Raw genomic sequence first — 57671 nt, 5'->3', positions numbered from 1 at the left:
GTTTAATCTAGGCCAATAAAACTGGGCTAACCATTTGTTGTCGGTGCTTCGATAATCAATTGATATTCCTGGAGTAATTAAAGTCTCTCCGAAAGAATGTAAGGCATGAACACCTAATCCTATTTCGAGATTCGATGCAGTTCCAAATTTTTTCGATACACCAAGTATTCCGTCCAGAATCAGATCATCAAAGGAAAGAGATTTTTTAAAATCCGTAGCTAGGGTTGGCATTACGATTCCCAAAATAGACCATTTACTCGAAATCGGGTGTCGGATAATAATTACCGATTTTATCTCATGAATTCTTTCAATCCGGTTGGGATCATCAATCGTTTCGTTGTCATAATTGAAATCCATTAAACGATAATTCAAATTACTAAAAATGCTTGTCCTGCCTATTTTTACAGGGGGAATTGGCAGCCATACATCATAGGTATTCAGTTGAAATTTATTTCCTGAAAGGGAACTTTCTTGTGGCAAATCTTTGAAGTTAGCTTTACTATGAACAGTAGCGGCAATCCCTCCAACGTCCTGAATAATCTGACTATAGCTTTTATTTGAAAAGAGGAGCGCTAAGATAAGAATACAAAAATATGGCCATTTGGTTATGACTTTGTATTTACAATAAAAGGTAATTTGGAGGCCAGTCCTGATACCGAAGTTTCTAATAGAAATTAATGTTTTCATTTTCTTTGGATTTAATAATACAAAGGTGGACTGAAAACAAGAATTGCTTTAAAACTAAACCTCTCTTTACTCGGACAAATCCTGCATAAAGGTAATTCTATATTCCGAGGGGGTTACTCCAGTTATTTTTTTAAATAAGCGTCCAAAGTAGCTAGGATCGCCATAATTAAGCTCAAAAGCAATTTCAGAAATACTCTTGGTCAGGTCCTGTAAAAGGAGCTGGCTCTGCAAGATACTGACTTTATTGATCCATTCCTTTGGACTTTCACCAATGGTTTCCTTGACACATCTGTGGAGATAATTTTCAGAAACAGACAGTTCACCGGCATAAAATAAGATCGACTTATGTTGCAGATAATGTTTGTAAACCAGCTCCTTAAAGTTAAAAGTAATTTCTGCACTCCGGTTTATACTTTTATTCAGTTCTTTACTGGAAGTAAAAATCTTCTGAAGTCCTGCCTGTAAAAGAGAATAACAAATGCCAAGATTCGGATTGGGATAATATATCTCAATACTCAATAGTTCAAACAGAGATGTTAACCATGCGCTACTCTCCTCTGGTAAATGAATAACTGTATTAGCAGAAAAGATTTTAATGAGTTCCTGCTTTGACAGCAATTGATTGAGTGTCTGGTCTTCAAATAAGATCATGTGTCCCGCGGCATCTGGGCTTACTTCCTTCAATGAAGTTACGTTCCCTTGTTTGACAAATAAGATTTCATCTTGTTTTATTGACACCAAATTAGCATCGACCTGTTGTTTTGCACTTCCTCTTGTAATATGAACAATAAAATTGAATTCGGGTCTATGTAATGGCGTGGGGACTTTAATGAAACCAGATGTTTTTCCAATATCATGTATCTGAACAGGGGTTCTTAAAATTGCAAAGTCAGTTGACATCTCTGACATAAACTGCCCCCTGAAATCTGTTGGAGTTATTCTCTTTATTTTAGACACAGCACAAAACTATAGGATAAATGATATCAAGTATAAACTTTTATTAGCAAATGAACGGAATTTAGATTTACCATCATTGTTTTTATTGATAAAATAATTTCATTTTTCCTTTTTTCATATTTTTGAACTGCAAATAAAATCATAAAAAAAATGCTCAGCTACATACTGGGGACTTTATTTGCTATTGCAGTGATATACCTATCGTATTTTAATAGTAGATTCATAATGAAATTTATTTTTAACATGATTTTTTTTCATTGAAGATCGTTTATAATGTTATTCCAAACATATTAACAATGTTATTTTTTGTTTCTAATTGCATCAGCCCCACATCCCCCAACTCAAACCTTGATGCTTTGCTTAAGCAATTGTTGATTCAAAAGTAGGGTGTAATTCATCCCTACTCTATGGCTATTATACTAACACAATAAAAAACTCGGTGAATGAGGGAAATGGATCGATGAAATTATTTTATTTTTCTAACCCTAGCTTACTGTTTGTTTTTTCGTCGAAAAGCAAAATAAATAATAATTGCACTAACTGACATTAATACGGAAGCTAAAAAAAATGGTGCTCCAGAAAACTTAAACGGTGCTTTATCATGTGTAAAATAATAGAATAGGTTTGTCATAATCGGAGGACCTACTATTGAAGTCGCACTCACTAGACTGGTTAATGCCCCTTGAAGCTCACCTTGTTCATTTGAAGGAACATTTTTACTTATTATTGATTGTAGTGCCGGTCCGCATATTCCTCCTAAAGAATAGGGTACGAGGAAAATAAACAGCATCCATCCTTCATTAGTAAATGCAAATAACATTAAACCCAATGCATATAATAATAACCCAAAATAGATACTTTTCTGTTCTCCTAATTTGGGAGTGGTCCATCTTATTAAGAGTCCTTGTACTAATCCGGTCAATAAACCCAGTAAACCTAGTGATAGACCTACAACTCGCTCTGTCCAATTAAATTTATACATGGTAAAAAAATGCCAGTTACTCTGTACTGCATGAAGAGCTATGTAGACCAGAATTAAAGCAAAAATAAGATTTGATATTTTTGACTGTTTTCTCAAAAAATTAAATGTACCGATGGGATTTGCTCGTTTCCAGTCAAATGAACGACGTTTATCTTTATCTAAACTTTCTGGTAGTACAAATAACCCATAAAGAAAATTCACCATACATAGCAAAGCTGTTGCATAAAAGGGAACTCGAGTTCCATAATACCCAAGTAAACCGCCAGTTACCGGGCCTATAATAAATCCTAATCCAAAAGCAGCTCCGATTAGGCCGAAATTTTTCGTTCTATCTTCATCGGTGGATATATCTGCAATGTACGCACTTGCTGTGGAAATACTTGCCCCTGTAAGCCCAGCAATGATTCTTCCAAAAAATAACCAACCCATGGATGGTGCAAATGCTAACAGCATATAGTCAACTGCAAATCCAAAAAGAGAAATTAAAAGGATTGGGCGCCTTCCATATTGATCACTAAGATTTCCCACTATAGGCGCAAATATAAATTGGGTGATAGCATACGCAAATCCGAGCCATCCACCATATTTGGCGGCTTCACTAAGGTCACTATGAATAAATTCTCCGATGAGTTTTGGAACTACTGGAAGTATAATTCCCCAACCTGTAATATCAATCAACAATGTGATAAATATAAATCCTATGGCCGCTTTTTTATCTGTTTTTCTCATGCAGTAAAAGTAAAAAGAGACAAAAGGAAGGTATTGACAATTTAATGGTATTTACATACAATCTGAAAGTTGATCTTATTTACCCATCAATAACGGTTAAAAAACAACTATCATTAATTATTCATTTCTGTAAGTTTTAGGCGATATTCCAACTGCTCTTTTAAAATATCTGCAAAAAACACTTGTTTCTTCGAAATGAAGTTCATTGCTTATTTCTTTAATGGATAGACTAGAGGATTTTAGTAATGTTTTAGCATGTAGAATGGTGAGATGATCAATCCATTGTAAGGCAGATTTTCCAGTTTTCTGTTTTAGAAAACTGGAAAGATACTGCGGTGTTAAATGAAGTTTTTCAGCATAAAATGCAACGCTTCTATGTTGGTTAGCATACTTAGCAATAAGGAGATAAAAATCATCTATGATCTCATGTTTGCGGCTCTTTACTACGCTTTTGCTATGAGGTAAATTAGAATATACTTCAGAAATCATACTTATTAAAACTAGAACAAGATGCCGTAGCATTTGTGTCTTATTTGGACTCGCTTTCTTATGATAGAAATTTTGTATAAGTGTGAGTAAATCATGTTGAAGGTTTATTTCGTCGGGCTGAAGCCTTACAATTGGTTCCCATCTAATTTGATCATTCATGACAAACTCACGTAGAATGGGAAATTCTGTAATAAAATCTAATGAAAGACCAATTGTTATTATTTCTGCATGTTCACTCAATGACTTTGTTTCGATCATCAATTGCGGTTGTAAAACAGCAATATCACCTGCGTTTATATCATATTCAAGAAAATGGATTTGCGATTTCATGGATCCTTTTATCATAAATCCCAATAATAAACCATCAAACAGACGACTATGACTTGTAAATTTCTTATTTGGGGCGTTTTGCTGACTAAGAATTACTATCCCTTCCGTCTTTTCAGCAGGATCAAGATTATATAATTTATAGACATTATCCAAAGTTATAAATAGAGGCATGTTCAAATGTCGGAAAAAAAATACACCTATAGCAAGTGGCGTCCAGGTAGTACCTTACAAATTGTATGTAAACACAATAAAATTGCAAAATTATAGATGAAATGATTTCAATAATTGATAAATTTGAGAATTACAATATTGACTTTCCACTTGATACTGCGATCAAAGGTTTTTATAGATCTCTTGATCAATATTATTCGATAATTCGAAAAATGCTTTTACATTGTCTTTTTTCACGAACCCGCTTCCTACTTTCCAACTTGATAAAACCTCAAAATTGAAGAAAGTTAACGCCGTAGGCGTGTTTATTTCTTTCCGTATTTAGTTATTGCATAACCGTCAAAGCGTATTAATTCTAATTCTTGTTTTCCCTTTGGTAGATTGTAATAAAAATTATAAAATTGAACAACTCTACCTTTGGGATAATTTTCTTTAGTAAAGTTAGAGGTTATGGCAGATTGCTTGATTATTTCTAGATTCTTTTGAACTAGCGTTGCCCTAGTTCCGTTTCCATAAATTTTGACTTCACAACTATCTTTTGGCAACAATGTAAAAGTATTTGATAATAATGCTTTTCTTTCGGTTAACATCCATTCTTTTTTCATTCCTCGTAATTGTGCTACTTCAAATTCAGCGCTTTGGATAATTTCCAAAACATTATTGCTATCTCTATCATTTATGCCTTTTGTTAGTTTAGCAACAGCATTATAGAGTTTATCAAGTAATTCCTTCGAATTTGTCAACTGAACTGATTTATTTAAGGTAGATAGTTCGATAGGAACTTTAGCTTTAAACTTTATGGTTTTCAAAAAGTAACCATTCTTAATGTTTTCTTGGGTTATATCATCATCAGATAATTGATAATTTACTAAAATATTTTCTTCAGGAAAATCAGATTTATTTGAAATGATCGATACCCCTTTAGCTGACTTGACCAATAGAATTTCTAAAATCGGTTTTCCTTGTTTTTTGTACTTTGTCAAATCAATCAACACTTTTAATTCTTGCTCTCCATTTTTGTCAATCGCTATGTCAATAAAATTCGGAATGGTATTTCCGAAGAATTCAAGCCCTCGAAATACTGGATAATCATTTATTGAGATTTCTGTCGGATAATAAAAAGTCGTTTGAATGCCATAGTTATTCTGTTCCAAACTGGATTTTAATCTATCTAAAAGTTCTGTCTTTCTACCTTGCCCATTGGAATAAGTTACCGCAAGTAATGCGATGATAAATAAACAATATTTTTTCACAATTCTATATTTTTATATGTGTCGGTCTAACCTTTTAAGCTGAAGAATTTAGTATTTATGAAGGAGGAAAAATAGATGTATATTCCGATAATATTGCCCCCATTCTTATGATACTTCACTTCCCTGATTTTGGTTATCTAATGATTTTTATCAGTAACTTGACAATATTACCTTTTTTTTCTTAGACATTCCCTTTAAATTCAATAGGGTGTGAAGTATGTACAATCATATGCAGCACGGCATCTGCAATTGTGCCTTCTCCGATCAAATACGAGATCTAACTAACAATTATAAATCATCCCTAACTTATGTCAAGTTGAAAAAACTTGGTGAATAAAGGGATGGGATAGTGAATTTATGGGCTTTGATTGTTTTTTATTACATTAGAAAAAGATATCGCCCTCGTATAAATAATAAGGACGAATTGGTAAAGATTAAATTATATGAAACCAAACTATTTAAGTGCTAGTTACTCATTCATTATTATTTTAATCAGTTGTGGATTACTTTATAAATTCTATATAACTAATGTAAATAATACTTTTATATGGGGAATTGTATTTATAGTGATAGCTGTTTTTATTTTTGTATTTATTTCATCTTTTAAAGGTATTGGAATATTTAAAACTGAAAAAGAGGCTAATAAGTATAAAGGAAAATTATCATATAATAACGATGCTTATACGGTCATTACCTATTCTAAGGATATTGTAGTATCCTGGAATTCTATAGAGGCTATATTTTATATTAATTCCCCCCCGCTTGATGGCGAATATCATAATAAGGAATACAGAATTTTTTTAAATAATGACCCTGTAATCATAAATAAAAGACCTTTAAAATGGTATGATACCATACTGCCATCGCCTAAAAAAGAAGAACATCCAATGATTAAAATTGATGATTATTATAACATTGATTTTGATACATTTTTACCTTCCATAGAAAGGTTTCTTATGATTAAAAATATACCACTAGGCTTTTTAAATGGCAAATTTGGAAACCAAGTAGACTATGCAAAAAAAGAAAACACAGTCATTGGAGTTCCCCATAATAAATTGTTAATGACGACAGGATTTTACGTATTATATGATAAAGGAAGTCATAGCGACTTTGAATTAAAAGAATATAGAAAAAATGCAACAATCCTTCGTTAGCGACTTACAATATATGATTAAACAATCAATTACTTGTACGCGTTCATCGACTGAAATACTTTCCACCTACAGCTTTTATTGACTAACGTAACAAGGTCGGGTTTGATAAAGCCCAAACTGCATCGATATAAATATAGAAAGTCACTCTCGAAAGAATGGCCTTCTATATTTTATAGGATCTATTTGATTTTCCTAAGCTTTTAGCTCCCTATTACTTCATCTGTATTAGTTCAAATAATCAACATTTGTCATAAAAAAATTGGATGTTTTAAAGCTCAAAATAGAATCCTGATTCTTTCAGAGATTCGTATTTGTCTCTATCGAAACTGTAAATCTTGGCCGCACGAGAATGGCGATCTGGCTGCTTTTCGCTATGATCAACTAGCAATCCCATACTCAAAATCTTTTTACGGAAATTGCCCCGATCAATCGCTCTCTGCAGAATGGTTTCATATAGCTTGTGTAGTTCTGGCAATTTGAATTGCTCGGGCAATAATTCAAACCCTACTGGCTGGTAGCGTATCTTTCCTTTCAGACGCTCAATGGCAACGGATAAAATCTGATCGTGATCAAAAGCTAATGCCGTGGCTTCGCCCAAACTGAACCACTTTACTTCTTCAATGTCAAGACCTGCCTCAATAAGATAATCGGTGGACTTGACCAAGGCATAGTAAGCAATGCTGATAACTCGAAAACGGGGATCTCGATCGACATTTGAAAAAGTATACAGCTGCTCCAAATAGATATCTTCTAGTCCAGCTTCTTCCGCCAGCTTCCGACGGGCACATTCATCAGCAGTCTCTTGTTCTAAAATAAATCCCCCAGGGAATGCCCATTGGCCTAAAAAAGGTTCGATACCACGCTTCGTTAGCAACACTTTGAGTTCTCCGTTACCAAATCCGAAGATGACACAGTCTACTGTGACTGCTGGTCTTGGATATTCATATGTGAAAGTTTTTTTTGTGCTGGTCATAACTATAAATTAATATCAGTTGATTTACAAATATGAATACCGTATTGCTTCCGAAGTGCTTCGAACTGTTGTTTTGTACTGTCTTCAAATCCGGTAATTGGCGACATACAGTCTTCTAGTATTGTGATACGCGACGTGATCTCCCTATTGTCTGCAAAATATTCCAAAATCTGATTGACAGAGGCTAATACACAGTGACTGGAGGCCTGACCGGCAATGTAAATGGAGTCATACTGGCTTACAGCATTTAGCACTTCAAAATTGATATAATGCTCAGGGTCGTACTCGGCTTTTATGATGCCATACATTTCAGAATAGGGATTTTGCCCTTTGTAAATTAACCGCGGGGCTGTGCTGCGAGCCGCCGCATGAAAGTAGAGCATTTTGGTGAACTGGCTTTCGAGCTTTGCCCCTACCGTTCCTTCTAAACAATGATATGGCCATATACACAAGTTTTTTTTGTTTTCAATTTCCAAATTATGGAGATAATCCATAGAGCGATCATGTTCACCATTGGCCGCTGTCCAGATGCCTTGAACAACATCTTCGTAAGTAATAATGGTAAATGGTGACGGATGGTTGCCTTCGCGATCTATCCACCAGACTGGGTGAAAAACCTGCATCAGGGAATGACAATCTAAGCTACATATAATCTGAGTCAGTGAAGCTATATTACGATGCATCCATTTTGTGAGTCGCTGCACATCCTCTTTAGACCCCGGCACAGCGAGACTACCGATACTTTCCATAAAGTCGTTTTGCACATCAATAGCTAATAATAGATTCCTTTTCTGATCCTGCGAAGCAGGATTAATATTTTCAGATCTTCCAAGGGCCAGTATATCGGGTATATGTTCTACACTTTTGTGAGAAGCGATAAGGTTGACATCGATAATTTGCTGATACGTGGTATTCATGATACTTAAAAGTTAATCATTAAAAATTGGAACTGCGGCAAACTTATGCGCTGATAAGGCTATACGCTGATCAATTAGCTTATCGATATTTTCATCCCCTGAGGTTCCTACTAATATAAATGCATCTATTTGACCATATGTCATACCCAGTTCATCCTCATCGGTTTGTCCTTCCCAAAGCCCTGCTGATGGTTTCTTGTCAATAATGGAATCGGGTACTCCGAGGTATCTAGCTAATGTATATACTTCTTGTTTAGTAAGCATACCCAATGGATTAAGGTCTGCTGCACCATCGCCCCATTTGGTAAAGTAACCCACTGTACGCTCGGCCATATTACCTGTACCGATCACAAATCGGCTTCCAAGCTGTGCTAACTGATAAAGGTAAGTCATGCGAATACGCGGACGTATATTGGCTTGACTTAGGGCTCGATTGACAGTTCCCGCCTGTCCTAAGAAAGTCACATTGGTGATAGTCAAGGCATCTACGGCTGGTTGGATATCAAAAGTATGGTGTGCGAAATTGAACTTCTGAATCAGTTCTAATGCATGTTGTGAACTGCGGGTATTGGTCATATCATTGCCATAGGGCATCATAACCAAATGCGTATCGACTTTGCCCAGATGGCACAGGCAAGCGACAACACTACAATCTATCCCTCCGCTCATACCTAGAACTACTCCTTTACGGTTGGCAGCAGTAACCTGTTGCGCGATCCATGTTGCTATTTTAGTTGCATAGTGTGCGACATTGTCATCATTGATAACAAATGGCTTTTGTAATTTAGTTTCCATATACGCGATTTGATTCTAGTTTTAATAAATTTCTGATCTCGTCAAATGTATTGGTGAAAAGGAATTCACCATCGATATAAAAATCTTTCAAAAGATCTCGATCCTTTAATGCTTTTATTGTCTCTGGATTAAGATCATCGATCAAACGATAATCATGGTCTTCAAATATCACTGCCACCATACCTTTCTGCGATTTTTTGAAGTTTCCGGTATCGGTCGCAGGTCGTTTTTGAATGGCTTTAAATTGTCCATCTACTTCCTCTGCTGTTCCTTTCAATGCGAAACCGAAAGTATCACGAGTTACATACTGATAAGTGTACGAACCTATTCCTAAAGCCGTATTAGTTGAAGCAAAACCTTTTTTCATCAATCCGTTGCAGATCTTTTCAGCACGGTCGACTGTAATAGAATCTCCATAAACAACACCGATATGGGGGTCTAATTCTTTGTATCCTTTTGAATTGACAGTACCACCAAAGATTTCAAATAGGCGTTCAACAATTCCTTTACGAACGGTTTCACGATCGGAATCCTCATCGCCACAGATAATATGGATCGGATCTCCGCTATCGGGACGAATCACAACTTTTCCATCTCTGGCAAGGATCAGTTCTTTTAACTGCGGTATAACTTGGTCTACTACGTTCCAAAGGTCGTAGGTATCGGATACTATTGAAATATTACCACTTGGATAAACTTCAGTGATGAGATGGCGAAATGCTTCAACTTCCTTTTCGCCATATGAACACATTACACTATGCTCTGTTGATGGCGTATACATGAGAACATCATTAGCTGCCTGATAATAGCATTTAAGATAGTTCCTTACAGATAATGTGGCTGATACTGAAAAACTCAAGAGATGCCCTCCTGCTGTCCGATAGGCAGTCTCGGGAGCCCCCATGCCACGCATGGAAAAATCTCCTGCCTGGGTCTGAACTTTTTGAATATCTCCAGTTTTCTCGGCATAGTTGGTCAAAAGTCTTTTATACTGGTCTGCTATGGTAGCTGCTGTCATAGGTGACCAGATATAAGCGGAAAGTTGGGTTTCTAAGTACCCTGGCAACCAGAAAAAGTCAGGATGGGTATTTTCGATCGTGAACATAGGTACACCTACAGGAACTAAACTTCCTTCCCTGATAGCTTTGACTTTAATAGGCAGATAACCTAGTTGATGTAAAGCACTGATGTGGGCTGAGCTGTGAGTAGCAGCAAAATTAGCATTGGTATTTGCAAAAACATGCTGGATAGCTTCTTCATATTCGGCCACTACTGTTTCTAACGGTTGCTTGAAAAAATACTGATCAAAGGCATGAGTCATTTCTGCGAGCGCTCCCTGCAATCCGAAAAATACGACATGGCTAATACCGTCTATCCGTGACATACGTGGTGTCCAGGTTTCATATACCCAATTGGTTTTGGCCGGATATTGATCTTTGTGGCATAACTTGTAACCGTCTGTCCAAAGGATGGGATTTTTGCTAATCGGATTAAACATAGTTTTCGAGATTAATGGTGATGTATTCTATTTTGGGATGCGTCTCATGCATCATTGATGTGCTGGTAAAGACTTTGTCAATAGGCGAATCTTGATCGAGCAATTTACCGGATAATGCACGGGGTTCACAATGTGTGACAAGAAGATAAACTTCACTGGCTCCCATTTGTTTCAAAATCTGCCCTGCCCAAAGGAAGGTTCCACCTGCGGAACAAAGATCATCCACGATGATGCACTTTGCCCCTTGTGGTATATCGCCCTGTTTAAGAATCATATTTTCAATACGTCCGGTATGCGGATTACGGGTCTTGTCAAAGACGCAACTATTAGCATACCCTGCATTTTCATACCGTGAAGCTGCCCCTTTGTCTGGAAAAACGATACGGTCGCTATCTGTAAACTGAAGCTTATTTATGATGGACGGCAACCAATCTAATGCTGGATAAATGGCTTCACTATGATGCAACAGTTCAGTAGTCTTGGTAGAGTGCGGTTCGATTACATAAACCTTTTCAAAGTTAAGGTCATTGATAAACTCGCAGATATATTGAAGGGTGAAAAGATCACCGTCAATCTTACGGTCCATACGGCTGTAAGGCATGTAATTGATCACTAACTTACAGTTTACCTGTTCTTGTTCAAGCCTTTTCTTAACAAATAAAAGTTTGATGAGGTCACCATCCTCTTGATATGTGAACTGAAGAAAGTTATCTTTTAAGATATACGAATCAAAATCTTTCACTTTGGTTTCTTTATTAGGAAACTGTTCTGTGATTATTGTGTGGGTGTTTAATACGATCATAACTCTCTTTTTACTATTGAGTATATTTTACTCAACAAATATGAGTATTAATTTTTATTTACACAATGTTTCTGAGTATTTTTTACTCATAAAAAAATATCCTAAATATAAAGAGCTGATAAACAACGCAAATAATTTTTGATTATAATAGCTTTGTAAACAAAAAAGCCACATCTCTTGATGTAGCTTTAAAATAAACATATGCATTCAAACCTAATTTACTTATATGCGTTTATCGATTGAGATACTTTCCACCTACCTCCGTCATTAACAATGTTACGATGTCTCTCTGGCTAAAGCCATCCCTCTTCATGGTTACTTTAGCGACCATATTGTCACTTGATTACTGTACAATAGTGGTGTTTGGCTTACAGCTTAGCTAGTCTCCTTTTTGTTTTTCCAGAAATAAAAGAACTTCAGAACGATGTTGATTTTGACTCTATCATTAACAACATCTTTAAGAATAAAAACAGACATCTGTATAAGGAGTAGATAGAAGAGGATATTACGAGTTTGCAGTTAAAAATTTTATACCATTCTTTTAAAATCGATTCACAAACTAATACTGGAGAATGTTTCAAAAAATTAAAAACATTGTCTCATAAAGAAGCAATGATGCTGATTTTGAACTTATCTTTAAGATAGAATAAGGTAGTTTTTTCTTTTTTATTGCGGCAGATAGCAAAAAAAGGAACATTCAATAGCGCGCTATCTGTTTGAGGATTTTCCATGTGATGATCAGACAGATCATTACTGGGATCATAGAGTTGAAAAAAAAATGTATCTTTCAAATTGTTTTATTCATATTATTCTTTATCAAAATATTTTTTAAGATCGGATATGCTCTTTATCTGGAGTTCAACAGCATGTTTTCTGCGCATCATTAATGCGTAAGAATTGTTAAATCCTAATGGCTTCATCCATTGAATTCCATACTGTTTCTGAAATTCAGAATTGACGTATTGATAGGTTTCTTCTGGACTTTTTGTAACCTTTTTTAGATCTCCATTTGAGGGCTTTAACAATACCAACAACCCGGTTCCCGTATATTCAGGATAAAAATCTATTGCATCGTTCATCAATGCATCAAAACAGATCTTGGTTCCTCCCAGTCCTGTTTTGGTCTGCACCCTATAATTCGTATAGCCTTCTATCAGCATTTTATACATTTCGGCAAGAACATACTGCTCGCCAAATATCTTCGAGCCAATGCGCACTGTTCCCGCATTTCCACGGTTTGATTTTTTATATAACTTATTTTTAATTAAAAAATCTTTCGCAATTTTTTCAGGAGTTTGATTCAGATAATCGGATTTGTAATTCAGATCCGTCATAATAGAATCATTAAATTTTCCGGCCAAGAGATTGAGTGTTTCTTCAAGTTTCGGAAACTTCTCCAATGTTTTTGATTTAATAATTGGAGCTGCATAATAAGGCGGAAATATCTTTTTGTCATCTTCCAGAACATATAGATCGAAAGCCTTAATTCTTCCGTCAGTAGAATATCCACTAATCAGATCGAGTTCTTCTTCATAAGCTGCTTTATACATAATGGCATCACTTACAACGACAGGATTTACATTAAGTTCGTAAACAGAACGCAAACCAAGATCTCCATCCTGTCTTCCCATAAATTCCGGCGTAAAACCGGCTGTAATTTTTTGATGGGAAATAGAAGTAACTCCATAGACCACTCCCACCATGATAAGTGATGCAGGAATGATATATTTTAACTTTTGAAAGATTTTATATCCGGATTTTTGTAGAACAGCAATTGTCTGATCTAGCATAACCGCCATTAGGGCTGCAGGAATTGCACCAGATAAGATCATATTGGTATTATTAAGCGATATTCCGCCAAAGATAAATTCACCAAGACCTCCTGCGGCAACAAATGAAGCCAGAGTGGCAACTCCGACATTAATAACCGCAGCAGTTCTTATTCCTGCAATGATTACAGGCATTGCCAACGGAAATTCTACCTTAAAAAGAAGCTGACTTTTATTCATTCCCAAAGCTTTTGCAGCTTCAACAACAATCGGGCTTACCGTTGTGATTCCTGTATATGTATTACGGATAATGGGCAAAAGCGCGTAAATCAGTAAGGCAATAATGGCTGGTTTTGCACCGATTCCAAAAATAGGAATCATGAAGCCCAATAAGGCAATACTTGGAATTGTCTGTAAAACTCCTGCCATTCCGAGAACAGGAGTTGATAATTTCTTTTTGCGGGCAATTAATATTCCTAAGGGCACACCGATAACAATAGCCAGAAGCAATGAAAGAAAAGTCAACCCAAGATGCTGTATAATCTGTGTTAGCAGTTTTTCATGCTGCTCCATAATAAACTGCCAGAGACTTTGCTGCGTCATACGATCTGTAATTTTCTATAATCATTAAATCCCTTGATCAGATTTTCATAATGCCCGGTATTTTTATAATCTGAACTTAATTTTTGAAGTGCATTCCAAACACTTGTCGTTTCTTTGAAATCGAACTTTTCTAATCTATTTTCAGGCTTCATATAGCCTAAAACATCTTTTAAAGTGGCTATTTTATATTCCAACAGAAGACGGTTTTCTGCAAAAAAATCATTTACAAAATCATTCCTTGAATGATACAGCATTTCTTTTGGGGTTCCAGTCTGAATAATTTTCCCTTTATCCATCAGACAAATCCGATGCCCCAATTCAAATGCTTCCTGTACATCATGTGTCACTAGAATAATAATTTTATTCTTAAGTTCTTCTAGGGATTTAAATTCGGTATGAATACCGGCTTTTGTAATATTATCTAATGCTCCGAAAGGTTCATCCATAAGCAAAACAGGAGTATTTGCGATGAGTGCTCGGGCAATTCCTACTCTTTGCTGCTGCCCACCACTCAGTTCGCCGGGAAACCGTGAAAGCATATCTTCGGAAAGATGAAGTTTATATAAAAGCTCTTCGATTCGGTTTTGGATCTTTCTTTTATCCCATTTTAATAATTTGGGGACAATAGCAATATTCTGCTGAACAGTATAATGAGGAAAGAGCCCGGAATGCTGCATAACAAAACCTATTCCCATCCGTAGTTCTTCGATTTTCCGATCACGGATATTTTGACCATTAATTAAGATATCTCCCGAATCAGACTCTATAAGGCGGTTGATCATTTTTAGCGTTGTTGTTTTTCCGCAACCACTCGTTCCTAGAAGCACCAGAATTTCATGATCATAAGCCTGAAAAGAAATTTGGTCAACGGCAGGCTTTCCGTTAAAACTCTTTGAAACCGATTCTACTGTAATCATAGTTACATTATTGAATTAGTTGTATGTCTGTGAACTGTCATTTCAGACTGGTTTGGACAAACTTTAAATTTGTTATTTCTGCTGTTTCCCGTGATGTGGTTTCAGAAGTTCATCTTATTAAATGATGTATCTAGCGCAGATTCAAAATCTTTTCTACATGCGGAAAAATCTCGACAATATACCGATGATAAAGCATTTATAAATAAAATAAGGATTACAAATTTTAACTTCATTATTAAAAGCGTTAGGGTCAAATCATCTATTATATAACAATTTACATATATTTTATCACTTTTACTATGATAATTTCATATTGTTTTTATATAACATAAAAGCCACATCTCAACATCTTGTCTTCACTAAACATATGAATTCAAACTTTATTTACTTATAAGAATTAACAGTTTAAGATACTCTCCGTTTACCGTTATCATTGACTAAAGTCGCATGATCGGTCATGATAAAGTCATCAAACGGCATGATTACTATGGCTGCCATATAATCAGCTGATTGCTGAACAATCATGGTATTTATTTTACAGTTCAACTGCTCACCTTTTTATTTTTTCAAAAAGAAGATGACCTCTGAATGGCTATTAATTTTAACTTTCGATGTCTGTACTTTTTGGGTAAAGTCGGATGTAAACAATTACTATCCTTCTGTCATAACCGCAAAATAATAATCAATGGTTAGATATTACAATTTATCAACAAAGCAGTCATGATGTTTCATAATGTCTTTATGTTATAATTTGTTAATTTTTATTAAGCTTACGTAGGTATGCACTACTGGTACACCACTTTAAGGAAAATAGCTGATTGGGGTATATCATTCCAGTTCAATGGCATTTTTTTTTTTTGGGGGGGGTCGATGTTGAAGACGATATTCAGTATTCCTAAATTGGTATAGACTATCTAATGACTAATTGGAAATCTTATAGGCATAGTTAATGGTAAATGCATTGTTCTGCTCTTGTCCAAGGGTATAGAATAAAACCCTACAATTCAGAACGTTTGAAAATAATCATAGCCGATAATGCAAAATTACTTAAACAAAGCATAATAACCTAAAAGTTATACTATTACGTTAACGTAGAACGGATCTTGTCAAATTCGCCATTCTTAAGGTGCTATTTGACAAGGTCCGTTATTAATCGACTCCTGACCATAGCTGGACAATAATTCATTTCAAAAATTTTAGTAAAAGAAAAAATCTGCTCACTAAAAATAGCAGCAAATCAATTTGGGAAAAAGACATTTGTTTGGTATCTTAGGTATATGCTTTACTGTATGGAAAACCACAAGACCACTATAGTGTAATGCAAAAAATATAACGTACTAAAGTACGTTTCAATAAGTTGTCGAAATATTTTAAGCAGTTAATAAAAAGTAATATGGAAAAATTTTTAGGAGTAGACGGAAAATATCACTCAGAAGGATCTTTTCTTGGAACAGATGGTAAATATCATCCAGAAGGATCTTTTCTTGGTACAGATGGACAATATCACCCAGAAGGATCTTTCCTTGGTACAGATGAAAAATATCACCCAAAAGGATCTTTTCTCGGAACTGATGGACAATATCACGCAGAGGGATTCTTTCTTGGAAAGGATGGACAATATCACCCAGAAGGCTTTTTTCTTGGAACGGATGGACAATATCACCCAGAAGGTTCTTTCCTAGGAACTGATGGGAAATATTACCCAGAAGGAAGTTTCATTGGAGCAGATGGTAAATATCATCCAAAAGGTTCTTCCCTTGGAACAGATGGAGAATATCATTAATATAGCTCTTAATTCTTTGACACAGGTGGGTAATATGTCCACTTCATTTCATGCACTCAATAAGTCTTTATAGATAATTTGAAGAATTCAGAAATGATCGTTTCAGATTCATTGAATAATGAATCCTGACTTATTTAAAATATGTGAGTTGTAAGAAGGCAAATATTGAAAAACAATCTGAGATCAATCTTCGAGAAAAATTGGTAGCCTTATTAACAACTCTATTGGGAAAATAATGACGATTATACTCCGTTATAGTTCCTAAAAAACAATAATACGTGAAATTAGCATGTCGAATGATTACATTCGACATGCTAGTTGTTTTAACTTCTAAAACTTCTTTAAAGTCTTATCCTGTAAAATGAGAAACTGATAGAACTAATTCTGCATTAGGCAAATGCTAATGATATAGCGTTCCCTAATTAATTGCTTTTACAAATTGTCCTTTTAAATCGAAAATAAGATTCGCTCCCCCTCTAATATCTATTTTATAATTGTTATGCTCTTTTTCGATAAATTCAACCTGGCTTGCAGGATAATTCCGTATAATGTAAGACAAAATATTTTTTCTGATATCCTGTGAAGAAAATTTTCCTCCTAGTCCGTTTATTAAATTCCAATTAGCCATATACTTCAAGTTTTAAAATGTTAAATATTATGATGATTTTCTAATCATGTCATCTAATTTCCAATCTTCATCTTTTATAATAACCTAAAGCTAAATATCAATTTGGGAAAGAATTAGGAAAGCTCATAATTATGAATTATCATAATACTATTTCAAAAGCTTAAAAAAGTTCGCTTCCATTAAAAATTACAAAAAGCTGTCAGCGAGGTACAATAAATAAAAAGGCATTTTTATTAGAATGGTTTAGTATTTATTTAATATGATATAAATTGAAATTTATTTCTCATTTTACAGTAGTCAATAACTAATTCGAAAATTTTGACGCAAATATTTCAACGGAAATTTTCTTAAAACCTTACACCTATATTTTTGACCCTCATTACGATACATGGAGCATCTTACTAACTATTGGATAAGAGCAAATCGCGTGTTTTAGGAATTAAACTTAGTTAAAGAAATTAGTCTTTATACAAAACTCTATATTTTGAAGGAGATATTCCCTTAAACTTTTTAAAAATTTTTGATAAATGACTTTCATCATTAAAATCCAATTCAAATGCGATCTCTTTTAGTCGCATTGTACTATACTTTAAACGTATTTCAACAAGTTTAAGCTTATAATCTAGAATATAATCTTGCAAAGAAACGCCTGCCTGTTTTTTAAAATATTCACCAATATAAGTTTTAGCAATTCCAAACTCCTTTGATAAAGATTCTATAGATAATCCCTTGCGATTGGCAATATTTTTTTGGACATAGGTTATTAATTTCATCACATCCTGTTTCTTTTTATTCTCCTCACTCTGACCAAAGTCGTTCTGTTTCAAATTACGAGCAATCAGATTTAATATTATAGCCATACATTGTCTTATAATTAGGTAATCTTGTATTGGATTTAAATACTCTCTTTCAATAGTATACAGCAATTGCTCAGCAAGTACTCCATCTTCTTCAACGTAAAAAACACAACCTGACTTTGTATGAAAATTATGTATAATATAAGTCAATTTATACATATTATCGCAAGTTTCAATTCGGTCAGATTCCAAACGGATTTGAGTGATAAAGTATTGCGGACATTCTACTATCAGAAATTTACTTTCTTTTGCACTTTTAAATATATATTGAGTATCAAAAGGAATAAGAAATAACTTCCCTTTTTGAAATGGGATGTTCTGAAAATCAAAACAAACTGTTCCTTTTCCTTGCCTCACATAAACTAATGTTAACTCAGCCTTAGATTGAATTAGTAAAGATTCTTCTTTACTAATTATCTGTTTGACGGCTAACGGGGCTATCTTATTTACATTCATTATACAAACAATAGAAACCTTTTTAGACACAAATTATTTTGTACTCAAAGTGTTTTCTTTGCAAAGAAATAAAAAATAATAATATGAATGAACATAAAAATAGGTGGAAAATCTTACGATATTTAGTCGTTGGTGCTTTCTTATCACCATTGGATTACTTTATCGTGAATATGGCCTTGTCTGAAATAAAAACATTTTTCCAGGCAACAGAAAACCAATTACAGATGGTAATCGCTATTTATGGACTTACTTACGCCGCTCTAGTTGTTTGTAGTGGAAAAATTGGTGATATTTATGGGCGAAAAAAAACATTCACTTTTGGCCTCTGGATTTTTCTTTTTTCCTCAATTGCATGTGGATTGTCTCCTACGATCAATTTTTTAATCTTTTCCCGTTTTTTACAGGGTATAGGAGCTTCTTTACTAGCTCCGCAAGTATTAGCTTCTATAAAAATACTCTTTGATGAATCCGAACGATCTAAAGCTTTAGGGCTCTTTGGTTCTGCTTTTGGATTAGCGGCTATTATAGGCCAACTGCTAGGAGGTATCTTACTAGATCTACATTTATGGGGAATGACTTGGGAGATTATATTTTTTATCAATGTACCTGTAGCAGCAATTTGCTTATGTGGGATATATACAAATATGCCAAATGAACTGAAAAAAAAACAGTCTTTAGATGTTGGGGGAGTAATTCTAATTATTAGCACACTACTCTGCTTTATCACTCCTCTTATCTATGGCAGGAAATTTAATTGGAACTGGTGGATTTTCGCTATTATACTGCTAAGTTTTACTCTACTTGTGCTTTTTGTTAAACTTGAAAAATACAGAGAGAATCGAAATAAAACAGTGCTTTTATCGATCAACTTATTCCAAAATAAAGATTTTGTTTACAACCTTCCAATTATTTTATTTTACAATTTCACAGCAGGACTATTCATTTGTTATCCTTACTATTTACAGGAACATTTACATTGGGGTGTGCTAGCCTCAGGATTAGCTATTGCTCCCTATGGTATTGGTTTTTTTTTAGGTCCAAATTTATTTGCTAGAATAAACAAAAGTCCAGCATTCTGGATACAATTAGCTTTGGGATTATTGCTATTATCTTTTATAGCGCTGGGTGTAAATTTTTACTTTTTCGATAAACCGAATTTCATCAGTCATCTCCTCTTTTTATTTGCAGGATTAGGTCATGGATTGATTATGACCGTTATGATGAAAGAAAGTATTCGATCTATCACAATAGAACAAGCTGGACAAGCTTCGGGCATCATTAGTACTATTATGCAAGTGGGCAGTGTACTAGGTGGTGCTATTATAGGAACACTCTTTTTCGGTTTAACAGCAAACTTAGGTTTTTCTACTGCATTAGCGGCTGCATTAGTTGCTATTGGTGCCGTTCAAATATTTGGTATAAGCTTTTATCTTATAAATAGTAAAAAATAAACATTAATTATTTCATATGAAAACACAGAACAGTTTAGAATTGGGTAAAAAACAGGTACAAGATTTTTGTAATAATATTCAGGTATGGTTTAATGGTACAGCAAAAAATCAAAAACACTTATATGAGCAAATTATAAATACATTTGCACCTGCTTTTAAATTAGTTAACGGCGATGGTGATGTAATCGATTTTACTATGCTTTCACAGTGGTTAAAACAAGTGTATGGACAGTTTCCATCTCGAATAGTATCATTGCAAAAGCTAGAGGGTTATGCAACTTCACAACACATACTTGTGTCTTATATTGAAATACAATCTACAGGTGAGATTCAAACAATCCGACAAGCTTCAGCAATATTCATAATTAAAGACAATAAAGCTTTATGGTATCACTTAATAGAAAAGTGGATAGATTAATTTTTTAGTAAGAGCACGATAGAAAAGCCACATCTCGCGATGTGGCCATAAATAAACATATGATCAAATAGTAAATTCCTTGTATGACCTGATGGGTTGAGATACTTTCCAGTTGTGGCCATCGTTGACGAATGATATAAGATCGTTCTTAATAAAGCACTCATAATATCTATGCCTACAGTTTGTAATTAGCTTGCATTAGCCCTTCAACCACCAACTCGCCTCTAATGCTTACTGAAGATATTTCTGATTCGTTTGTAGGCTGTAAATTGTCCCTCATCTATGACGCCTAGCCTGACATATTAAAAACCTGGTTAATAAAGGAAATGGGTAGATTAAATTATGAGGACTTTTTGATCCCCAAAAATTAAGGTGATGTCTAATTCATAAAGTGAAAAGTATAATACTTATTTGCATCAAATAAATGATTTTTGGCAATAAATAATGAACTTCTAAATTAGCAAAGATTATATGTGTGCGATTTTGCGACAAATTTCAATGAATATCGTGATATATTACTAACTGGTAAAAGTGATTTAGATTATTAACTTTGACAAATATTGGATATTCAAATCAATTTAGAAAAATATAATCAATTATAAATAATGAGAAATATTGTACTTTTTATTTTCTTGCTATCATCTGTTTTTTGCTTGGCTCAACCCTCAGAAGGAGAAAAAATCAAGATTAATCTTTTAATTGATACCGTAGCAAACAAAATGCTTAAAATACCTTTAATTCATTCTACGTCAATCGCGATCGTTTATCAAGGAAAAGAATATATTGGTCACTATGGAGAATTAGAGAAAGGAAAAAATAACTGCCCTAATAATGAAACATTATATGAAATTGGTTCTCTAAGTAAAACTTTTGCAGGAACACTTGCCGCGAAGGCTGTATGTGAAAATAAATTGAATATTGAAGATGAAATCCAAAAATATTTACCGGAAGACTATCCAAATCTAAAATATAAAAGTCACCCCATTCTTGTAAAACACCTGCTTTCGCACACAAGCGGTTTTCCAAACATGATTCCACTAGAAGCAAATATAATACTTCAGGATTTCACCAACCATGATACTCCTGCTAAAATCAATGAACTTCATCGTAACTATGGGCAAAAAGATTTCCTTAGAGATCTCCATAAAGTCAAGATTGATACAGTTCCAGGTTACAAATATGCCTACTCTAGTGCAGGCAGCGAAATTATCGCTTTTATATTAGAAAAAGTATATAAAACTAAATATGAAAAATTATTAACAGATTACCTTGCTAAAAGTATCGCAATGCAGAAAACAAAAATCAGCCTTTCTGATCAAGAAGCTATAAAACTTGCAGTAGGTTACCACAGTGATAATAGCATGATCACCTCAGCAATGCCACAATTACCTTGGGGAGCATCCGGTAATATGAAATCGACAATACCTGATATGGTTAAGTATATGAAATTTCAATTAAAAAATAATAAGATCGTTGCCAAATCACATGAATCAATTTTCAAGGTTGATCCTGAGTTCAGCATTGGATATTTTTGGAATATTGCCACTGATGATAAAAAATTAGGTACATACTATGTGCATCACGGTGGCGTGCCTCGCTCCCAATGTTATATCTACATTATTCCAAAATACGATTTAAGTGCATTTATTATTACCAATCAAAGCGGTATGAACACAGCCAAGGTTATGGAAGATGCATTAAATGAAATATTTGAAAAAATAACACAGTAAGGTCGAGATGGATAAGGCTATCAAAGATACGGGAGTTTTTTATGAAAAATACTGCTAAACTAAATACAGTCCCTGCAAGCTTTTAACTTTAATAGCTTTATAATCAAATGAAAATTGACTTCAGAAATATAGATTACCTTAAACTTGGAAATACCAAACAAAGGAAAATACATAAAATAATAACCGAATATCATCTTTTCGAAATTCTCAACGAATACAAACCAATTTTAGTTGGAACAATTCCAATAAATATCGATATAGAAGAGAGTGATGTAGATATAATATTACAAGCTCATAATTTGAAGAAGTTAACGCAATTATTACTCAAGAGTTTTGCTCAATTTGCTCAATTTCGATTAAGTACCTTCAGCAATGGAGCCCTAACCTCTAATTTTATGCTAGAAGATACGCTAATAGAAATATATGCGACAGATATAGACACAGAAAAACAAAATGGATATTTACATATGATTAAAGAGTACGAAATCCTGCAGGCTAGAAATGACAGTTTTAAAATGGAAATAATAAAATTAAAAAAACAGGGAATAAAAACAGAACCGGCATTTTGCAAACTACTGAATATAGGTGGAAATCCATATGTTGAATTATTAAACTACACCGGTCAATAGTGCTGATCAACTTAGCATACCGTTATAAAAACTCACAAACAAAGATGAGTTTGGCAGAAAATTACGAGAAGCCTTAAAGCAGGTTAATAAACTTTTACAAAGCCATTCCTGAGCGAATGGCTTTATGAGTTATGTGCTATTCGATTGCCTTTTTGATGAATTGTAAATATACCACAGCGAATTGTAAATAGTTTATTCGATTTTGAACTTTTGATGTAGATTTATAATTAAAAATAACATAAATTATATGTGTATAAATGAAACTATAAAAATTTAAACAAACACTAAAGAATCAGCAACAGTCATTTTATCTATTGACTGTAATTATATAAGCGACGAACTAACAATAATATGAAAAAACTTTTATTACTTTTTACAATTGCTCATTTTTTGACTTCTTGTAATGGGCATGAAACAAAAAAAATAGATAATAAAATTGAAAAAATTGCAACTGAAAAAAAAGATACTATTAAAATCAACGAGATTAACTTAAATTCAAGTTTGGATAAAACACTGATTCCATTTGGCCTAAATAAGAATGATAATAATAATTCAGTATATAACTTAAATTTAGATTATGAAGAATTTTCATTTTCTCCTCAACAAAATTTTAAATTCAATGATCAGGATATCGGTAAAATAAAAAGTTTAATCATATACTATTTGAAAGAAGACAACACTGCTTTTACTTATGAAGTAGAATTAGAAAACAACAATAATTGTGAATTATTAATAGGTGAATTTAATAAGGTTTTCGGCAAGCACATGTTTTATCAAAAAAATGAAAATACAAAAGAACGTCCTATATTTTTAGATGAAAACGGAGAGCAAGAAACGCGACATATAATTGAAGAACTGATACAATGGAATGATAGTCAGCATAATGTAAGCTATTTTGTGACTTATAAAAAAAACCTCACTACAAATGAAAATAAATTAACCGTAATAGCGATATGTAACATTCATAAAAAATATGCGGAATGGATAGATTTTAGAAGCCTCAGTATGGTTTTTCCAAAATAATCAAAAGATGATTGCAAAGAGGGATTTTGCATCAGGCAGTTAGTATGCCCAATTAAAATAGAGATTTATTCAAACATAAATTGATTACATCGCCACAGAAATAAGTAATCTTCCTACAAATATCAATTAGATCTTATTTATTGATCGACTTATGAGTAGTTTAAGAGAAAATTTTAAAAATTATGAAATCAATTGAAAATTTAACAAAATTCGAGCTCGTTCAAGACGAAGAGCAAACGATACAAGGAGGATTCAATCCAATGGGTGGAATCTCGTTATCATTCTCACCTGCTCAAGGAGGAGAAAGTGGCGGTACAATCGGCGTATACTTAAATGGAAGCCATATTTCAAACACATACTTTTTTACCGAACACAATTGGGTATATACTAGTAGCTATATGTAGGCAATAATGAAATCAATTTTCCGAAATTAAAACTCGTTTTAATTTCGGAAAATTGATTTCATTGTATTTAACCACTTCAAAAATGCTCATTCAATGGAGTTTAGAACTATATCCATAAATGCCTTAAGATGAACAGTTGATATGAGCAACAAACATTGAAATCCAATTTATTGCATTTTTAAGGTTTTCGAAAGTACTAATCTGTGAACAAGATATTACTGATTATCTTGTTGTTTACTTTTTTATATTCAAACGTTCCTCCAGCACCGCTTTGTGATGTATACGATAGGCTATCGGCACTCCAAACAAAATCTTCTGATTTAAAAAGCAATGCAAACAATTTTTTTATTTCTGAAACTTCTGTAAACGGAATCGTTAACTGATAAGAGCTTACGCCAACTGGACATTCTTTTTGACTATAACTTATTCGATTTGTAAATTGCTGCAAAAAATCACATTTTTCTCCCAAAATTTTTTGAGGTCCAATAGTATCGTAATGACAAACAAGGTAGGCATATAATGAGGAATAAGATTTGTGAGATTGTAACCAGTCAATTTTAGTCATATCGGGTTTGACAAGTACAAATCTTTGATTTTTTGATTGTGCAAATGAAAACTTACATACCAAAAGTAAAGCAATCAAAATTGTTGTCTTCATTTAGTTAGGAATTATATGGCCAATCTTAAACTCATAATAAATTGTTTCTGTAGAAACTTGAATAGATAAATAGGGAATCTTCATCATCGATACTTTTAATTTAAAGGACGGCAACTCCAGGCTTTTAATCTTATTGAAAAGCCGTTGACACTTATAAAATTAATAAATTATTTACGTAAGACCAATTGACGAAAAGATTACTCAAGTTTGTTCACCCAATCTCCTCTTAATTAATTCCAACTCTTCAGCTATGACAGCTGTTCTAGAATGACAATATGGTTTAGAGAAAGGCTCGGGACTTTACCAAAAGATAGGTTGACAATTATATTTTCTTAGCATGGAATGCGAAAAAATGGTGTCTATTAGTGGATAGACACTAATGCATTAACAATTATATTTACAAATGCCTATTACTAAATAAAATCAATACCTTAAGGTATTGAGGGTAGTACCTATTCTTTTAAAGTAGTATCTTAGGGTGAAAAAATTACAATATCCGGCTTTATGATGAGTACGCTTACAAATTTAGTTTCTGAATAGAAAAACAATTTTATACCTTCGATTGACAGATGGAAAAGAAACAATATGAAAAAAATATTATCCTAATATGCTTTATTTTAGTCAAATTTCTTATTCAATATTCACTTATTAACCCAGAATATGAATTGCAAAGAGATGAATTTTTGCATATAGATCAGGCAAACCATTTGGCTCTTGGATATTTTTCTGTTCCACCAGTTACGTCCTGGATTTCGTATATAATTAAATTACTTGGAAATACTGTTTTTTGGATTAAATTCTTCCCTACACTTTTCGGGGCGTTGACAATTCTCTTGGTCTGGAAAACAATTGAAGAATTAAAAGGGAATCTTTTTGCGCTTATCTTAGGGGCAAGCTGTGTGACATTTTCAGTATTATTCAGATTAAATACCTTATTTCAACCAAACTCACTAGATGTCCTGTGTTGGACTTCACTGTTTTATTTCATTATAAAATATTTAAACAGTAATCAGACTAAATCGATATATCTCATTGCATTTACATTTGCGATTGGATTTTTAAATAAATACAATATCATTTTCCTTATTTTAGGAATTATTCCCTCTTTACTATTAACAGCTGAAAGAAAAATCTTTCGCAATAAAAACCTTTATTTTGGAATTGGATTAGCTTTCATTATAATTTCTCCAAATATAATTTGGCAATTCAATAATCATTTCCCTGTTGTCCATCATCTTCATGAACTTTCAGAGACACAGCTTGTAAATGTGGATCGTTGGAGTTTCATCCGCTCTCAGTTTCTATTTTTCCCAGGAACTTTAATTGTTGTTTTTTTTGGACTTTTTGCGTTGCTAAAGCAGCAGAAATTCAAAAAATATCGTCTATTCTTTTGGGCATTCTTCATAATAATCTCAATTTTTTTGTTTTTAAAAGCTAAAGATTATTATGCGATTGGAGTTTACCCAATTTATTTTGCTTTCGGTTCAGTATATATTTCAACTTTATTAGAAAATGAAATTGGTAAAATCTTAAAACCATTATTTATCCTTTTGGTGGTTGTATGTTTCATTCCGATTTACCGTGTTGCATTTCCTAATAAAAGTCCGGAGTACATTGTCAATCATCCCGATAAATACAGAAAATTTGGAATGTTAACTTGGGAAGATGGAAAAGAGCATCAATTACCACAAGATTTCGCAGACATGTTAGGTTGGAAAGAACTTGCCAAAAAAGTGGATAGTGTTTACATTACTATTCCAAACCAAAAAAATACGTTGATATTATGTGATAATTACGGGCAAGCCGGAGCTATCAATTATTATTCAAAGAAAGGAATCCGTGCTGTAACATTCAATGCAGATTATATCAACTGGTTTGATTTTGAAATAAAATACTATCATTTAATCCGTATCAAAAATGCTTGGGAGAAAGAAAATGAATGGACAGAAACTTCTCCATATTTTGAAAATGCTCGTATTGCAGATTCGATCACGAACAAATATGCTAGAGAATATGGAACAACAATTTTTTCTTTCATGAATGCCAAAATTGATATTAATGAAAGAATAAAAAAAGAGGTAGAGGACGTTAAAAACTTCCATTAAAAATCACCGTATTGCAAGAACTAAAATCACACCAAAGGGTGCCATACTTTTACGCAACTGCATATCGTTATATACAACACCATGCTGCCTTAACCCTCTTTACATAGCGCTGTCACAGACCTTAACTAGTTTTGTGACATAGTCAGCCACTTAAAGTTTGAAAACACATTACTAAAGCTGATAAATTGTGGTTGCGTATAGATCTGTTTTTAACTTGACCTTCATTGTGAATTCCTTGGTTTTATATGATATGGTGCTTTTTACGAATAATAATTTTGATCTGCAGTATTCTAATTGCCATGATTATGTCATGAAACTAATTGTCACAATTTAGTATTATATTTTAATTTATCTTCATTTCATGAAGCAACTACTAATCGTATTAACCTTATTAATTACACAATCTTGTCAAATAAGCAACCTCGGTAAAAAAGACCGCCATGCATTATATATAAATACAATTATTCCAGCGTATTCGTCACTAAAAATTTCAACTGAGGACGCGAAGTCTTTTTCGTTTGAGGTGATAATTAAATCTGATAGTACGATTCATTTAAGAACTCATGATACGGAAATTAGCATGGAAAAAGATAATAAATACGCTTTAAATGTTGACGACAGTGAAAGTGTGATATTCAAAAATTTATCAAATCGGAATAGTGTCATTAAGCTCAAGATTTTCAATCATTCTGCCAAAGTAATGCAAACCATAGATAAATTATAATATGGTTCGAAATTAGAATCAAATATCCTACAACAGACTTAAAATTTATGGAATTAAGATGAAATTATTGGTTTACTTGAAATAAAAAGAAAGGCCATAATGATAATCATTATGGCCTTTCTTTTTATTTGACGGGAGTGCCATCTGCGATCTCTTCATCTGCTTTACTGAGGAGTAACATTGTTGGATTAAGATTCCCAAATATTTCTACCTGCTCCTCAATACTGCGTCCTTTTTGTACGGGAACACGGCTTGTTTTATTGGCTATAACTGCTATTACAAAACTACCTTCACCTGAAGTGTAAATGGCTGCTTTGGGTACAACAAAAGTACTATCCTGAGAGGTTAACGGTAACTCCACCTCGGCAACCATACCGGGAAGAAGTTTGTTGTTGGTATTGTTAATGTCAATTTCAATCCTTTCTGATCTCAATTTGCTATCCAGTGCTCCTGACTTACGTGCAATCTTGCCTGTAAAATATTGTCCTGGCAAGGATTTTACGGTGAACTGCAACGGCTGTTCTGCAACCAGGAAGCCCGCATACTGTTCAGGTACAGATACAGCTAAACGCAGCTTGCTTTGTTGCTGGATTGTCATGATCGGCATTTCCGAACCTCTACCTGCCGGTCCTACATATGCACCTTGATTAACATTCCTTGTTGCAATAACACCATCAAATGGAGCGCGTATTTCAAGATAGTTCAGCAGATTCTGCACCTCAGCATACGCCGATTTTGCCGCCTGAAACTGGGCATAATCGGCATTCTTTTTCGCCTCTGCGACTTCCAGATCCAATCGAGCTACGGTACCTTCAACTTTACTGGTTTCAAACAATCTATCGTAAGTGCTTTTGGTTGCCGTATAAATGGCTTCTTGCGACTTTAACCTCGATTTTGCAGTTGACAACTGTGAACTTAATTCTGGAGCTTCAAGGACAGCTAACAACTGTCCCGCTTGTACCTTACTACCGATATCGACTTTTAAAGTCTGCACATAGCTACTCACTTTGGCATAAATTTCGACCTGCTGAAATCCGCTGATCTCGCCCGGTATCTGCATTTTACTTGTTAGTTTTTCCTTAGAAAGGACAAATGTTTCTATTGCTGGACTTTCTTTAGTTACTTTTTTGCCAGTTTCCTCAGCAGCAGACTGACATCCGGTTAAGTAGGCGAATAAGCCAATCGCGTATAATATTCTTAAGAAATTACTTTTCATCTGTTTAAATTATTGATATGTTTTTAAGCTCTTCAGTATAAATGAACTAATTCACCTCGATTTGAATGAATCATGATGATTTCATTTTAAAGGTTTTAATGCTGCTATATAATGTTTACTTTCTTCATCTTCCGGATCCAAAGAGATCGACTGCGTGCTACTTTTCTCTTGTATCCAAGCGAATATTAAAGGTAAAATAACAAGTACGGCGAAAGTTGAAAACAATAATCCCCCGATTACGGCACGTCCCAGCGGGGAAACTTGCTCCCCTCCTTCACCATGACCAATTGCCATTGGTAACATCCCGACAATCATAGCCAAACTGGTCATAATAATCGGACGTAGACGAAGTGAAGCCGCCTCTCGTGCCGCAGCCAATGCATTTTGATTGTGCTTACGTATATGTTCTGCGTTGGTGATCAAAAGTACTGCATTGGCGATGGACACCCCTACAGACATGATAATTCCCATATATGACTGCAGGTTAAGTGTTGAGCCCGTCAGTAAAAGCATCAATAGAGATCCAAGTACCACGGCTGGAACTGTTGTTAGGACGACCATTGAAACTTTAAAGGATTGAAAGTTTGCCGAAAGCATCAGAAATATGACTATAATCGCAATTGCTAGGCCTGCCTGTAAACTATCCATTGTTTCGCCCAATACTTTGCCCAATCCAATCTGCTCGACAGAAAGCCCACGTGGCAATTCGCCTAAAGCGACAATACTGCGCTGTACATCTTTAGAGGCTGTTTTTAGATCGGTATGATCAATATTGGCAGTCACAGAAATGTACGGCATAGCGCCTAAGTTATCGTTCTCACCATAGGTAAATGATGGCGTAATAGTTGCAATATCGCTCAGAATAGGTCGTGAAGAATTTTTTAGCAATGGAATTTCGCCAATCTCTTTTTCATCTTTCATTTTGTCTATTGGGACCTGAACTTGCACGTTATAAGATAATCCAGCCTTTTCATCAATCCAGGTATTCTTTTCCGTGTAACGAGAGGATGAAGTCGCGGCAATTAGTGAGCGCGATACCTCTGCAAGGTCAATACCAAGTTGAGCAGCGCGTACACGGTCAATTGTAATATCATAGGACGGATATTTAATGGATTGTGCCAGTTGAATATCTCTGAAGTATGCTATGGTTTTTAGTTCTTCTATTAGTTTTCCTGCGTATTTTTCATTATTCTTTTTGTTTTTACCTGCAATCCGTACTTCAACAGGTGTTGGCGAACCTTGGCTTAACACTTTGTCCGTGAGTTCGATCGGCTCAAAAGAAACCTGTACATCTGGAAGAGCAGTTTTGAGTCGATTCCGATACTCATCGCGGAAGCTATCCATATCGTGATGGTAATCTTGAAGAGCTATTTGGAAAACAGCTTCATGAGGTCCTGCCATAAACAAATAGATCGGTGATACAGAAAATTGTCCTGGATGTTGACCGATATAAACAGATGATATGCTAATATGTTCTTTACCTACCAGTTTTTCAAGTTCTGCTAATGCACGTTTCGCTTTTTCTTCCGTACGTTCAATACGGGTACCTTCGACGGCCCGTAGGCGCATTTGAAACTGGCTCGAATTCACCTTTGGAAACACATCCTGTCCAATGACGGAGAGTAAAATCACCACCAAGCTAATGGCTCCACCTAGATATACGATGGTGATGATTTTCTTTTGTTTAAACAGTTGATCAATCATGTTCATAAACCGATTTCTGAATCGTTCGAACAGACTGATTTTACCATCGTTATTAAAATCTTCGCGTTCGACTAGAATTCGCTTTTGATTTAGCGTATCTTGCTCAGATTCCACTGAAAGGCCTGTTTCCGCAAATTGCACTTCATCTGCACTCAATCCTTTAGGATTAATCTTATGTGCTCCTGCTTTATGATGATCTTTCATAAGCCAGTTAGCCATAATGGGTACAAAAGTCTGTGACAATAAGAAGGAGGTGATCATTGAAAATCCAATGGACAAAGCCAGTGGTAAGAATAAAGATCCTGGGATACCTGTCATTGTAAATGCCGGAGCGAATACAGCGAGAATACACAATAAAATCAAAAGCTTCGGAAGGGCTATTTCCTTACAGGCATCCCAGATCGCCAATGCTTTAGGTTTTCCCATGTCCAAATGTTGATGGATATTCTCTATCGTTACAGTACTTTCGTCAACCAGAATACCAATTGCCAGCGCCAATCCACTCAGTGACATGAGGTTGATGGTCTGTCCAAATAGTTTTAGGAAGAGTACTCCCGCTATAACAGAAATTGGAATTGTTAAGATAACGATCAAGGCAGCCCTTCGGTCACCTAAAAATAGTAAAACCATTAACCCGGTAAGAATAGCGCCGATTGCTCCTTCAGTGATTAGACTTTTAACAGAGTTGATAACATATACCGATTGGTCAAACTCATAGGATAATTTAACATCTTCGGGCAAGGTATTCTGAATTTTTGGAAGTGCAGCCTTCAAATTTTGTACAACTTCCCAAGTCGAAGCATCACCAGCCTTGGCAATACTGACATAGACCGATCGTTTTCCATTGACAAGCGCATAGCCTGCAGTAACATCGGCTCCATCCTTCACGCTAGCGATATCACCCAGATAAAGATTTTGGACACCGCCTTTAAAAAGGGGAATTTTCTCAAAATCTTTGACATTACGAATGGTATTATTAGTTGACGTAATGTAATTTTTATCCTTTATACGGACATTTCCCGCTGGTGCAGTCTGGTTATTAAGCTTTAACGCTTCTACGACCTGATCAGGGGTCATGTTGTGGCTACGCATCAATTCAGGATCAACATTGACCTCTATTGTCCGCGGACTACCCCCAAATGGTGGTGGGGAAATTAGACCCGGTATGGAGGTGAATGAAGCCCGTACATAAACATTGGCTAGATCCTGTAATTCATTATTCGAGCGCTTATCACTACTAAGTACCAATTGGCCTACAGGAAGTGAAGATGCATCAAACCGAATAATAAAAGGCGGTTGTGAACCCGGAGGAAATGAAGCCTGTATCCGGTTAGCGAGTGCGCTCAATTCCGCCGCTGCTTGTGCCATGTTGGTATCTTCGTAATAAGAGATCTTCATTAAAGTCAAACCTTGAATATTTTTGGTCTCAATCGACTTTACCCCATTGGCAAAAAGTAAAATATTAACGTAGTTTTTAGCAAAATAAGACTCCATCTGATCTGGAGAATAGCCTCCAAAAGGGTGCGCAATATAAATAACAGGAAGGTTCATTTTGGGTAAAATATCAACCTTAATCGTGCGTACTGCACCTATTCCAAACACAATAAGACCCATAACCAGCACAAGGATGGATATTGGCTTACGTAAGGCAAAACGTATTAAATTCATGCTTTGTTATTTATAGTTCTTTGTTAAAAATATCGAAATCTCCAGCGGAGGCGGCTTTCAGTAATAATGATTGCCAGAGGTTAATATGGACGATTTCGCGGTCTGTCTCGGCTCGATTCAGTGTATATAAAGTTTGGGTGATATCAACAAGCGTAGCCAGGCCATTTTTGTACATGATCATCTTTTGATTATAAGCTTGTAAAGCTGCTGATACCTGTTTAGGTGCTTCAGCGTCGCTTTGCTGTGCTAATCGCATCTTAACCTCAGCAGCATCCAGCTGTGCAAAAAATTGCGCTTCCGTGGTTTGATATTCCTCACGTAAAGCATCGTTGGTGTAGCGCTGCGCACTGATTTTTTTATTCACTCGTGCAATAGATGTAATATTCCAATTGATCCCTAACCCCAAAAGATAATTTTGCCTATTGGGACGAATACCATTCCAATAGTTGCTTGTGAAGGCTTGAAGATTTGTTGTATATTCACTTTTGAATCCAGAACCGCGTGCCTGGAATACACCAAAGGCAGACAGAGTTGGTAAGTATTCTTTGCTTGATAACTTTAGCTGTTGCTTACCAACTTCAATTCGACTTCTGTAATATTGAAGTATAGGATTATTGCCTACCAGAGATACATCTACTGCAAGCGGCTGAGCTGGTGTTCTTGTCACTAACCCCGTGTCAATTTGAAGGTCTGTTGCATTGATTCCCATCAATACCGTTAATTTATTATTTTGTTCTTTCACATTTTCTCCAGCTTGATTCAAGCTGATTTTTGCGCGAGAGACCTCAGCCGAAGCCAAGGTTGAATCGACACCGGGCAAAATCCCATTCTTGGCTTTAGTGGCCGCAATATTAAAAAAGACTAATGCGCGATCTAGATTTTTCTGTTGATTTTTTTGGAGACGCTGACTCGCCAGAAGATTTAAGTAAGCGGCTGCAATCCTGATCTTATGTTGAAATTGTTCTTGTTGGAGATCAATTTCTAGTCGTTTACTATCGGCCTTACTCAATTCTATTCGTTCCTTTTTTCGGCCAAAAGTGTAGATATCCCAATTGATGTTTGCTAGATACAGGGCTCCAAAGGCAGCATTCCAATTCTGTTCTGGAAGGGCTGCTCCTGAGGAAGCTACTCCCAGCCCCCCAAATCCGTATAATGGACCATTTTGTCCATTAATGGTTCCATAATCTTGTTGTGCTACGACTGTCAAATTAGGCCAGAAGTCGCGTTTTACTTGTTCGTTGGTCTGTAGTGAGGATTGGACATAATACGTCTTTGCCTTGATCATTCCATAATTTGCAAGACCTTGGTCTACAGCATCTCGGATGGTAAGCTTCTGTGCAAATGAGGTTGAGGTCGCAAGTGATACAGCCAATGACAACACTAAATTCAATTTCAGCATAGGTTATATATCATTTTATGGAAACGAAGATAAGCCCCAAGTACGATGCAGTATTAGTTTAAAATGATCTATAACGTTTAAAAGTGACCAATTTAATTCGTCATTTATTTTTCGGTGGTTATAAACTTAATACTTTTACTTTGTAACAGATTTTTAACAAAAACAAGGGATTATGAGAAAGATTCTGGAGAATAAGATCATACAGGAAATCGCATTATTGATTTTCTCGTTTATCCTCTTTACTTTGAATGATTGGATTTTGATCTTAAGCTGGAAAGGCTTTTTAATGGGGTTGGTCTATTTTCTGATCTTATACATACACGCACAGGTGAACCGTTTTTTTCTGCTGCCAATTCTGATTAAAAAAAATAAAGCCATACTTTATGCGTTGTCTTCGACCGCAATACTCCTGGTTTTTGCTTTTATTCTAAAGGAAATCACGGAAAATGTAATTTATAAGAATTGCTTTCTGTACAAAAACCTCGCTCAGAAAACTTTCCATTATCAAGTTGGGGTATTGCTGGGATCGCTGGTATGTATTTTAGGAAGTATCCAATTTATCGAATTTTATCGTTTCCAGCGATTAAAAACAAGAAGAGAATTACTTTCCAATCAAACGCAATTGTCTAATTTAAAAAAGCAGCTGAATCCTCACTTTTTGTTTAATACTTTAAATACAATCTATGGGATCAGTCTTAAATTTCCGGAACGTACCTCTGAACTGATTATCAAAGTATCACAATTACTACGTTATCAAATGGAAAGCAGCGACAGGGAATTTGTTTCAATGGACGATGAGATTGATTTTATATCAAGTTATATCGAATTGGAACGCGAACGTTTAGGTTATCGTACAAAAATTGATTTTGATTATCAACCAGAAGTGGGAATCAACAACCAAATTGCACCGATGCTGCTGATCACATTTATTGAGAATGCTTTTAAACATGGTACCTGTAGTATAGAAGATTGTTACGTAGCGATCTCAATAAAAATTGAAAAAGGGACCTTATATTTGCATGTACAAAATTCAGTCCCCATAAAAAAAAGGAATGTATTTTCAGCAAAAATAGGTTTAGAAAATACGGTAGCGCGCTTGAAGTTATTATACCCTAATCGCTATCAATTGAATACGAATGCAAATAAGGACGAGTTTGAGATCTCCTTGGTCATAAATCTTTAGCAATGGATAAAAATCGCTGCATTGTGGTTGACGACGAACCAGCTGCACATTATGTATTGGTCAATTATATTGAAAGAAGCGCTGATCTGGAGTTGGTAGCCCAATGCTACAATGCATTTGAAGCGCTGGAATATCTGAGAAATAATAGGGTTGATCTTATCTTTCTGGATATTGATATGCCAGAAATTACTGGGATGGAGTTTTTGAAAATGCTGGATAATCCTCCAAAAATAATACTGACAACAGCATATTCGGAATATGCTTTAGAAAGTTATGATTATGGGGTGGTCGACTATCTATTGAAACCTATATCATTTCCTCGCTTTTTTAAAGCTTTACAACGTTTTCTATCCTACAACAATAGTGTTATTCCATCAGAAGATGAACCTAAAACAATCAGTATCCGTATGGATGGTCGGCTTATTGATATTAAGCTTTCACAAATTGATTTTATACAAAGTTTTGGTAACTATGTAAAAATTGTCACTCCAGCACAGACGTACCTCACCGCCATCACCACGCAACAGATTTTAAAACAATTGCCTGCCTCTAAATTTGTCCGCATCCATAAATCGTATATTGCTTCTATCAATAAGGTCAGCAAATATGAGCATGGTCTAGTGCAGATCAATAATATGAACCTTCCCGTTGGAATCACTTTTAGAAGGGAACTACAAGAAAAATTAGAAAACACATAATTCCTTCCCTTATTACTAATACTTAATCGATTATTGCAATCTGTCTTTTTTAATATGAAATTAGCGGAAGTTCAAAAATGATTATTTTTACAATAATAGATGCTCAAAACACCATATATAACCAGAACCAATTCGTTATAAAAGCATGTAATAAAGTTAATTACTTTAATACATCCCGAAAAAATAGCACTTGACGGCGCTCTATACAAATCCTCTAAAATCCATTCATTTCACGACGACGAGACGTTCTGTGATTTTCACTCCAGTATTTATATTCGTAGTTCTTGCTATGATATGCTGAAGAAATAAATTAGCAATGCTAAATGCTGTTAAAATTAGGAGTTAATCAATCTAAACATGTCGTTTTAAAAGATTTATTAATCAAGTATCCATCTAAACTATATGAATATCTATTTAAAGTTCCCAAAAGGAAACATGCGGAGGCACTTATCCATACTGAATAATCAAAAGTAGGTTTAATTCCCACAGATATTGTCATGGATACAGCAAAAATTGTTAATAAAAGACCAGATGCAAAACTGATTATTTTTGTTTTGTATCCAATAAGCAGTAGCAAGGAAAAAACAATTTCTAAACCCGTGGCTATAATCGCTAAAACCTCTCCGATTGCAGGAGATACAAAGAAATTAAGTGTATTGGAGTAATCTACAAAATGTCCCCAATCTCCCCAGGAAACATTCTTACTTCCTGGATTTCCCCAAATGCCAAACCGGTCTGCTACAGCCGATAAAAAAGCAATCGCCACAGTGATGCGAACAAATAATTGAAAATACTTCTGATTCATTTTTTTAAGAATTTTATTGGTCAAAATTATATCTTACAGAAATGAAAGTAATTAAACCAGTTTAAGAAATGAGATTACTTTTTCTTTTTTTATATAATCAATAGTAGGATAAGAACATTTTTAATGTACTAACTATGAACAGAAAGACAACTTAAAATACATGAAATTGAATAAAATAAATAAATTCTCTTTTTCTAAAAAACATCCAACTTATGATTAAAAAAGAGATAAGATCCACATATCATTGGCCTAAATAAAAATATAAAAAAAACCACATCTTACGACTTGGCTCTCACTAAAAAATTGCGACTTATATTTCTGTATTACAAAACGTGTGACGCCCAAATGGATACAATGTATTTTTATTTGGATTGGCAGCTTAAAACGAGAATGGTGATTTTTTAAATTTGGCTAATTGAGATCTGAAATTTCCGATTGGATATTTTCATATAGAATTGACCTGGCAGTCAAAAACCCCCATTTTCAGCTAATTCTTCAAAAGAGAAAACTACTTATCTTTGATATAGAGAATCTTTTCAATTACAGTCAAATATAAAACAAACACGTATGCTCAATCTATTCAAAAAGAACAATTCTTATCCGAAAGAAACAGAACCGGGAAATATCCATATCCAAGATGATCATCTTTTTTATGAAGATCATACCAATGAAGAGCGTGTTAATTTATCTATATTAAAATATGCTTACGTCGAAATTTTGGGTGAGGATCCATACCTATTTTTGTTCGACTACAGACAACACTACATTCCCATTCTGCAAAATGGTTTTTCTAAAATCTATCCACAACTATCTGAACGTTTTGGCTTTGACAATGCATTATTCTTTAAAATCATAAATAGCAAAAAGGAACAGAAACACCGCATTTGGATTGATAAAAAGGAAACAAATTATCAAATACTTACAGAACGACACAGCGACTATATTGATGGCCTTGAAGTACAAACAACTCCCCCTCTATTTGTTTCTTGGGATACATCATACGAAGAATTCTTAAAACTGAATATTGGTCATTTGTACGAATCAGAGTTTGAAACGAGCTACTTTAAAATCGATTATCCTGTTCGAATAGGTTCTTTAGTTATAAATAATCTGGAGTTTTATTACGATGAAAACGATCGTCAAAATATTGCTGTTCAATCTTATTTTACAACATTATATGCTGACTCGAATAGCGATAAAAGTTATTACGAATTGCGTAAACTTTGGATGGAAGAAATTCCTACTGACATCGAAAATGCGGGATACGAACGGGACGATCAAAAATACCTAACATTTAATTTAGATGGCATAGGTTTGTCGATCTGTTATACTTATGATGTAGATAGTCAATATGATGACGGCGGAACATCATTATCGATTAATAATTATAGGGATTATTCGGAAGTAATTGCACGTGACACAATTGAATTAAACCCAGAAACAACAAAAATTCTATCGTTTGAAACCTGGTTAGATTTTCAGCCCGATTATAAAAATAATGCTCATGTTATCGCCGTACCACAATTATTGAATGAAAATGTCCAATATCACAATGCCGTGTGGCTAGCAAATGATCACACATTTGGTTTTACGGGAGATCAATATGCTATTCAGTTTAATCGTACTGATATAAGTCAAATTATTGTACAAAATGTGTTACCTGCAAAAGGTGGTGGTTATGTCGAATTTTTTGTTCGATTAAAATCTGATGATTTAGTGGCAATTTATTACGGCGAACAAAATGCATTGGATGCCTATGTGCAACCTTTACAAGAGCTTTTGGGCATTGAAGTGCTAACACCTGAGCCTTATTACAATTGCTAATCGAGATTGAAATTTTACAGTTGAAGAAATTCCTTGAAATATGATTGCAAAATCACACAACAAATTGCTTTTCAAAAAAGTTCAGACAGCAAACAGTTTTACCCAACATGAAGGTACTTGAAAAGGACATAATAGCAATTTTCGCTAGACCTCGCTCCTCTTTATGTAACTGTCCTTCAGATCATTTTGACTAAGTATGTGTTAGAACCAAATATTTCAATTTCTAAAATTTAATCAAAACGCAGACTTTATTAATAATAAGCTGGCTTTAATCGACAGGTTATAATAAGAGATTTCTCACATCATAAAATAAACTGTGCGAGCATCAGCTTTTATTTGAGCAGACTATAGCGACCGACTGATATCCACGACATTGAATATCTGATCGACATCATCGAGAATAATCGTAAAATCTGGATATCTATCCTTATCGGTATTTAGAGAATGTAAGGTAAGTATTCCTTTCTCAACAACATGATCGATAATTTCTTTGATAATGACACCTTCGTAGCGGTGGAGAATAACCCAATAGCGATATTTATGGGTATGAAATTTAGATTGCCACAATTCTCTTTTTATCAAACGTCCAGTAACGATATCGCCATCCAAAACACTTGCATCCGTTCCATCTGTCATACTGTCGCCACTGACTTCAAAAGAACGATATATACCACGGTGGAACTCATTGACCGTAATAAAATGTGCAGGTAAATCATCCATATATTCAGAATCAGAAAAACCTGATAAATAACCCGCTTTTGCCTTCTCCGTCACTAATTTGGTTTGCATCAAATAGCGACCAGGGGAAACTTCAAAAAAGATATTATTTTTATTTTCATCCATGAATTTCACTTCATCCGAAAAATAACCGATGGATTTACCGTTGCCCACATGCATCATAGAAACAGAACCTGACTGAACAGCAAATTCACGCTTCTCACGTTCTCCACTATTATGCACCAACCAATCATAATTGACCTTCGGAAAGGCATTTTCTATGCGCGTCTTCATCGTAAGACCAATTGGATATTCGCCTTTTTTAATACGTGAATAGACTTGCTCTCTTACACCTAAAATAGCTGCAAATTCACGATTGGTCACCTTCATTTCCAAGCGTAATACCTCAAAATTATTACTTAGGTATAATTCCATGATTTTCATAGTATTTAACAATTGTTACACAATAACATAACAACCTGAGACTAAGTTACACAATCTAGTTAACCTTAACAAATAATTTGCAATAAAAAACACGTAAAATACTCTATTTCAATAATTTAATTGTAAACAAAAAAGTTTATAATTTTCAATATTAGTGTTATAACAGCCTAATATTAATTGCAAAAATCTTGCAAGTTTAACTTTAATGTTTAACTTTGTTTAACATTTGAAATTCCATTTAAATATTATAGCAATATATAAGTCAAAAATAAGATTATGAAAATAAAATCAGCACCACTAGCATTAGCCACACGACCTAATAATCTGCTCATCCGGCATCATGGATCACAATTCCAGTCCAGATCATCATCAAGTGTCCGATTATGACAGCTTTGTATTCCGCTAACTGAATTATAAAACGATTAACAATTAAAAACATGAACACATTATATCATTCTTTTATTATGAACTTTTTAACAGAAAATCATCCGGAAGTACTAAAAACGATCAATAAGATGTATGAACCTGATTTGTCCAAAATTCATGCGGTACTTGACTGCTACTGTGCTTTTGTGGGTATCAATCCTGTGCAGATCAGAGGTGAATATATCAACTATAAAGATATCCAACATCGCTATAAAGCCATATCGGTTGTATTAAGAATCTTTCAACCTGAAAAATTAGTATTATTAAAAACCAAGGTTAAAAGCTCCATTTATAAGGAAACTTTACCTTATTTAAATATCAGCAACGATACTTTACAAAAATCTATTATCTGCGCATGTAATCAATACGATCTCTACAGTGATTTTAAAAAAGAAATCAAACAGATCGCAAATTATTATCTCATTCATAGCCGATCTAATAGTAACTAAATAAGTAATATCGTTATGTGGAATTACCTAATCAAAAATTGATGATAACAGCACGCCTCATACATAAAGTCTAATATGTATTTATTTCTAAAAATAACCAGGAATTTAATCAGAAAAACCATTTACACTGCCCATACAGAAACCGCCTTCAAGAAATAATAAAAGACCATCTTATCAAACTGTAAGTGGTCTTTTTATTTATGAAGCATAATTATTTAATCTTTTTCTTTAGCCAGCGGAACCAAAGAAATATCATAATAATTAAGGCTGCGAAAAACCAGATAAAGAAGTGGTATTCCGGTTTACTTACCTGCTTTGACGAAACTTTTTTAAAAGCAACTCTTTGCTTTGCCGCATGGGATGCTTGTTTTTTTTCAGAGTAATTTATATCTTCTGTCCGATTTACTAATTGCATTGTATTGGATCGCTCGATTTCATGAATAATGACTTTTCCTTTACCCATTCGAACGTTTCCATTTTTTTCCAGCGTAATATCTTCTCCTTCAAATTCTGTTTTAGACTCACCATCTAACTTAGCAAATGATTGTACATTCGCTTTCCTTTTTATTTGAGTTTGGTGATTATACCGGAAATCTCCCTGCATTGTTGTGCCGGCTTCATACTTTTGTGATTCTACTACCTTCGATTTTTTCTTTAAGAGACCGCAGCTACTCACCAGTAACATGATGGCGGTCAATTTTAATATTTTTTTCATTTTTCATCCTCCTTAATTCAATCTGTAACTCGTTATAAAGCTTTTTGAGGTCATCGTATTCGATCTGTAACTTCGTTAATGTCTTTGCACAAAAAGCTTTTTCATCATTAACTAGCTCCAGTGCTTCATTCAATTCTTCAATTGCAGCACGCAACTGTTCAATGTTTTTCTCCAGATGATCTGCATAACTGGCCCATTTATCTATGACTTTACCTGCATTTTCAACATTGGTGGCTTCCACCTCTGCTTTTTGTTTTGGACGCCCAACGAGATAACCGCAGATTCCAGTAATCAACGGAGCTCCAAACCGCTCTAATAATTCTATCAATTCCATATACACTAACTAAAATATAAATCTGATTCTGCCTGTCTTCTGCGAATAAGACCAGGTAAAATCTTCCCTCCAGCCTTATTCCATTTTAGAAATTCTTCAACAATACGAGTGTCTTCAGGATTGGTATTAATCTTCTTTAGCAATGTTGACTTTCCTAAATTAGTTGCGCCAAGATTGTAAGTAAAAGACACTAATGCATCGAATTGATTTTGATTTAATTTTTTCATTAACAATCGTTTAACGTCATTCTCATAATTGGATAGAATTTCTAAAAGCATAGCTTCTCCTTCTATCCTGGTTAATGGTGGATCATCCATCTTCACTTTTCGACGGTTAGGTAAGTAATAGGTAAATCCGTAGCCAATAGTCGCAATACCTATGGGATCCCTATAGGGAGTGCTATACCAACCTTCAAAATCTTTTATTAGTTGTAATCCTTTTTGTCCTATTTTCATAATTCAAGTATTTATGTTAAAAAAAGCCCTCCAACAGGAGAGCTCATAGATTCTATTTTTCAAAACAGAAATAAATCAAAAGTTATTGGCAACAATAGCCAAGAATTCATGATGAACACTTTAACTTTCTCAACCATAAGCTAACCACCTATATCTCCATCAGTTTAAAAAGTATTTAACAACCCTTCTACATCTTGGAAAACCCCATCAATATCTTCTTCATAAAGTACTTTTTTTGCTAAATAGTGAGCTACTTTTACAATTGCATTTGCCCCAAATCCCAGATCTTTATATTGTGCTGTGAGGGCGATTAAAAACTTCTCTTTCATGTTTGCCTTATCTAATTTGATTTATCTTACTACAAAAGTAATGGGCATACAGTATAAAAAGACTAGAAATATGGAGTATGTAAGCGGTATAGACAAGATACCGAAAATAATAAAACACGGTCTTCATAGATCATGCTGATACGCAACAACTTCTTACCTAACAACAATATAGCGAGCCCAAGCTGCAATAAGACTGGTTTTAATCAATACAGTTAATACCGTAAGTTTATGTAAACGAATAAAGCCATTCCTTATAGAATGGCTTTATTCGTTTACCGCAGATTTTAAGTCTTTTAAAATTTACACTATGTCTTGCTATATTTAATCGATAGCGATATCCTAGTCCGAAAATGCATCCAGCATATCGAATGTTGGAACAAAAAATAAAGTACCCGTTTTTGCAGTGCTAAAATCTAATATTCGATCATAATTACCTACAGGCACGCCGATAAACATATTGTTTAGCATCTTTTTTATCGTAATAAACGAGCTGGCGTAAGCAATAAAATAAGTCCCCATTTCATTGGTCCCTACTTTACCAAAAGGCATATTGTCTCGAACAATTTTAAGATCATCACCCACATTTGCAAGTGCTGAATGTGAATTTGAGGGTTTTACACCATCAGGCATCTCGATATCATCAGATTTCGACCTACCAATAACTTTTTCCTGTTCACTCACGGGCAAAGATTTCCATGCGGACATATTATGTAAATATTGCTGTACAAACAAATAACTACATCCTTTATAAGCGGGATCTTCATCACCTATAATTCCAAAAGTGGCCCTTTCTTGGCCATGCGGATTTTCGGTACCGTCTACGAATCCAAGAATACTGCGACTGTCCCAATATCTAAAACCATGCACTTCTTCTACGCAAACTGCTATATTTTGCAGTAGTGTGGAAATAACTGCTGCCGTATCGATACAATAACTATTTTCACTAGCTCTGACGTGAAAATGAAGATCTCCTCTTGTGGATACCGCTGTATGTTTGCTCCCCGTAATTTGTTCAAAAACTTCAAACTCCTTAGGTAACGGCAAAGGTAAATCTAATTTAATCCAAGCTTCCAAACTGATACCCATGACCACGCTAGCTCCGGAATTTGGAAAGCGAACATTTCCAGAATTATTAAGATTAATGATAAGAGCACAGAGCTGTTTGAAGGTTTCTTTTACCTCAATACCACTCTTAATATTCCATACCATAAAAATGGTGTTGTTATTTGTATAATCTAATACATTTTGTGGATTAGTATCCATAAATTAAAGTCTTTATCAATTTTATCATTAAGCGTTCTTGACCTAAGCGCTCATAGAAGTAATCACATGGTTCATTTTTGACAGCGCTATTGCTTTATGCAAATATACGGTACCCCCGCCCTGCTTATTCCCCTATATTCAATTTTGGAGTTATATCAAGTTTAAAGATAATCATTTTCTAGAGAAGGAAGTAAAAAGCAAGACCTATTGAGATGGATTTCATTAAACTATGAATTAAATAGATCTACTTGTATGAATAATATGGAAAACAAAAACAGTGAGACACTCGATCCTGTAAACAAATTTCAAAAAGCAAAATTATATTTATAAACATAATTAGTGCATATTCGCTTGTATATTTACTACTTCTTTTATTTTATCTGTCAAATCTTGACCTTTTAAATCCTTAGCAATCACTTTTCCCTGGGGATCAAGTAAAAAGTTGCAAGGTATAGTACCTATACCGTACTTCTGGTAAACTTCGCCGTTACTAGCTTTAAGATCAGAAATTTGACTCCATATTAAACCATCTTCAATAATAGCATTTAGCCACTTATCTTTTTTGCTATCTATAGAAACGCTCAAAATATCAAAATTAGCTCCTTTAAAATCATCATAAACCGCTATTAAGTTTGGATGTTCTTGCCTACAGGGTAAACACCACGATGCCCAAAAATCTAACAATAAATACTTACCTCTGTAATTTGACAATTTAATATTTCTTCCAAACCTATCGTTCATTTCAAATTCAGGGGCAATAGATCCAATGCGAACCTTGTTTTTATTTAAAAAAGACTCTTTTGTTACTGCAGCCTTTGGCAATTGCAGTAGACTATCAGATAATAAATTAAATACCTCTTCCGCTAAATGATTGTATTTATTATTCCTGGCTATGTTGTTCACAAGATCTAGGCTGACATAGGAGTTAGAAAATTCTTTGGCAAATGCTAGTTGAACATCAAATTGTTTATAATAATTAGCTTCCAGTAAACTCCTATTCTTATTTACTAAAGCAGTATCTTTCCTTTCTTCTTCGCTAAAGTAATCTGGATCTTTTATTGAAAGTCGTTCTTTTTCCAAAAGAGCTAATCTTTCCTGTAATAGTTGAAACGTGTTATTGACAGCAGTTCCACTTATACGCGCATTATTTAACGAATCCATACTTTGAACAGAAATTATTCCCTCTTCGAGGTATAAGCTTAACCGATCGTAAATAAAATCATAATTGTGCGTAGGATTCTGATTCCGATATAAAGAAGCCCGAATAGGTATATTTTCTATAATTCCTTCAAACTTAAAACTATTATTCTTAACAAATGTGGAATCCAAAATATATCGCCCTTCATTTCTATAGCTTAAATATATTATTTCTCCATCCAGTATTTGTTTTCCAGTACCCTGTATATCAAATTTTCGTTGTGAAAATAATGGTGTGACGATAGTGATGAAAACAAATATAATAGCAAGAATTTTCACTGCTCTTTTAAAAATCATAATCTAATGCTTAATATCTAAAGCAACATAAAATACCCTTCACCAAGATAATTATTACTGCTTTAATTAACAAATAATTACACGTGAAGTAAAGGATATGATTCGCTACAAGTATTTGTATAGTGCGTTGATTTATAGAGGGTCTTTTATGATAACATCAAACACAGGTGTTATCTATATGGAATATATTGCCAATAATCGGAATTAGTTTACACAAGATCACTAAACACCACACGTAGGAAAAACCTAGAGAAACATCGAATATTTACTATTGACTTCTGCAAAATTCAATTTCTTAAGCAGTTGAATGGTGGTATTATTTCCAATTTGGCATTGCGCAGTAATTTCTTTTACGTCCTCGCGTTCATTAATTCCACTTTGATTTTTATTTTACAATAATAAACGACTGTTATACGTTTTTTATATCACACGGAAATCTTACTCTTATTGAGCATTCTTACTTTGATTAAAATAATTTTGAAGATGAAGCTCTTCTAAGCATATTTATGATCAACACTTAAGTTCATTTCTATGAAATAAGATTAATCTTTTTTTCCTACATCCCGCTGATTATCTTTTCTTGCATATCCAGCACTAAAGACCATTGCAAGCCCTGTCCCAATGAAAATAACCACCAATATAGATATAAACACTTTTACGAGTCCAGTATAATCTATCGGGAACCACTTCCAGATATAATTCAGGGCGACAAATCCCAATACGAGTAATGACGCTACAAATAGAAATGTAATGAGATGTTTCATCGGCTAAAATTTATTTAAATACTCTTTTTTCTTCTGATCAAATTCTTCCTGCGTAATGATATTTTCGTCGAGCAGCAGTTTTAACTTTCTTAATTGCTCCATAGGATCTACACCCGCCACAGGCTGTGTAACTTCATCAATTGAATTACTAAATACTTTTCCTAAGCTCATACCTGCTCCCAATCCCACTCCTGCTCCCGCTAAACCGCCTTCGTTTTTAGCAGCGTCACGCAACGCACGGAGTTTTTCCAACTCAACATAGGTAAGACCACCTTCAGTCGCCGCATGGCTGTCAGCAGTAATATCAGCAATCTTTCCAATACGATCTTGAGTATCCTGATCAAAAGAATTACCCTCAATCCTGAAATCATGTAGCTGAACGCCGAATGTTTCTAGATCCTTTAGGAGCTGTTCTTTCATATCGCTAGACAAGCGATCAATCTCTGCATCTATCTCCGTAAAAGCTAATTTTTCTTTCGCAAAACTAGAAGTTAAGACTTGAAGAATTCGAGACTGCACGACTTCACGAAAAGACTCGGTAGTATAGTTATCCTGTGAACCGACATAGTTGGAAAAAAACTTCGCCGGATCTTTGAGTCGATATGAAAAATTACCATAAGCTGAGAGCTGAATAGGAATCTTATAATAGTCGTCAAAATACTTGATCGGTGAAGCTGTACCCCAGCCCTGATTCAGAACTTCAGCTTTACGATAATAGTAAAGTCCCATTTTATGCTCACTTTCAAACAACTGTGCGACTTTGAGCAGAGAAGTGATAAATGGATGATTATCTGTGCGGATGTTGTATACCCCGTCCTCGTCGATCACATCTGTAATCCTGCCTTCATAAACAAGAACACATCCCTGTCCCGGAGAAATAATCAATTTACTTGCATTTTTTATTTCGTCTGTAGCCGCCCGATACCGCCATATCAATACGTTTTGATCCTGTGGTTGCCATTCTATAACCGTGGCTATTTGCCTCTTAAAAAAATTAAATAGTCCCATGTTCTATCTTTTAAATATTTCGTCTCTGTCTATATCTTTCAGTACTGTACCATCATTAGCTATAATGATGATCCGATTGGAACTGGAAGCCCCCGATCTATCGTAATAACTAAAAACAACTCCTCCAGTATAACCGTACATATCACTTTCAACAGCGTAATTATCGCTTTTGGGTGTATATGTCCAAATGATTTTCCCACTTTCGGTATCGATTTTCTGAATATAGGTATGACCTTCAGGATTGGCATCTGGCAATCCTGTAATATACAAACTCGTACTATCTTGGTATCCGATATCAGCTTTAAAATATAGACGATCTGGTGTGAGATCAACAAATTTTGTAATCCGAGGTTCTTTCACCAATTTCTTTGTATATGGAAATGAACCGTAATAAATACCAGACTTCTTTGGATATTGATACACCTTCTGCCAACTCACTTGATAACTATAAGGAAGCATAATCGGATAACCGGAATTGTTTTTATACCAATATTTTATCAATTGGATTTTCTCTTCTGGATAATCACTGCTTTTTTCGGAAAATGTATAATAAACTGACGTTCTCGCGCCTGGCAACAGGCTGGCAAGCCCTGTACCGGCCTCACGTCTCTGCATATGATCTTTATAGATTTTTCGAACTAAAGGGTAGTAGTAGTATTCCTTCCCATCGTTGGTCATGATATTAAAACCATCTCCTTCCCGATCTTGTGTAAATTTTAAAGTAGCTATACCAGAAGAAAATTCAGGAACATCACCAAAAAAGGTATTCGTTACATCTATGACTTCATTTTTTGCCGGATCAATTTTATATACCTTATTGCTCTTATCAGCACAGATATAAAATCCACCATCGCTAAAAACCCGAGTTTGTATATAAAAATCATCTTTCCATCCTGGAAGTGGGATATCATTAACTATTTTCTCTTTTAATGGATCATAAAAGCGTGCAAAATATTCAGCACCTTCCCGAGAAAAAGCATCTTTGCTACGATTAATAATAAAAAGAAACATCGGATTTTTACTATTATATGCTGTAAATGCTAAATATTCCTTGATTCGATCTACATATTCCTTTTTCTTAGGTGAATCGTCGGAAGAGACTAAAGTCGAAATACCTCCACTTTTGTTTCCACAGGTTCTGATAATACTGCTAAAAATTAAAAAAAACAAAATGCCAGCTACAACAAAAAATAGATACTTTTTGGTTTTCGGATCTAGTCCATTAAATCTTCCGTCGCCGTATTGATGCTTTACATTAACGTTAATATCGTCATTATCCAAAAAGTACTCAGTGCCACAATTGTTGCAGATATAATGGTCTTCTTTAATATTCTGCTTCTTAACACTACCACAATGTGGACATTTTAACGCCTTAATTTGTTTTGCCATGTTCTCTTTACAGATTATAATACTAAAAATATAAATAATATCTCATGTCTGTGAAATAATTATTCAAATTAAAGATTAGCTATCAAAATAACCAGAATAGTAAAGAGATTAAATCCCTTCTGATTTTTGACAGTTTCTTCCTTATCATTACAGTTTAAAACAGTTTACATATGTGGTTTTTATTCGTTCTTACTTGGCTTTTGTTTCCATTCGCTGGTGCCATAACGTTAATTCCTTAAAATAGTTTGTTTTAATTTGCTGGAAATACAGAAGCAACGTGTCATGATAACGTTAAATATAGCCTGATATCGGTTTATATAGGTTCAACATATGAAGTTAAGCACCATCAGACAATAAAACAACTTAGATTTACCGCAAGATATAAATACCTCTTTTGCACCATTAGGTTACATGATAGTACCCCGCTTTTAACAAAAGTCGTAACTACACCGTACTTGCACCACCCTTGCACCGTCCATGCACAAGGAAAAGGACGGTGCAGGTACTGTACAACTATGGGAGAAATTAAAAGCGTGTTAAAAGAAGGTACGAACAACGTTAAAAGAAGATCCGAATAATGGGATGCGCGATTTGGAGCATTTAAGGCGCTTCAGGACTATCATATACAGGACATAGTTGACGGACCTCTGATTTAAAGATCTGTTGTGACAAATACGGCAATCAAGGAATTTTAGAATCTCTAATAACGACACTGGATCTGCAAATTCCTAAATCAAAAGATACAAATCAATCCGATTAAGTAGCTGCTATGATTTTCATAATTTTGTACATTTGATTATATAAATTAAAATTTTCAGAAAGACGAACGTTAGCAGTATCGATTATAACCTCAATAAAAAAAATGACATCAACAAACTAAATAATTAATATCGCATGAAGAAAAGAATACCATTAATTTCCTATTTTATAATTTGTATTATAAATATATCTTTTGCTCAAAATGAATGCAATTGTCAAATGGCATTAGAACGTTTAATAACTAAAATAGAAGTTGATTATCCAGGTTTTAAGCAAAAAACTGATGAAAAATTCGATTTATACAATAATCATAAAGCTTTAGTTATTGCAAAATCCGATACTACTGCTAATATCAACTGTATTAAGGTGTTAAATGACTATGTTTCTTTTTTTAAAGACGAGCATATTTATATCCAAACAAGTATAAAAAACAAGAATGAAAACGAAAATTTGGGAGAATCAAAACCGAAAGAAAAAGAGGTAGATGGAAAGTTGTTAGCATCAAATGTTTTTTATATAAAAATCCAAAGTTTTAAATATGACAATATTACCCCTGTACAGGAGCTCATAAAACTAAATCAAAAGAAAATTGAAAAATCTAAAGCACTGATTATTGATATAAGAGATAATTTTGGTGGTACTGATGATGTTTATCAGCCTCTACTACCGTATATTTTAACAAATCCTTTGCGAATAATGAATGTCGAATTTTTGTCTACGAATACGGTTATTAATGGCTTGCGAGATTATGCGATGCAAAACGTCCATAAAGACTCTTTAAAAGCAATTAGCCAAATTGAAGATGGACTAAAAGAATATAAAGATAATTTGGGCAAATTTATATTATATGATGGTAAAAAAGTGACGATTGATACGATAGCATTAAAATCTGAAGCACCTAAACAAATAATTATTTTAGCAAATAAAAATGTAGCAAGTGCCGGAGAGAATTTTTTATTTTCAGCACGTCAAAGTAAAAAGGTGAAAATTTTGGGAACACCTTCAATGGGAGTGTTGGATTATGGTTCGATAAGAGAGTTTAAGTTTGGTTGCGAGAATTATACACTATACCTACCAACTTATCGTTCAGCAAGACTTCCTCAATATCCAATTGACAACATAGGAATTCAGCCTGATGTGTATTTAGATGATACAGTTGGAGATTGGTTGAATTTTGCGCTGAATTATATAAATGAATAAGATGAATATTGAGAACAAAGGTTCTTTTTATCAGTTGGGTTGAAAAACAAAATTCATAGATTGCTTTTTTATACCATAATTGATAATCTATAGCACACAACTTTTATTGCGGTTTTGGATAAAAGTTGTGTTACTATAAAACATCCACAATTTTGATTGCCTAAATCTTAACGTGGATTCTCCACTCCAGGTATCCACATAGCAATTGAGCAGGGTGATGATCATATTCTGATTGCTGTGCACATTTCTACACTTCAAGAAACATCTTGTCGTATTATTTAACAAAATACAATCCTTTTTTTCGCCTCATGGTTGTATTATTTTAACTTCTTTAGGTGCTTTGATCACTGTTTTGATACGCCCATGTTCTTTCACATGCTTAACATATATCTGCCCATAAGGTGTGGGAAATATTCCTTCTGCCCAATTAAGATCGCCTAAATTAGGTTTAACAGTATATGCCCTTCCACCTGGTTGCGCTACTTTAATTCCTAATACATGCTCAGACAACCATGCTGTTGGTCCTGAAGCCCAGCCATGTGCTAAGCTATGACGAAAACCTTTATAACAGTAAGCTCCAAAATCTGCATGTATATCCGATTTTCCTTCTGGTACAAGCTCATCAATACGACTGGCATTGGGCAACCAATCCATATTAAAATCTTCCCAAAATGTTGTCGCTCCTAGATCCAGCATAGCACCCCAATAGGTCGAGATAATTTCCATAGCTTCTTGATACTTTCCTGCTTTCGCCATTGCTTCGAGCATGTAATAACCGTAAAAGGTTGAAAAATTTTTCGCCCCTCCTATAGATACTACCTCTGTATACGCTTTTTTTGCATCGATTAATCCGACTAATGACATCAATGCAGCGGCTTGTTTTGAATGATGGAGTGGCGGAATATATTTTCGCATCTGCGCAACTGTTTCGTCACATCTATTTTTTGAACTATCATCACCTAATATCTGAAAGAGAGCCGATGCATTCTCCAATGATCTTATAGTTAGTGCTTGAAGACCTGCATGTACAGCAACACTATCCTCACTTGATGGCCAATCTAAAAATCGAGCGCCATCCATCCGTTCTTTTCCATTAATAACCTTCCCAGTAATTTGCTCAACCAATCCTTGTAAATAAGGTTGCTGCTCCTTTAAATATCCTAAATTCCCATAATTCATATACCAATCATATTGCAAGATAATCCACCACATCGAATAACTACTATGTCCAGACATCCAATTGGGTAGCGGTGTCGATTCTCTCGCAAGATCTAAACTTCTGGGGACAACTTCGTTATACCCAAATACGGTATTGACAGTAGATACTTCAGGGTGAAGATCTCCTACCCAAACTAAACGATCCCTTTTTATACCATCCCATAAATAGTCTTGCATATTAACATGTACAGTGTATGCACCTACTTCCCATATTTTATTAAGTCTTTCATCACTGCTTTTAAAGCTCCCTAGGTAAGGAATATCTCGAAAGGTAGCTATAGCCCTTACTTCTCGCAAATGTAATTCAGCATTAGGTTCTAAAAAATCAATACGTACAAATCTGAAACCAGATTCACCAGATCGATTGCGACCAAGCCACGGTACTTGCATCATAAAATCTCGTATTGCATGGTCATTAGTAGCACCCATAACGCCAATTTCGGACATTGCTTCACTAACTGATTCCCCGAAACGTATACGAACATTTTTCGGTAAATTATTGCCCCCCCCACATGCCTGTGATAATTTCAATAGATGCATTCATCTGAATACCAAAGTCTAATAATATGCTAGTCCCTATTTGATTATTTTCATTTTTAAATACAACAGTATTGGGGTTGTATAAATTTGCCTGACCATTACCCCTCTTTAATAAATTTGTAGCATGTATCACATTTCCCTCTTTCCATATGATACGAGTAGGATAAACATATGCAGATGTTAATGGGCTCACTTGATTAAACTTATCACTTAATTTATTTTGCGCATTGATCTCACAAAAGCAAAAAATAAGCATTAAGAAACTTAAAATAGCACGGTTTGAATTCATAATGGGATACTTATAAGTATTAAATGTATTAAATAAATAAGAGGCTACTATCCTGTACTTTCATGATGGATACATAAATTTCAACTACTTAAGACCAAAAAGTTTTTTTCTGTATTGGAGAATCTTTAGCACAAAACCAAAGCTTTATAAAAACTAATTAAAGCATAAAGGTATCCTTCACTTGTAGGTCTCACCACTATGGAATATTGCCAAGACATAATTAGCTTCAGGCATAAGCAAAAATAAGTGTCTATAGGAATGCTTGCCAAAGACCTGTAACTTACCCAACATATTTATTTTCATTCTCTAGTACAAGCAGTTGATAAAAATATATTAACCAAAATTGCCTTTTATCTCTATGATGAGCTTATTTTCATAAATAAGATTTCTGTTTGAGGTAAAAACCATCTTCAAAAAAAGTTTCCACACACTAAACTTCTGATTATTTATTAGAACGGCCTTATAGAAAATAGGATTAAATTTATATATTTATTCTATCTAAATCATTTATTATAAAACCATTGACCAGTATGAAACGCAGAAAATTTCTTCAATCTTCACTAACTGCAGGTTTAGCAACAACGATAATTCCAGTAATAGGAGCCGATAATAATGCAACTGAGCAGGAAATATATGAATGGCGTGAATACGAAATACGATTCGGTTCTGACCAGCAACAACTGGACAATTATTTTAAATCTGCCCTTATTCCCGCACTGAATAAATATGGTGTAAAAGCAGTTGGTGTATTCAAAGAATTGGTTCCATCTGAGCCTGCCAAATTTTACTTATTAACCCCTTACTCTTCTCTTGACAATTACCTATCCGTCAATACAAAAGTAAAAATGGATGCAGATTACATTGAAAATAGCGCTACATATAACAGTATTCCCGAAGACAAAGCGCTATATGATCGTTTTAAATCTTCCTTAATGATTGCCTTCGAAGGTTGGCCTAAAATCACTATTCCATCCGATAAATCGCGGATATTTGAGCTAAGAACATATGAAGGCTACAGTGAAGATGCTGTAAAAAGAAAAATTAAAATGTTTCATGATGGCGAATTTCCTATCTTCAAAAGAGCAAAATTAAATCCGGTATTCTGTGGTGAAGTGATTGCAGGCGACAGGTTACCTCGTCTCACCTATTTGATCACCTGTAAAAATATGGAGGAACGTAATAAGGGATGGGTTGATTTCATTGCTGATCCTGAATGGAAAAAATTGGTGTCCGATCCTCAATATGCAAATACTATTTCTAAAATTAACAATACATTTTTAATACCCACAAATTACTCTCAGGTTTAAAAGCAAAATCTTACCTTTCTAAAATTCAATAATTTGATTCTACCACATTACTATCCCCATCCGCACATACATGATAAATTTCCAGGAATAAGCATATGTAAATACGGAATCAACCAAATTTTTAAACAAACGAAAAATAAATTTGCATGGATTAATTAAATAATTAAATTTGATCAACCATATATGACAACATGAATATAGACCTTCCCGAAAATCAAGATTTTAAATTTATTATCACGAATTTATATACAAGACCTAAGTGGTTCTTTAGATTTACACAAGAGCACTGGTATAATAAGTATGCTTGGCTTCTACTTTACCTAGCGCTATTAGGAAGTCAATTTGGAAGAATATCCTCGGGTAAACTCAATATTGAAAGTTGGACAGAACTTTTCTTCAAAGTTGTAATTTTTGGGTCGGGCATTAGCTTACTTTTTTACATAATGTTTGCTTACATCTTAGCTGGTACTGCGAGATGGCTAAAAGGTGTAGCAAGTGCAGCAGATATTCTCCGCGTTATTGCCTATTCATCCATACCAGGGATAATCGTATTACTATTGTATATCATCGGATCTCTGATATATGGTATTTCCTTTTTCAGTATATCATTCTGGGTAAATAATGAAAGTTGGTCCCAAACAATCTTTAAAATATTTTTGATGACAATAAATGGATTTGTTGGCATAAATATCGCCATATTTATGGTCTTAGGAATAGCTACAGTTAATAACTTCAGTATATGGAAAGCTATTCTAAGCATGATTTTACCCGTGATCATATTGGTAGTTGTTTTTGCTGTAATAGCATCCTTGTTTTAACAAAATCAATCACTTAATTCTTCGCAAACACTAAGAAAGAGATAATATCCAAAAATGATCATGGAAAATGCATGATCCAAATTTCAAATCCAACTAAACCCAGAAACATATGCAAAACGATTAAAATAACGATTTAAAATATATTTATTATGAAATATCTCGCTGTGTATTTTTACATGATCTTTTTCTGTTCCTGTCTAACGAATAATCAAGAATATCAAAAAAATATAATTGATCTAAAAAAACTTGATTTTAACACCTTCAATACGGAAGATTTTTATAGAAATGCAAATAAAGACGAAAATTTAAAAATTTCAAATAATAATCAATATGTAGAAATTAGTGATTTTGACAATGGCTGGGTTGAATTTCAAATAAAAAAATCATCAAATAATAATATAGTAGCTAAATTTGACAGTATTAATTTTTCAACCCTTAATGCAATTGCTTCAAAAGACGGGAAATTGAAAATAATTAATGCGGAGACATATCTAAAACCTGAAAGATTAAATAAACTATATCTGAATATCAAAGGTGTATATGGCAAAGAAACAAAAACTGATTCTAGTGATTATAATAAATATGTGCATATATACACCTACACCCGGGACGTTAAAGACAGAATAATTAAATTGATTTCTATTTTTGATCCGAGAAGTTCTGAAAATCTTGAAAAAATAAACGCTAAAATCCCGGATCAGGATTCAAAAATTGTTAATGAAAGACCTAAAACCATACTATTTGTCTGTAACAAGGAAAGCTTAAAAGATGTGCTTAAATTAAATAATACCGACAATAATTGGGCAAAATTTAAGTAATAACGAATTCTGAAATTTCTTTATCAAGCTACTCTTAAGCGAAGTATGCTTTATAAAAATAAAATTGGTTCTCAAAAATATCCTTACTCCATTAAACTTTTATCACGAACTTGTCTTTCTTCTGATACTTTGAATAAGTATTGATGATAAAATGGTAAGCTAAACTTTGATGCAAAAACAGAAATGCTATACCATATTTTGATAGTTCTTTCAATTATTGTTTTATAATAAAAATGGAATTTGTTATCTTTGTGGAAAGCTGATAAAAATAAGCTATAAATATTAATAACCCGCTCCTATAGCTCAGTCGGTTAGAGCGTCAGACTCATAATCTGCAGGTCACTGGTTCGAGCCCAGTTGGGAGCACCTCATGGGACAAGTCAGAAAAACACTGATTTGTCCCATTTTTTTTACTATTTAATTTATTGGTTTTCAGGTAGATAAGCTCGACTCCGCGATTGATTCGAGCGGTTCGATGTCGTGTTCCGTCAAATACGAGTTTTTCAGGGAACATCGAACCAATTATATTCCGTTTATGCTCTAAAGTACTGGTTTCGTAGAACTTATTGATTTCTTCTAATTGTTTCAGCGATTCCTCTATGATGTGACTTATCTCCTTGCTTTTTCCTGATAACCGTCCCAAATTAGCTTCCATTGAATTCATCCTGTCATTAATATCTTCTTTTAAGGCCTTAAAATCTTCCTCATCAAGCTCCCCCTCTACTCTGAGAATCCTTGCATTGGACAACCGCTTATTGCACATGTCAATCTCTTCAATCAACCTATTGCGCTCCCTTAATACCATTGAATTTTCCGATTTGAATTCGGCAACTATCTCTTTAGTGCAGATTTCCAGTACGCCAGGTCTTGGTACGAATTTATTCAAGTAGTTGATAAATTCAGTATTGACCAATTCTGCTTTAAACCGCACGCCACACGAGCCTGTGCAGTGATAGTAGTAATAATGTTGGTTACGACCCTTTGATGCACTACCGGTAAGCAGTCTGCTGCATTCGGGACATCCTAGGAAGCCCCGAAGGGGTAGCATTTCATCACTTGTGATTTTGGGATTATTGCTGGTATTGCGTTTCCTACCATCCAGCACCTCTTGGCATTGGTAAAAAAGAGTTTCTGAAATTAACGGGACATGCTGACCGGTCACAAAATGGCCACTCTCCTCTTTTAAGGGCGGAACAAATATCTTTCCGCAATAAATGGGGTTTCTGATTGCAACCCAAAAGTTGCTCTTGCCGCATTTAAGTCCCCTCTCTTTGGCCACTTTGAAAATTTGCTGTGTATTAAAAATGTTTGCAGCCAGTTGCTCAAAAACCCAAATCATGACCGGTCCTATTTTTTCATCGGCAGCTATATACTTGCGTCGGTTACTTTCATCGATGCAGTTCTTATAGCCTATCGGTGCAGTACCCATCCAGCGCCCTTCTTTCTTTGCCCGTCTCATTCCATGGAATACATTCAATGCCCTGCGGTCGTTCTCCACTTCAGGTGAGGCGAGGTAAAAGGCTAGCATCATCTTATTCTCGGGGACGGACAGGTCCAAAGGCTGTTCAATTGCCTGCGGTTCTGCACCCATCCGTGAAAGCAGGTTTATCATCTGGTACGAGTCCCCTGCATTCCTACTGAACCTGTCCCATTTAGTAAAGAGCACCAGTGTGTTGTTCTTTCCTTTGTTCTTTTTTATCAGAACCAGCAACTTTTTCCATTCGGGTCGTTGGAATGATTTTGCGGAATGGTCCTCATAGATAACTTTTAGTATTTCAATTGAATTTATCGCGCAATATCTTGTTAAGGACTCTTCCTGGTTTCTTTGAGAATAGCCTGTCTCGGCCTGTTCGTCCGTACTTACACGTATGTATAGATATGCTTTCTTCATAACGAAAGGTTTAATCTTGATTTATAATTTTTTGCAGGATCGGATCATCTTATAAAGGTACAAATCCACGTTAATCCTCCCTGAGCTGTTGCTCAACAATCAACTTCACCATGTACCTGATGGTAGCCAGCATAACCTCCGCCTCTTCCTCTGTCACAATAGTGCCGTGCTTTTGTAATATTGCCCTAGCCTGACTTGGGGTCAATGCCCCATTATTTTTCTTCTCCTCCATCGCTGTCCCCCTTTCACAAAAAGCTAAAAAATAGGGGAACTGGCTATCGCTGCCTCCCCTATTACAAAGTTAGAAACTAGGTGGCCCAATCAATAGGGTTGTTCAAATTCTAATTATGTCGGGTATGAAAGTGAGAACGCGCTATATTGTAAATATAGTACATTATAATGTACTATACAATAGTTTCTAATTCTATTTTTTTATCCCTTTTAAAAAAGTATTTTTGAACATGAGCTTTAAGATTCAAATTGCTACAGCTTTGAAAGCGGCACGGGTAAAAGAAGGTATAACGATGCAGGAGCTGGCCAACAGAATTGGCGTCAAAGGTACAAATACAATCAGCAGGTATGAAAGCGGCAAATTAAATCTTAGCGCCGACCTGATTGAAAAAATCTGCTCCGCAATAGGCGTCAAGCCAGA

Annotated in this window: 52 protein-coding genes and 1 tRNA gene (2 of these 53 cut by a window edge); 19 read left to right on the top strand and 34 right to left on the bottom strand. The window is 34.6% G+C overall.

Going from position 1 to position 57671, the window contains the following annotated elements; all coding sequences use genetic code 11:
* From WH188_RS05520 to WH188_RS05500, 5 genes are all read right to left on the bottom strand, one after another.
* Positions 1-687 carry the 5' portion of a DUF6268 family outer membrane beta-barrel protein gene (locus WH188_RS05520; RefSeq protein ID WP_339423471.1) on the bottom strand. 312 nt of this gene lie to the left of the window's left edge, so only the first 687 of its 999 coding nucleotides appear in the window; it begins with the start codon at positions 685-687; the stop codon falls past the left edge of the window.
* Between the two features lie 66 nt (positions 688-753).
* Complete coding sequence (locus WH188_RS05515) at positions 754-1644, bottom strand: helix-turn-helix domain-containing protein (protein ID WP_168126086.1); 891 nt, start codon at positions 1642-1644, stop codon at positions 754-756.
* A gap of 490 nt (positions 1645-2134) precedes the next feature.
* A complete protein-coding gene (locus tag WH188_RS05510; RefSeq protein WP_168126085.1) occupies positions 2135-3355 on the bottom strand; it encodes a TCR/Tet family MFS transporter in 1221 nt (406 codons plus the stop codon).
* Positions 3356-3472: 117 nt separating this feature from the next.
* On the bottom strand, positions 3473-4345 hold the full coding sequence (locus WH188_RS05505; protein WP_168126084.1) for a helix-turn-helix domain-containing protein: 873 nt from the start codon (positions 4343-4345) through the stop codon (positions 3473-3475).
* Between the two features lie 305 nt (positions 4346-4650).
* Entirely contained in the window at positions 4651-5598 is a 948-nt protein-coding gene (locus WH188_RS05500; protein ID WP_339423470.1) for a hypothetical protein, read from the bottom strand.
* A gap of 443 nt (positions 5599-6041) precedes the next feature.
* Between WH188_RS05500 and WH188_RS05495 the strand changes: the two genes are divergently transcribed.
* Positions 6042-6755, top strand: coding sequence for a hypothetical protein (locus WH188_RS05495; RefSeq protein ID WP_339423469.1), 714 nt, complete (start codon positions 6042-6044; stop codon positions 6753-6755).
* Between the two features lie 268 nt (positions 6756-7023).
* On the opposite strand, the gene WH188_RS05490 is transcribed toward WH188_RS05495, so the two are convergent.
* The 8 genes from WH188_RS05490 to WH188_RS05455 form a co-directional block, all read right to left on the bottom strand.
* Positions 7024-7728 carry an NUDIX hydrolase gene (locus tag WH188_RS05490; protein WP_339423468.1) on the bottom strand — a complete coding sequence of 235 codons (705 nt, stop codon included), beginning with the start codon at positions 7726-7728 and terminating at the stop codon, positions 7024-7026.
* Positions 7729-7730: 2 nt separating this feature from the next.
* Positions 7731-8645, bottom strand: coding sequence for a hypothetical protein (locus tag WH188_RS05485; RefSeq protein WP_339423467.1), 915 nt, complete (start codon positions 8643-8645; stop codon positions 7731-7733).
* Positions 8646-8657: 12 nt separating this feature from the next.
* The gene (gene nadE, locus WH188_RS05480) at positions 8658-9440 is read right to left on the bottom strand and encodes an NAD(+) synthase (RefSeq protein WP_168126079.1); all 783 of its coding nucleotides are present in this window, start codon (positions 9438-9440) and stop codon (positions 8658-8660) included.
* Complete coding sequence (locus WH188_RS05475; protein ID WP_168126078.1) at positions 9430-10938, bottom strand: nicotinate phosphoribosyltransferase; 1509 nt, start codon at positions 10936-10938, stop codon at positions 9430-9432. Before WH188_RS05475 ends, nadE begins: the two co-directional genes overlap by 11 nt.
* Complete coding sequence (locus WH188_RS05470) at positions 10931-11740, bottom strand: ribose-phosphate pyrophosphokinase (protein ID WP_132771432.1); 810 nt, start codon at positions 11738-11740, stop codon at positions 10931-10933. The genes WH188_RS05475 and WH188_RS05470 overlap by 8 nt, the downstream gene beginning before the upstream one ends.
* Positions 11741-12546: 806 nt before the next feature.
* The gene (locus WH188_RS05465; RefSeq protein WP_168126077.1) at positions 12547-14112 is read right to left on the bottom strand and encodes an ABC transporter permease/substrate-binding protein; all 1566 of its coding nucleotides are present in this window, start codon (positions 14110-14112) and stop codon (positions 12547-12549) included.
* On the bottom strand, positions 14109-15029 hold the full coding sequence (locus WH188_RS05460; RefSeq protein WP_168126076.1) for an ABC transporter ATP-binding protein: 921 nt from the start codon (positions 15027-15029) through the stop codon (positions 14109-14111). The genes WH188_RS05465 and WH188_RS05460 overlap by 4 nt, the downstream gene beginning before the upstream one ends.
* Positions 15030-15434: 405 nt before the next feature.
* On the bottom strand, positions 15435-15575 hold the full coding sequence (locus WH188_RS05455; protein WP_339423465.1) for a hypothetical protein: 141 nt from the start codon (positions 15573-15575) through the stop codon (positions 15435-15437).
* Positions 15576-16422: 847 nt separating this feature from the next.
* Here WH188_RS05455 and WH188_RS05450 point away from each other — a divergent pair.
* Positions 16423-16812 carry a hypothetical protein gene (locus WH188_RS05450; RefSeq protein WP_168126075.1) on the top strand — a complete coding sequence of 130 codons (390 nt, stop codon included), beginning with the start codon at positions 16423-16425 and terminating at the stop codon, positions 16810-16812.
* A gap of 418 nt (positions 16813-17230) precedes the next feature.
* On the opposite strand, the gene WH188_RS05445 is transcribed toward WH188_RS05450, so the two are convergent.
* Both WH188_RS05445 and WH188_RS05440 read right to left on the bottom strand, forming a co-directional pair.
* Entirely contained in the window at positions 17231-17440 is a 210-nt protein-coding gene (locus WH188_RS05445) for a PepSY-like domain-containing protein (RefSeq protein ID WP_168126074.1), read from the bottom strand.
* A gap of 458 nt (positions 17441-17898) precedes the next feature.
* A complete protein-coding gene (locus WH188_RS05440; protein WP_168126073.1) occupies positions 17899-18753 on the bottom strand; it encodes a helix-turn-helix domain-containing protein in 855 nt (284 codons plus the stop codon).
* A gap of 83 nt (positions 18754-18836) precedes the next feature.
* Here WH188_RS05440 and WH188_RS05435 point away from each other — a divergent pair, with 83 nt between their 5' ends.
* From WH188_RS05435 to WH188_RS05410, 6 genes are all read left to right on the top strand, one after another.
* Complete coding sequence (locus WH188_RS05435) at positions 18837-20204, top strand: MFS transporter (RefSeq protein WP_168126072.1); 1368 nt, start codon at positions 18837-18839, stop codon at positions 20202-20204.
* A gap of 16 nt (positions 20205-20220) precedes the next feature.
* The gene (locus WH188_RS05430) at positions 20221-20622 is read left to right on the top strand and encodes a hypothetical protein (RefSeq protein WP_168126071.1); all 402 of its coding nucleotides are present in this window, start codon (positions 20221-20223) and stop codon (positions 20620-20622) included.
* Between the two features lie 605 nt (positions 20623-21227).
* Positions 21228-22352, top strand: a complete 1125-nt coding sequence (locus WH188_RS05425; RefSeq protein ID WP_206368186.1) for a serine hydrolase domain-containing protein — start codon at positions 21228-21230, stop codon at positions 22350-22352.
* A gap of 107 nt (positions 22353-22459) precedes the next feature.
* Complete coding sequence (locus WH188_RS05420; RefSeq protein ID WP_021187816.1) at positions 22460-22981, top strand: DUF4269 domain-containing protein; 522 nt, start codon at positions 22460-22462, stop codon at positions 22979-22981.
* Positions 22982-23332: 351 nt separating this feature from the next.
* The gene (locus tag WH188_RS05415) at positions 23333-24004 is read left to right on the top strand and encodes a hypothetical protein (RefSeq protein ID WP_168126069.1); all 672 of its coding nucleotides are present in this window, start codon (positions 23333-23335) and stop codon (positions 24002-24004) included.
* A 182-nt stretch (positions 24005-24186) separates the two neighbouring features.
* Positions 24187-24408, top strand: coding sequence for a hypothetical protein (locus tag WH188_RS05410; protein WP_168126068.1), 222 nt, complete (start codon positions 24187-24189; stop codon positions 24406-24408).
* A 196-nt stretch (positions 24409-24604) separates the two neighbouring features.
* Here the strand turns inward: WH188_RS05410 and WH188_RS05405 are convergent, their stop codons facing one another.
* Positions 24605-25066, bottom strand: a complete 462-nt coding sequence (locus tag WH188_RS05405; protein WP_168126067.1) for a hypothetical protein — start codon at positions 25064-25066, stop codon at positions 24605-24607.
* A gap of 569 nt (positions 25067-25635) precedes the next feature.
* On the opposite strand from WH188_RS05405, the gene WH188_RS05400 reads away from it, so the two are divergent.
* Positions 25636-27171 (top strand): glycosyltransferase family 39 protein, encoded by a 1536-nt coding sequence (locus WH188_RS05400; protein ID WP_168126066.1) that lies wholly within the window; start codon positions 25636-25638, stop codon positions 27169-27171.
* Between the two features lie 848 nt (positions 27172-28019).
* Here the strand turns inward: WH188_RS05400 and WH188_RS05395 are convergent.
* The 3 genes from WH188_RS05395 to WH188_RS05385 form a co-directional block, all read right to left on the bottom strand.
* Positions 28020-29111, bottom strand: coding sequence for an efflux RND transporter periplasmic adaptor subunit (locus WH188_RS05395; protein ID WP_168126065.1), 1092 nt, complete (start codon positions 29109-29111; stop codon positions 28020-28022).
* A gap of 81 nt (positions 29112-29192) precedes the next feature.
* Positions 29193-32483 carry an efflux RND transporter permease subunit gene (locus tag WH188_RS05390; RefSeq protein ID WP_168126064.1) on the bottom strand — a complete coding sequence of 1097 codons (3291 nt, stop codon included), beginning with the start codon at positions 32481-32483 and terminating at the stop codon, positions 29193-29195.
* A gap of 10 nt (positions 32484-32493) precedes the next feature.
* A complete protein-coding gene (locus WH188_RS05385; RefSeq protein WP_168126063.1) occupies positions 32494-33882 on the bottom strand; it encodes a TolC family protein in 1389 nt (462 codons plus the stop codon).
* A 172-nt stretch (positions 33883-34054) separates the two neighbouring features.
* Between WH188_RS05385 and WH188_RS05380 the strand changes: the two genes are divergently transcribed.
* Positions 34055-35065, top strand: a complete 1011-nt coding sequence (locus WH188_RS05380) for a sensor histidine kinase (RefSeq protein WP_168126062.1) — start codon at positions 34055-34057, stop codon at positions 35063-35065.
* Positions 35066-35067: 2 nt separating this feature from the next.
* On the top strand, positions 35068-35763 hold the full coding sequence (locus WH188_RS05375; protein ID WP_132771409.1) for a LytR/AlgR family response regulator transcription factor: 696 nt from the start codon (positions 35068-35070) through the stop codon (positions 35761-35763).
* Between the two features lie 346 nt (positions 35764-36109).
* Here the strand turns inward: WH188_RS05375 and WH188_RS05370 are convergent, their stop codons facing one another.
* Positions 36110-36568: a DoxX family membrane protein gene (locus tag WH188_RS05370; protein ID WP_168126061.1), complete on the bottom strand. Its 459-nt coding sequence runs from the start codon at positions 36566-36568 to the stop codon at positions 36110-36112.
* A gap of 567 nt (positions 36569-37135) precedes the next feature.
* On the opposite strand from WH188_RS05370, the gene WH188_RS05365 reads away from it, so the two are divergent.
* The gene (locus WH188_RS05365) at positions 37136-38392 is read left to right on the top strand and encodes a hypothetical protein (RefSeq protein WP_168126060.1); all 1257 of its coding nucleotides are present in this window, start codon (positions 37136-37138) and stop codon (positions 38390-38392) included.
* A 345-nt stretch (positions 38393-38737) separates the two neighbouring features.
* Here the strand turns inward: WH188_RS05365 and WH188_RS05360 are convergent, their stop codons facing one another.
* Complete coding sequence (locus WH188_RS05360) at positions 38738-39544, bottom strand: helix-turn-helix domain-containing protein (protein WP_168126059.1); 807 nt, start codon at positions 39542-39544, stop codon at positions 38738-38740.
* Positions 39545-39990: 446 nt separating this feature from the next.
* Between WH188_RS05360 and WH188_RS05355 the strand changes: the two genes are divergently transcribed.
* Positions 39991-40428, top strand: coding sequence for a hypothetical protein (locus WH188_RS05355; protein ID WP_168126058.1), 438 nt, complete (start codon positions 39991-39993; stop codon positions 40426-40428).
* Between the two features lie 211 nt (positions 40429-40639).
* Here WH188_RS05355 and WH188_RS05350 read toward each other — a convergent pair whose 3' ends face one another.
* From WH188_RS05350 to WH188_RS05310, 9 genes are all read right to left on the bottom strand, one after another.
* Positions 40640-41143, bottom strand: a complete 504-nt coding sequence (locus WH188_RS05350) for a hypothetical protein (RefSeq protein WP_168126057.1) — start codon at positions 41141-41143, stop codon at positions 40640-40642.
* Positions 41097-41477, bottom strand: coding sequence for a hypothetical protein (locus tag WH188_RS05345; protein ID WP_132841665.1), 381 nt, complete (start codon positions 41475-41477; stop codon positions 41097-41099). Before WH188_RS05345 ends, WH188_RS05350 begins: the two co-directional genes overlap by 47 nt.
* A 5-nt stretch (positions 41478-41482) precedes the next feature.
* Positions 41483-41932, bottom strand: a complete 450-nt coding sequence (locus WH188_RS05340) for a lysozyme (protein WP_132841663.1) — start codon at positions 41930-41932, stop codon at positions 41483-41485.
* Positions 41933-42096: 164 nt separating this feature from the next.
* Positions 42097-42261, bottom strand: coding sequence for a hypothetical protein (locus tag WH188_RS05335; RefSeq protein WP_165905944.1), 165 nt, complete (start codon positions 42259-42261; stop codon positions 42097-42099).
* Between the two features lie 339 nt (positions 42262-42600).
* The gene (locus tag WH188_RS05330) at positions 42601-43524 is read right to left on the bottom strand and encodes a Dyp-type peroxidase (RefSeq protein WP_168126056.1); all 924 of its coding nucleotides are present in this window, start codon (positions 43522-43524) and stop codon (positions 42601-42603) included.
* A gap of 336 nt (positions 43525-43860) precedes the next feature.
* Complete coding sequence (locus WH188_RS05325) at positions 43861-45018, bottom strand: TlpA disulfide reductase family protein (protein WP_168126055.1); 1158 nt, start codon at positions 45016-45018, stop codon at positions 43861-43863.
* Positions 45019-45560: 542 nt separating this feature from the next.
* Positions 45561-45782: a hypothetical protein gene (locus WH188_RS05320; RefSeq protein ID WP_132771399.1), complete on the bottom strand. Its 222-nt coding sequence runs from the start codon at positions 45780-45782 to the stop codon at positions 45561-45563.
* A gap of 3 nt (positions 45783-45785) precedes the next feature.
* A complete protein-coding gene (locus WH188_RS05315) occupies positions 45786-46790 on the bottom strand; it encodes an SPFH domain-containing protein (protein ID WP_168126054.1) in 1005 nt (334 codons plus the stop codon).
* A 3-nt stretch (positions 46791-46793) separates the two neighbouring features.
* Complete coding sequence (locus WH188_RS05310; RefSeq protein ID WP_168126053.1) at positions 46794-48179, bottom strand: hypothetical protein; 1386 nt, start codon at positions 48177-48179, stop codon at positions 46794-46796.
* An 894-nt stretch (positions 48180-49073) separates the two neighbouring features.
* On the opposite strand from WH188_RS05310, the gene WH188_RS05305 reads away from it, so the two are divergent.
* Positions 49074-50138 carry a S41 family peptidase gene (locus WH188_RS05305; RefSeq protein ID WP_168126052.1) on the top strand — a complete coding sequence of 355 codons (1065 nt, stop codon included), beginning with the start codon at positions 49074-49076 and terminating at the stop codon, positions 50136-50138.
* Positions 50139-50444: 306 nt separating this feature from the next.
* On the opposite strand, the gene WH188_RS05300 is transcribed toward WH188_RS05305, so the two are convergent.
* Both WH188_RS05300 and WH188_RS05295 read right to left on the bottom strand, forming a co-directional pair.
* Complete coding sequence (locus WH188_RS05300; protein ID WP_339423464.1) at positions 50445-51896, bottom strand: alpha-L-rhamnosidase-related protein; 1452 nt, start codon at positions 51894-51896, stop codon at positions 50445-50447.
* A complete protein-coding gene (locus tag WH188_RS05295) occupies positions 51853-52185 on the bottom strand; it encodes a hypothetical protein (protein WP_206368180.1) in 333 nt (110 codons plus the stop codon). The genes WH188_RS05300 and WH188_RS05295 overlap by 44 nt, the downstream gene beginning before the upstream one ends.
* 530 nt (positions 52186-52715) lie before the next feature.
* Between WH188_RS05295 and WH188_RS05290 the strand changes: the two genes are divergently transcribed.
* The 4 genes from WH188_RS05290 to WH188_RS05275 all read left to right on the top strand — a co-directional run bounded on the left by WH188_RS05290 (position 52716) and on the right by WH188_RS05275 (position 55494).
* The gene (locus tag WH188_RS05290) at positions 52716-53492 is read left to right on the top strand and encodes an NIPSNAP family protein (protein WP_168126051.1); all 777 of its coding nucleotides are present in this window, start codon (positions 52716-52718) and stop codon (positions 53490-53492) included.
* Positions 53493-53683: 191 nt separating this feature from the next.
* Positions 53684-54310, top strand: a complete 627-nt coding sequence (locus WH188_RS05285; RefSeq protein ID WP_168126050.1) for a YIP1 family protein — start codon at positions 53684-53686, stop codon at positions 54308-54310.
* Positions 54311-54459: 149 nt separating this feature from the next.
* Entirely contained in the window at positions 54460-55128 is a 669-nt protein-coding gene (locus WH188_RS05280) for a hypothetical protein (RefSeq protein WP_168126049.1), read from the top strand.
* A gap of 292 nt (positions 55129-55420) precedes the next feature.
* Positions 55421-55494: transfer RNA gene (locus WH188_RS05275), tRNA-Ile, on the top strand.
* On the opposite strand, the gene WH188_RS05270 is transcribed toward WH188_RS05275, so the two are convergent.
* On the bottom strand, positions 55454-57019 hold the full coding sequence (locus tag WH188_RS05270; protein WP_339423527.1) for a recombinase family protein: 1566 nt from the start codon (positions 57017-57019) through the stop codon (positions 55454-55456). The two genes, WH188_RS05275 and WH188_RS05270, sit on opposite strands and share 41 nt — an antisense overlap.
* Positions 57020-57089: 70 nt before the next feature.
* Positions 57090-57251 (bottom strand): hypothetical protein, encoded by a 162-nt coding sequence (locus WH188_RS05265; protein ID WP_339423463.1) that lies wholly within the window; start codon positions 57249-57251, stop codon positions 57090-57092.
* Positions 57252-57480: 229 nt separating this feature from the next.
* On the opposite strand from WH188_RS05265, the gene WH188_RS05260 reads away from it, so the two are divergent.
* Positions 57481-57671, top strand: partial view of a helix-turn-helix domain-containing protein gene (locus tag WH188_RS05260; protein WP_339423462.1) — the 5' portion only. The gene runs 16 nt beyond the window's last position; only the first 191 of its 207 coding nucleotides appear in the window; its start codon is at positions 57481-57483; its stop codon lies off the right edge, out of view.

Origin of the sequence: Sphingobacterium sp. MYb388 (assembly GCF_037479535.1) — a bacterium.
Taxonomy (GTDB): domain Bacteria; phylum Bacteroidota; class Bacteroidia; order Sphingobacteriales; family Sphingobacteriaceae; genus Sphingobacterium; species Sphingobacterium anhuiense.
Note: the sequence above shows the minus strand (reverse complement) of the source record. Positions and strands in the feature narration are given on the sequence as shown.

Coding starts and splice junctions, on each gene's coding strand:
- WH188_RS05280 (WP_168126049.1), top strand. CDS start 54,460: ATGAAATATCTCGCTGTGTATTTTTACATGATCTTTTTCTGTTCCTGT.
- WH188_RS05440 (WP_168126073.1), bottom strand. CDS start 18,753: ATGAATGTAAATAAGATAGCCCCGTTAGCCGTCAAACAGATAATTAGT.
- WH188_RS05505 (WP_168126084.1), bottom strand. CDS start 4,345: ATGCCTCTATTTATAACTTTGGATAATGTCTATAAATTATATAATCTT.
- WH188_RS05290 (WP_168126051.1), top strand. CDS start 52,716: ATGAAACGCAGAAAATTTCTTCAATCTTCACTAACTGCAGGTTTAGCA.
- WH188_RS05390 (WP_168126064.1), bottom strand. CDS start 32,483: ATGAATTTAATACGTTTTGCCTTACGTAAGCCAATATCCATCCTTGTG.
- WH188_RS05470 (WP_132771432.1), bottom strand. CDS start 11,740: ATGATCGTATTAAACACCCACACAATAATCACAGAACAGTTTCCTAAT.
- WH188_RS05300 (WP_339423464.1), bottom strand. CDS start 51,896: ATGCATCTATTGAAATTATCACAGGCATGTGGGGGGGGCAATAATTTA.
- WH188_RS05320 (WP_132771399.1), bottom strand. CDS start 45,782: ATGAAACATCTCATTACATTTCTATTTGTAGCGTCATTACTCGTATTG.
- WH188_RS05430 (WP_168126071.1), top strand. CDS start 20,221: ATGAAAACACAGAACAGTTTAGAATTGGGTAAAAAACAGGTACAAGAT.
- WH188_RS05335 (WP_165905944.1), bottom strand. CDS start 42,261: ATGAAAGAGAAGTTTTTAATCGCCCTCACAGCACAATATAAAGATCTG.
- WH188_RS05305 (WP_168126052.1), top strand. CDS start 49,074: ATGAAGAAAAGAATACCATTAATTTCCTATTTTATAATTTGTATTATA.
- WH188_RS05510 (WP_168126085.1), bottom strand. CDS start 3,355: ATGAGAAAAACAGATAAAAAAGCGGCCATAGGATTTATATTTATCACA.
- WH188_RS05365 (WP_168126060.1), top strand. CDS start 37,136: ATGCTCAATCTATTCAAAAAGAACAATTCTTATCCGAAAGAAACAGAA.
- WH188_RS05370 (WP_168126061.1), bottom strand. CDS start 36,568: ATGAATCAGAAGTATTTTCAATTATTTGTTCGCATCACTGTGGCGATT.
- WH188_RS05285 (WP_168126050.1), top strand. CDS start 53,684: ATGAATATAGACCTTCCCGAAAATCAAGATTTTAAATTTATTATCACG.
- WH188_RS05490 (WP_339423468.1), bottom strand. CDS start 7,728: ATGACCAGCACAAAAAAAACTTTCACATATGAATATCCAAGACCAGCA.
- WH188_RS05310 (WP_168126053.1), bottom strand. CDS start 48,179: ATGGCAAAACAAATTAAGGCGTTAAAATGTCCACATTGTGGTAGTGTT.
- WH188_RS05330 (WP_168126056.1), bottom strand. CDS start 43,524: ATGGATACTAATCCACAAAATGTATTAGATTATACAAATAACAACACC.
- WH188_RS05325 (WP_168126055.1), bottom strand. CDS start 45,018: ATGATTTTTAAAAGAGCAGTGAAAATTCTTGCTATTATATTTGTTTTC.
- WH188_RS05425 (WP_206368186.1), top strand. CDS start 21,228: ATGAGAAATATTGTACTTTTTATTTTCTTGCTATCATCTGTTTTTTGC.
- WH188_RS05350 (WP_168126057.1), bottom strand. CDS start 41,143: ATGAAAAAAATATTAAAATTGACCGCCATCATGTTACTGGTGAGTAGC.
- WH188_RS05465 (WP_168126077.1), bottom strand. CDS start 14,112: ATGACGCAGCAAAGTCTCTGGCAGTTTATTATGGAGCAGCATGAAAAA.
- WH188_RS05435 (WP_168126072.1), top strand. CDS start 18,837: ATGAATGAACATAAAAATAGGTGGAAAATCTTACGATATTTAGTCGTT.
- WH188_RS05355 (WP_168126058.1), top strand. CDS start 39,991: ATGAACACATTATATCATTCTTTTATTATGAACTTTTTAACAGAAAAT.
- WH188_RS05415 (WP_168126069.1), top strand. CDS start 23,333: ATGAAAAAACTTTTATTACTTTTTACAATTGCTCATTTTTTGACTTCT.
- WH188_RS05360 (WP_168126059.1), bottom strand. CDS start 39,544: ATGGAATTATACCTAAGTAATAATTTTGAGGTATTACGCTTGGAAATG.
- nadE (WP_168126079.1), bottom strand. CDS start 9,440: ATGGAAACTAAATTACAAAAGCCATTTGTTATCAATGATGACAATGTC.
- WH188_RS05380 (WP_168126062.1), top strand. CDS start 34,055: ATGAGAAAGATTCTGGAGAATAAGATCATACAGGAAATCGCATTATTG.
- WH188_RS05375 (WP_132771409.1), top strand. CDS start 35,068: ATGGATAAAAATCGCTGCATTGTGGTTGACGACGAACCAGCTGCACAT.
- WH188_RS05420 (WP_021187816.1), top strand. CDS start 22,460: ATGAAAATTGACTTCAGAAATATAGATTACCTTAAACTTGGAAATACC.
- WH188_RS05295 (WP_206368180.1), bottom strand. CDS start 52,185: ATGAATTCAAACCGTGCTATTTTAAGTTTCTTAATGCTTATTTTTTGC.
- WH188_RS05315 (WP_168126054.1), bottom strand. CDS start 46,790: ATGGGACTATTTAATTTTTTTAAGAGGCAAATAGCCACGGTTATAGAA.
- WH188_RS05410 (WP_168126068.1), top strand. CDS start 24,187: ATGAAATCAATTGAAAATTTAACAAAATTCGAGCTCGTTCAAGACGAA.
- WH188_RS05460 (WP_168126076.1), bottom strand. CDS start 15,029: ATGATTACAGTAGAATCGGTTTCAAAGAGTTTTAACGGAAAGCCTGCC.
- WH188_RS05445 (WP_168126074.1), bottom strand. CDS start 17,440: ATGGCTAATTGGAATTTAATAAACGGACTAGGAGGAAAATTTTCTTCA.
- WH188_RS05400 (WP_168126066.1), top strand. CDS start 25,636: ATGGAAAAGAAACAATATGAAAAAAATATTATCCTAATATGCTTTATT.
- WH188_RS05475 (WP_168126078.1), bottom strand. CDS start 10,938: ATGTTTAATCCGATTAGCAAAAATCCCATCCTTTGGACAGACGGTTAC.
- WH188_RS05485 (WP_339423467.1), bottom strand. CDS start 8,645: ATGAATACCACGTATCAGCAAATTATCGATGTCAACCTTATCGCTTCT.
- WH188_RS05385 (WP_168126063.1), bottom strand. CDS start 33,882: ATGCTGAAATTGAATTTAGTGTTGTCATTGGCTGTATCACTTGCGACC.
- WH188_RS05495 (WP_339423469.1), top strand. CDS start 6,042: ATGAAACCAAACTATTTAAGTGCTAGTTACTCATTCATTATTATTTTA.
- WH188_RS05345 (WP_132841665.1), bottom strand. CDS start 41,477: ATGGAATTGATAGAATTATTAGAGCGGTTTGGAGCTCCGTTGATTACT.
- WH188_RS05340 (WP_132841663.1), bottom strand. CDS start 41,932: ATGAAAATAGGACAAAAAGGATTACAACTAATAAAAGATTTTGAAGGT.
- WH188_RS05395 (WP_168126065.1), bottom strand. CDS start 29,111: ATGAAAAGTAATTTCTTAAGAATATTATACGCGATTGGCTTATTCGCC.
- WH188_RS05405 (WP_168126067.1), bottom strand. CDS start 25,066: ATGAAGACAACAATTTTGATTGCTTTACTTTTGGTATGTAAGTTTTCA.
- WH188_RS05450 (WP_168126075.1), top strand. CDS start 16,423: ATGGAAAAATTTTTAGGAGTAGACGGAAAATATCACTCAGAAGGATCT.
- WH188_RS05265 (WP_339423463.1), bottom strand. CDS start 57,251: ATGGAGGAGAAGAAAAATAATGGGGCATTGACCCCAAGTCAGGCTAGG.
- WH188_RS05270 (WP_339423527.1), bottom strand. CDS start 57,019: ATGAAGAAAGCATATCTATACATACGTGTAAGTACGGACGAACAGGCC.